This window comes from Cupriavidus respiraculi, assembly GCF_914271545.1.
GTDB classification, from domain to species: Bacteria; Pseudomonadota; Gammaproteobacteria; order Burkholderiales; family Burkholderiaceae; genus Cupriavidus; species Cupriavidus respiraculi.
Genome location: NZ_CAJZAH010000007.1, coordinates 113,791 through 171,461 on the forward strand (window position 1 = coordinate 113,791; position 57,671 = coordinate 171,461).

The 57,671-nt window shown below is 69.2% G+C and carries 47 protein-coding genes and 1 tRNA gene (2 of these 48 only partly in view); 29 read left to right on the forward strand and 19 right to left on the reverse strand.

The window, feature by feature from the left end; translation table 11 throughout:
- On the reverse strand, nt 1-526 hold the start of the coding sequence (locus LDO27_RS22595) for an efflux RND transporter periplasmic adaptor subunit (protein WP_222202976.1). It extends 704 nt beyond the left edge of the window; 526 of the gene's 1,230 nt are visible here — the first part of the coding sequence; the start codon lies at nt 524-526; the stop codon falls past the left edge of the window.
- A 499-nt stretch (nt 527-1,025) separates the two neighbouring features.
- On the opposite strand from LDO27_RS22595, the gene LDO27_RS22600 reads away from it, so the two are divergent.
- Nucleotides 1,026-1,745 carry a TetR family transcriptional regulator gene (locus LDO27_RS22600; RefSeq protein ID WP_222202978.1) on the forward strand — a complete coding sequence of 240 codons (720 nt, stop codon included), beginning with the start codon at nt 1,026-1,028 and terminating at the stop codon, nt 1,743-1,745.
- 18 nt (nt 1,746-1,763) lie between these two features.
- Here the strand turns inward: LDO27_RS22600 and LDO27_RS22605 are convergent, their stop codons facing one another.
- On the reverse strand, nt 1,764-2,873 hold the full coding sequence (locus tag LDO27_RS22605) for an ABC transporter substrate-binding protein (protein WP_222203283.1): 1,110 nt from the start codon (nt 2,871-2,873) through the stop codon (nt 1,764-1,766).
- A 186-nt stretch (nt 2,874-3,059) separates the two neighbouring features.
- Between LDO27_RS22605 and LDO27_RS22610 the strand changes: the two genes are divergently transcribed.
- The 9 genes from LDO27_RS22610 (at nt 3,060) to LDO27_RS22650 (ending at nt 12,861) form a co-directional block, all read left to right on the forward strand.
- Nucleotides 3,060-3,734 (forward strand): response regulator, encoded by a 675-nt coding sequence (locus LDO27_RS22610; RefSeq protein ID WP_222202979.1) that lies wholly within the window; start codon nt 3,060-3,062, stop codon nt 3,732-3,734.
- Nucleotides 3,734-5,266 carry a sensor histidine kinase gene (locus tag LDO27_RS22615; RefSeq protein WP_224044111.1) on the forward strand — a complete coding sequence of 511 codons (1,533 nt, stop codon included), beginning with the start codon at nt 3,734-3,736 and terminating at the stop codon, nt 5,264-5,266. The genes LDO27_RS22610 and LDO27_RS22615 overlap by 1 nt, the downstream gene beginning before the upstream one ends.
- A 333-nt stretch (nt 5,267-5,599) precedes the next feature.
- On the forward strand, nt 5,600-6,571 hold the full coding sequence (locus LDO27_RS22620; RefSeq protein ID WP_224044112.1) for a tripartite tricarboxylate transporter substrate binding protein: 972 nt from the start codon (nt 5,600-5,602) through the stop codon (nt 6,569-6,571).
- Between the two features lie 129 nt (nt 6,572-6,700).
- A complete protein-coding gene (locus LDO27_RS22625) occupies nt 6,701-7,183 on the forward strand; it encodes a tripartite tricarboxylate transporter TctB family protein (protein WP_222202983.1) in 483 nt (160 codons plus the stop codon).
- 18 nt (nt 7,184-7,201) lie between these two features.
- The gene (locus tag LDO27_RS22630) at nt 7,202-8,716 is read left to right on the forward strand and encodes a tripartite tricarboxylate transporter permease (protein ID WP_222202992.1); all 1,515 of its coding nucleotides are present in this window, start codon (nt 7,202-7,204) and stop codon (nt 8,714-8,716) included.
- A 149-nt stretch (nt 8,717-8,865) separates the two neighbouring features.
- Nucleotides 8,866-9,924 (forward strand): AbrB family transcriptional regulator, encoded by a 1,059-nt coding sequence (locus LDO27_RS22635; RefSeq protein WP_222202996.1) that lies wholly within the window; start codon nt 8,866-8,868, stop codon nt 9,922-9,924.
- Nucleotides 9,925-9,998: 74 nt separating this feature from the next.
- Entirely contained in the window at nt 9,999-10,415 is a 417-nt protein-coding gene (locus tag LDO27_RS22640) for a PaaI family thioesterase (protein WP_222203000.1), read from the forward strand.
- Nucleotides 10,412-11,341 carry a patatin-like phospholipase family protein gene (locus LDO27_RS22645; RefSeq protein ID WP_224044113.1) on the forward strand — a complete coding sequence of 310 codons (930 nt, stop codon included), beginning with the start codon at nt 10,412-10,414 and terminating at the stop codon, nt 11,339-11,341. The genes LDO27_RS22640 and LDO27_RS22645 overlap by 4 nt, the downstream gene beginning before the upstream one ends.
- Before the next feature lie 65 nt (nt 11,342-11,406).
- Complete coding sequence (locus LDO27_RS22650; protein ID WP_224044114.1) at nt 11,407-12,861, forward strand: dihydrolipoyl dehydrogenase family protein; 1,455 nt, start codon at nt 11,407-11,409, stop codon at nt 12,859-12,861.
- 96 nt (nt 12,862-12,957) lie between these two features.
- Here the strand turns inward: LDO27_RS22650 and LDO27_RS22655 are convergent, their stop codons facing one another.
- The 6 genes from LDO27_RS22655 to LDO27_RS22680 all read right to left on the reverse strand — a co-directional run bounded on the left by LDO27_RS22655 (nt 12,958) and on the right by LDO27_RS22680 (nt 21,574).
- Complete coding sequence (locus LDO27_RS22655) at nt 12,958-13,818, reverse strand: ChaN family lipoprotein (RefSeq protein ID WP_224044116.1); 861 nt, start codon at nt 13,816-13,818, stop codon at nt 12,958-12,960.
- A complete protein-coding gene (locus LDO27_RS22660) occupies nt 13,805-17,005 on the reverse strand; it encodes an efflux RND transporter permease subunit (RefSeq protein ID WP_224044118.1) in 3,201 nt (1,066 codons plus the stop codon). The genes LDO27_RS22655 and LDO27_RS22660 overlap by 14 nt, the downstream gene beginning before the upstream one ends.
- A 3-nt stretch (nt 17,006-17,008) precedes the next feature.
- Nucleotides 17,009-18,238, reverse strand: coding sequence for an efflux RND transporter periplasmic adaptor subunit (locus LDO27_RS22665; protein WP_224044120.1), 1,230 nt, complete (start codon nt 18,236-18,238; stop codon nt 17,009-17,011).
- Between the two features lie 278 nt (nt 18,239-18,516).
- A complete protein-coding gene (locus LDO27_RS22670; RefSeq protein ID WP_224044122.1) occupies nt 18,517-19,209 on the reverse strand; it encodes an MOSC domain-containing protein in 693 nt (230 codons plus the stop codon).
- 29 nt (nt 19,210-19,238) lie between these two features.
- Nucleotides 19,239-20,411: an MFS transporter gene (locus LDO27_RS22675; protein ID WP_224044124.1), complete on the reverse strand. Its 1,173-nt coding sequence runs from the start codon at nt 20,409-20,411 to the stop codon at nt 19,239-19,241.
- 140 nt (nt 20,412-20,551) lie between these two features.
- Nucleotides 20,552-21,574, reverse strand: a complete 1,023-nt coding sequence (locus LDO27_RS22680; RefSeq protein WP_222203014.1) for a D-2-hydroxyacid dehydrogenase family protein — start codon at nt 21,572-21,574, stop codon at nt 20,552-20,554.
- A 633-nt stretch (nt 21,575-22,207) separates the two neighbouring features.
- Between LDO27_RS22680 and LDO27_RS22685 the strand changes: the two genes are divergently transcribed.
- Nucleotides 22,208-24,064, forward strand: a complete 1,857-nt coding sequence (locus LDO27_RS22685; RefSeq protein WP_224044125.1) for a phosphoenolpyruvate carboxykinase (GTP) — start codon at nt 22,208-22,210, stop codon at nt 24,062-24,064.
- Between the two features lie 131 nt (nt 24,065-24,195).
- Here the strand turns inward: LDO27_RS22685 and LDO27_RS22690 are convergent, their stop codons facing one another.
- Nucleotides 24,196-24,873 carry a response regulator gene (locus tag LDO27_RS22690; protein ID WP_377747543.1) on the reverse strand — a complete coding sequence of 226 codons (678 nt, stop codon included), beginning with the start codon at nt 24,871-24,873 and terminating at the stop codon, nt 24,196-24,198.
- Complete coding sequence (locus tag LDO27_RS22695; protein ID WP_224044127.1) at nt 24,870-26,306, reverse strand: cache domain-containing protein; 1,437 nt, start codon at nt 26,304-26,306, stop codon at nt 24,870-24,872. The genes LDO27_RS22690 and LDO27_RS22695 overlap by 4 nt, the downstream gene beginning before the upstream one ends.
- 476 nt (nt 26,307-26,782) lie before the next feature.
- Between LDO27_RS22695 and LDO27_RS22700 the strand changes: the two genes are divergently transcribed.
- From LDO27_RS22700 to LDO27_RS22710, 3 genes are all read left to right on the forward strand, one after another.
- Nucleotides 26,783-28,852 carry a carbon starvation CstA family protein gene (locus tag LDO27_RS22700; RefSeq protein WP_224044129.1) on the forward strand — a complete coding sequence of 690 codons (2,070 nt, stop codon included), beginning with the start codon at nt 26,783-26,785 and terminating at the stop codon, nt 28,850-28,852.
- A gap of 26 nt (nt 28,853-28,878) precedes the next feature.
- Nucleotides 28,879-29,073 (forward strand): YbdD/YjiX family protein, encoded by a 195-nt coding sequence (locus tag LDO27_RS22705; protein WP_222203023.1) that lies wholly within the window; start codon nt 28,879-28,881, stop codon nt 29,071-29,073.
- A gap of 186 nt (nt 29,074-29,259) precedes the next feature.
- Nucleotides 29,260-29,736 carry a hypothetical protein gene (locus LDO27_RS22710; RefSeq protein ID WP_222203024.1) on the forward strand — a complete coding sequence of 159 codons (477 nt, stop codon included), beginning with the start codon at nt 29,260-29,262 and terminating at the stop codon, nt 29,734-29,736.
- A gap of 177 nt (nt 29,737-29,913) precedes the next feature.
- Here LDO27_RS22710 and LDO27_RS22715 read toward each other — a convergent pair whose 3' ends face one another.
- Entirely contained in the window at nt 29,914-30,177 is a 264-nt protein-coding gene (locus LDO27_RS22715; protein ID WP_224044131.1) for a hypothetical protein, read from the reverse strand.
- Nucleotides 30,178-30,366: 189 nt separating this feature from the next.
- Between LDO27_RS22715 and LDO27_RS22720 the strand changes: the two genes are divergently transcribed.
- Entirely contained in the window at nt 30,367-31,269 is a 903-nt protein-coding gene (locus tag LDO27_RS22720) for a LysR family transcriptional regulator (protein WP_224044133.1), read from the forward strand.
- A 35-nt stretch (nt 31,270-31,304) separates the two neighbouring features.
- On the opposite strand, the gene LDO27_RS22725 is transcribed toward LDO27_RS22720, so the two are convergent.
- From LDO27_RS22725 to LDO27_RS22740, 4 genes are all read right to left on the reverse strand, one after another.
- Entirely contained in the window at nt 31,305-33,968 is a 2,664-nt protein-coding gene (locus tag LDO27_RS22725; RefSeq protein WP_222203027.1) for a DNA topoisomerase III, read from the reverse strand.
- A 114-nt stretch (nt 33,969-34,082) separates the two neighbouring features.
- Nucleotides 34,083-34,490 carry a thioredoxin family protein gene (locus LDO27_RS22730; protein WP_224044135.1) on the reverse strand — a complete coding sequence of 136 codons (408 nt, stop codon included), beginning with the start codon at nt 34,488-34,490 and terminating at the stop codon, nt 34,083-34,085.
- A 71-nt stretch (nt 34,491-34,561) separates the two neighbouring features.
- A complete protein-coding gene (gene dprA, locus LDO27_RS22735; RefSeq protein WP_224044170.1) occupies nt 34,562-35,626 on the reverse strand; it encodes a DNA-processing protein DprA in 1,065 nt (354 codons plus the stop codon).
- 91 nt (nt 35,627-35,717) lie between these two features.
- A complete protein-coding gene (locus LDO27_RS22740; RefSeq protein WP_224044137.1) occupies nt 35,718-36,887 on the reverse strand; it encodes a LysM peptidoglycan-binding domain-containing protein in 1,170 nt (389 codons plus the stop codon).
- 161 nt (nt 36,888-37,048) lie between these two features.
- Here LDO27_RS22740 and def point away from each other — a divergent pair, with 161 nt between their 5' ends.
- The 10 genes from def (at nt 37,049) to LDO27_RS22790 (ending at nt 47,650) form a co-directional block, all read left to right on the forward strand.
- Complete coding sequence (gene def / locus LDO27_RS22745; protein WP_222203034.1) at nt 37,049-37,555, forward strand: peptide deformylase; 507 nt, start codon at nt 37,049-37,051, stop codon at nt 37,553-37,555.
- 87 nt (nt 37,556-37,642) lie between these two features.
- Complete coding sequence (fmt, locus tag LDO27_RS22750; protein WP_224044139.1) at nt 37,643-38,671, forward strand: methionyl-tRNA formyltransferase; 1,029 nt, start codon at nt 37,643-37,645, stop codon at nt 38,669-38,671.
- A 196-nt stretch (nt 38,672-38,867) separates the two neighbouring features.
- Nucleotides 38,868-39,728 (forward strand): zinc metalloprotease HtpX, encoded by an 861-nt coding sequence (htpX, locus tag LDO27_RS22755; RefSeq protein ID WP_222203038.1) that lies wholly within the window; start codon nt 38,868-38,870, stop codon nt 39,726-39,728.
- A gap of 216 nt (nt 39,729-39,944) precedes the next feature.
- Nucleotides 39,945-41,339 (forward strand): 16S rRNA (cytosine(967)-C(5))-methyltransferase RsmB, encoded by a 1,395-nt coding sequence (rsmB, locus tag LDO27_RS22760; RefSeq protein WP_224044140.1) that lies wholly within the window; start codon nt 39,945-39,947, stop codon nt 41,337-41,339.
- 18 nt (nt 41,340-41,357) lie between these two features.
- Nucleotides 41,358-42,302, forward strand: coding sequence for a DUF4390 domain-containing protein (locus LDO27_RS22765; RefSeq protein ID WP_224044141.1), 945 nt, complete (start codon nt 41,358-41,360; stop codon nt 42,300-42,302).
- On the forward strand, nt 42,299-44,776 hold the full coding sequence (locus LDO27_RS22770; protein ID WP_224044142.1) for a sensor histidine kinase: 2,478 nt from the start codon (nt 42,299-42,301) through the stop codon (nt 44,774-44,776). Before LDO27_RS22765 ends, LDO27_RS22770 begins: the two co-directional genes overlap by 4 nt.
- Nucleotides 44,777-44,829: 53 nt before the next feature.
- On the forward strand, nt 44,830-45,522 hold the full coding sequence (locus tag LDO27_RS22775; protein ID WP_222203046.1) for a response regulator: 693 nt from the start codon (nt 44,830-44,832) through the stop codon (nt 45,520-45,522).
- A gap of 87 nt (nt 45,523-45,609) precedes the next feature.
- Nucleotides 45,610-45,685, forward strand: a tRNA-Phe gene (locus LDO27_RS22780).
- A gap of 543 nt (nt 45,686-46,228) precedes the next feature.
- On the forward strand, nt 46,229-46,498 hold the full coding sequence (locus LDO27_RS22785) for a MoaD/ThiS family protein (protein WP_222203049.1): 270 nt from the start codon (nt 46,229-46,231) through the stop codon (nt 46,496-46,498).
- 18 nt (nt 46,499-46,516) lie between these two features.
- On the forward strand, nt 46,517-47,650 hold the full coding sequence (locus LDO27_RS22790; protein WP_224044143.1) for a WD40/YVTN/BNR-like repeat-containing protein: 1,134 nt from the start codon (nt 46,517-46,519) through the stop codon (nt 47,648-47,650).
- A gap of 40 nt (nt 47,651-47,690) precedes the next feature.
- Here LDO27_RS22790 and LDO27_RS22795 read toward each other — a convergent pair whose 3' ends face one another.
- Nucleotides 47,691-49,421 carry a carbohydrate porin gene (locus LDO27_RS22795; protein ID WP_224044144.1) on the reverse strand — a complete coding sequence of 577 codons (1,731 nt, stop codon included), beginning with the start codon at nt 49,419-49,421 and terminating at the stop codon, nt 47,691-47,693.
- 496 nt (nt 49,422-49,917) lie between these two features.
- On the opposite strand from LDO27_RS22795, the gene LDO27_RS22800 reads away from it, so the two are divergent.
- The 3 genes from LDO27_RS22800 to dinB all read left to right on the forward strand — a co-directional run bounded on the left by LDO27_RS22800 (nt 49,918) and on the right by dinB (nt 53,385).
- Entirely contained in the window at nt 49,918-51,054 is a 1,137-nt protein-coding gene (locus LDO27_RS22800; protein ID WP_224044145.1) for a TRAP transporter substrate-binding protein, read from the forward strand.
- A 119-nt stretch (nt 51,055-51,173) separates the two neighbouring features.
- Nucleotides 51,174-52,064 carry an EamA family transporter RarD gene (rarD, locus tag LDO27_RS22805; protein ID WP_224044147.1) on the forward strand — a complete coding sequence of 297 codons (891 nt, stop codon included), beginning with the start codon at nt 51,174-51,176 and terminating at the stop codon, nt 52,062-52,064.
- Between the two features lie 190 nt (nt 52,065-52,254).
- Nucleotides 52,255-53,385, forward strand: a complete 1,131-nt coding sequence (gene dinB / locus LDO27_RS22810; protein WP_224044148.1) for a DNA polymerase IV — start codon at nt 52,255-52,257, stop codon at nt 53,383-53,385.
- Here dinB and LDO27_RS22815 read toward each other — a convergent pair.
- A complete protein-coding gene (locus LDO27_RS22815) occupies nt 53,382-54,386 on the reverse strand; it encodes a DUF2272 domain-containing protein (RefSeq protein ID WP_377747549.1) in 1,005 nt (334 codons plus the stop codon). The two genes, dinB and LDO27_RS22815, sit on opposite strands and share 4 nt — an antisense overlap.
- Nucleotides 54,387-54,657: 271 nt before the next feature.
- On the reverse strand, nt 54,658-54,936 hold the full coding sequence (locus LDO27_RS22820; RefSeq protein ID WP_222203065.1) for an HU family DNA-binding protein: 279 nt from the start codon (nt 54,934-54,936) through the stop codon (nt 54,658-54,660).
- 972 nt (nt 54,937-55,908) lie between these two features.
- On the opposite strand from LDO27_RS22820, the gene LDO27_RS22825 reads away from it, so the two are divergent.
- Nucleotides 55,909-56,478: an SET domain-containing protein gene (locus LDO27_RS22825; protein ID WP_224044171.1), complete on the forward strand. Its 570-nt coding sequence runs from the start codon at nt 55,909-55,911 to the stop codon at nt 56,476-56,478.
- A 21-nt stretch (nt 56,479-56,499) separates the two neighbouring features.
- On the opposite strand, the gene LDO27_RS22830 is transcribed toward LDO27_RS22825, so the two are convergent.
- A protein-coding gene (locus LDO27_RS22830) for a sensor histidine kinase (protein WP_224044150.1) crosses the window boundary here: on the reverse strand, nt 56,500-57,671 show its 3' portion. It continues 478 nt past the right edge of the window; 1,172 of the gene's 1,650 nt are visible here — the last part of the coding sequence; its start codon lies beyond the right edge, outside the window; the stop codon is at nt 56,500-56,502.

Genomic DNA, 57,671 nt, shown 5'->3' on the forward strand with positions numbered 1-57,671 from the left:
CGGTGGTGTAGCCAAGGTTGATCTGCGCGGTGGTGACCTGCGCCTTGGCCGACGCGATATCGGCGGTGGCCTGTCCGGCTTGCGCCACGGCCTCGTCGTATTCCTGCTTGCTGACGGCGTTGATGGCCACCAGCGGCTTGTAGCGCTCGGCCTTCTGGCGCGCGGACACCGCATTGGCCTCGGCGCGCGCCAGCGCGGCCTTGGCCGAGGCGAGCTGCGCCTCGTACGGCGCCGGATCGATGCGGAACATCACCTGCCCGGCCTTGACCTCGCCGCCCTCGCGATAGTTGCGCGACAGCACGATGCCTTCGACCCGCGCCCGCACTTCCGCGGTACGCACGCCTTCCAGGCGGCCCGGCAACTCGTTGACGACCGGCACGGCGGTGGGCTTGATGGTCACCACACCCACTTCAGGGGGCGGCGGCGCGGCGCCTTGCGGCGCCTTGTCGCCACAGGCGGACAAGGTCAGCGCGGCCGACACCGCAACGGCAACGGCAACCAAACTGGAACGTTGGGACTTCCTCATCGATAACCCCATGATGGCAATGTGAGATCGGCCACACCGCGCCTGCGAGCCAGGCGAGCGGAAACAGCCGAGCCCGCCGCGGAGCCGCAGCGGGAAAAAAAGGACAATGCTAGCCACTTTTCGTAGCCAAGCTATGACGTAAGCGACGAACGGCCGGGAATGTGTTGCGAGTCGCCAGCACATGAGCGCGAACGGCAATCGCCGAGTGCATCAAGCACCGCACCGATACGCCGTGCTGGCCGAACGGGTGACTGGGGCGTAGTATATATACATCCAAGCATGTATGTAAATCTTTGTGCAATGCAAGATTACCTGCAGCGCTTTTCTTGACAGGGACCATCCCCATATGTGCAAGTCGCCCACTACGGTAGGATGCGCGCCTTGCGCACTGCAACAGGCCGAACCGTGCCCCACCCGAGTATTGTGATGAATTCTACGCTTCGGCGATTCCCCCACCCAAGTGCGAGCCCGCGCGCTACGGCCTCGCGCTGAGACGATCATGGCCCGACGAACCAAGGAAGAGGCGCTCGAGACGCGCCACCGGATCCTCGACGCAGCCGAAGCCGTCTTTCACGCCCGCGGCGTGGCGCGTCCCTCGCTGGCGGATATCGCGGAAGCGGCGGGCGTCACCCGCGGCGCGATCTACTGGCATTTCAAGAACAAGAGCGATGTCTTCGCCGCCATGTGCGACCGGGTGCACCTTCCGGTCGAGGCGCTGTGCGAGCCGGAGCGCATCGCGCGCCAGGAAGACCCCCTCGGCGGCATCCGCGATGTCTGCGCCTTCGTGATGCGCCAGACCGTGATCAATCCCCAATGGCGCCGGGTGTTCGAAATCATCTTCCACAAGTGCGAAATGGTCCAGGAAAACGGCGCCATCCTGGACCGGCAGCGCCAGTCGCACGAGGAGGGCATGGCGCGCATGCGCGAGCATCTGCGCCTCGCGCTGGAGCGCGGGCAGCTGCCCGCCGACCTGGATCTGGACATGGCGGTCAACGCCTTCCATGCCGCGATCGGCGGCGTGCTGGCGCACTGGCTGTTCGCCCCCGGCGATTTCGACCTGGACGCCAACGCCGAGCGGCTGTCCGACGTGTTCATCGACACGCTGCGCCTGTCGCCGTCGCTGCGAAAGGGCTACGTGCCGCGCCCGATGGCCAAGCTCGATGCCGAGGTGGCGTCCTTCTGCCTGGGCTCGCCGCAGGCCGCCGCCGAGGTGAAGTAAGGCGCGGCGGGCAGGGTGCTAGGCCCGCATCGCATCGCGCCAGCGCGCCAGAAAGGCACGCTTGCGCAGCGCGTCCTGCGCCGCGAGCAGCCCCGGGCCCACGCTGATCGGCTTGAAGGCGTAGCCCAGCCGCTCGGCCAGCGCGATGGCGTTGTGCTGGCTCTGGGTATCGGTGCGGATGGTGTAGAGCCGCGACGCCGAGCGCGCGAGCAGCGCCTGCCCCTCGCGCGAAAGCAGGAAATCCAGCCATAGCCGCGCGGCGTGCGGATGCGGCGCGCGCCGCTGGATCAGCGCCACGCGCGACATCACCAGCGTATAGTCCGCCGGCGCGATCACCTCGATATCGGCGCCGCGCTCCATCAGTGACAGCGCATACGAACCCAGCAGGTTGTACCCGGCCACCAGCTCGCCGCTGGCGATGCGCTCGACCATGTCGGCGGTCGACGCCGACAGCCGCACGCCGGCGCGTCCCAGCGCCTGCGCCAGATACCAGAACTCGTCGCCCATGCGCGCGTCCTGCTGCGCCAGCAGATAGCCCACGCCGGATTGCTCCACGTCGTAGGTCACCACGCGGCCGCGCCAGCGCTGCGCGTTGTCCTGCAGGATCCGCGCGAGCCCGCTGCGGCTCTTCGGCATGGCCATGCCCGCGAAATGCCGGCGGTTGCACACGATCACCGCCGGCTCGAAGGTCGTGCCCCAGGCCTCGTCGCGCCACACCGCCCAGCCGGGCAGCCCGGCGCGTTCGGGCGAGAGGTAGCGCAGCGCGTGGCCGTCGTTGACCAGCTTGATCTGCAGGTCCATCGCCGTGCTCCACAGCACGTCGGCATGGTCGGGGCTGGCGGGCCTGGCGGCGTCCGCGAGAAAGCCCCGGTCCAGCTCGATGGTGTTCAAGTCACGGTAGCGCACGCGCAGGCCGGGATAGCGCGCCTCGAACGCCGCGATCAGCGGCCGGGCGATATTTTCATCGGTCGAGGCATGGACATTGACCGCGCCCTCCTGGATCGCCCGCGCGATCAGGTCCGGGTACGCCGCCGGATATCCCGCGGGCGGCGGCGGCAACGACGCGGGGGCGGGGGCGCCCGCCGCGGGCCATGCCGCGCCGAGGGCGAGGCTGGCCGAGGTCGCGATCAGGCGCCGGCGCGCGGGCGAGGGCGGGACATCGGGCGGGAGATCGGCTGCGGACAAGATCGGACGCGGAAGAAGGGGCGCGAGGCACCGCGCGCACGGGGCCGCCGGGCGTCGGCCGACGTTCGGGGCGGTTTATTATAGGCGCCGAATAAAACCGATCGACCCAAGCCGGCAAGGGGGCCGGGCATGCGCATCCTTCTGGTGGAAGACGAAACCGAACTCGCGCGCTGGGTGACGCGGGCGCTGGAGCAGGGCGGCTTCGTGGTGGAGCACGTGCCCGACGGCCTGCAGGCCGAGGCGCGCCTGCAGGCCGAGGAATACGACGCCGTGGTGCTGGACCTGCGCCTGCCGGGCAAGGACGGGCTCGCGGTGCTCAAGGCCATGCGCGGCCGCGACGACCGCACGCCGGTGCTGATCCTGACCGCGCAGGACACGCTGGATGAGCGCGTGCGCGGGCTGAACCTGGGAGCCGACGACTATCTGGCCAAGCCCTTCGCCATCGCCGAACTGGAGGCCCGCATCCTCGCGCTGATCCGCCGCAGCCGCGGCCGCGCCCACCCGCGCCTGCAATGCGGGGCGCTGGTGTACGACGGCGAGACGCGCGGCTTTACGCTCTCGGGCGTGCCGCTCGCGCTGACCCCGCGCGAATCCACGCTGCTGGGCGCGCTGCTCGCCCGCAGCGGCCAGCCCCTGACCAAGGCGCAACTGCTCGACAAGGTGTTCTCGCTCGATGCCGACGTGAACCCCGACGCGATCGAGGTGCTGATCTACCGCCTGCGCAAGAAGCTCTCCGGCCACGGCGTGACCATCGTCACGCTGCGCGGCTTCGGCTATCTTCTGGAGCCGGAGAGCGGGGGCTGATGGCGGGCGGCGCGCCAGGGAACCAGGCCGCCGGCCCGTCGCGCGGCGGCGCCGGCCGGCGCTGGCTGGGCGGCAGCCTGCGCCGGCAGCTGCTGGTACTGCTGGTGCCCGCGCTGGCCGCGATGATGGCGCTGGACACGTGGCTGACCTACGGCACGCTGCGCGATGCCGCCAACACCGCCTACGACCGTTCGCTCTATGGCTCGGTGCGCGCCATCGACAACGCCATCGGCATGGCCGGCGAGCGCATCCAGTTCACCATGCCCGACGCGGCCATGGAGATGTTCGAGAGCACCGCGCAGACGCGGGTGTTCTACCGGGTCTCGCTGGAGCGCGACGGCGTCATCGAGACGCTGACCGGGTACGAGGCGCTGCCGCTGCCGGCCGGTGCGCCCGCGACCCTGGCCAACAACGCGCCCCGCTTCTACGACGCGGTCTATCGCGACGAGCCCGTGCGCATCGCGGCGCTGGCGCGCCCGGTGTACCGGCCCGACGCGCGCATGCGGGTCATCATCCAGGTTGCCGAATCCGCCGAGCCGCGCGCGGCGCTGATCGCCACCGTGTGGCGCAGCGCGCTGGCGCGAGACGTGCTGCTGATCCTGGCGAGCGCCGCTATCCTGGTGGGCGGCATCACCTTCGTGCTGCGCCCGCTGGCGCGGGTACGCGACGACGTGGAGGCGCGCTCGCCCGACGACCTCGCGCCGCTCGCGTTCGACAACGTGCCCGCAGAGGTGCGCCCGCTGGTGGACGCGGTCAACCGGCACGTGTCGCGCTCGGCGGCGCTGGGCGAGGCGCAGGCCCAGTTCATCGCCGATGCCGCGCACCAGCTGCGCACGCCGCTGGCGATCCTGAAGACGCAGGCCGAGTTCGCGCGGCGCCAGCTCGACGCTGGCGGCGACCCCGCGCCCGCGCGCGAGGCGGTGGGCGGCATCGTCACGCAGCTCGAGCAGGCCGTGCGGCTGACCAACCAGCTCCTGGCGCTGGCCCGGGTACGGCAGCACGCGCAGCCGCACGACGGCGCGGGCGAGGTGGCCGATGCCGGCGCGGGCGGGAGCGGGGAGGGCGACGTCCCCCTGATCGACGCCGCCGCGGTGGCCGCGCAGGTCGCGCTCGACTACCTGCCGCTGGCGCGCCGCAAGCAGCAGGACTTCGGCTGGGAGCATCCGGCCGGCGGCGGCTTGCCGGTGCGCGCCGACGCGGCGCTGCTGCGCGAGGCGCTGGCCAATCTCGTGCACAACGCCATCCAGTACTCGCCGCGCGGCAGCCGCATCACGCTGTCGGCCGCGCGCGCGGGCGCCCATGCGTGCCTGGTGGTGGAGGACGACGGGCCCGGCATCCCGCCCGAGGAGCGCGACAAGGTGTTCGCGCGCTTCTACCGGCGCGTGGGCCATGGGGAACCCGGCTCGGGCCTGGGGCTGGCCATCTCGCGCGAGATGGCCGCGCGCTTCGGTGGCGCGGTGACGCTGGGCGATGCCGCGCAGGGCAGGGGGCTGCGGGCCGAACTGCGGCTGCCGTTGGCCGACGCGGGCTAGCGGGAACGCCCTGGCCACGCAAGATCCTTCGCGTAAACCCCGAGCCATAAGCTTTCGTTTTGACAGCTTATTGACAGTTTTGGCCTCCTAGAATCGCCCCCATGGTCGGTTTCCGCCGGCCAGCATTCGAAATCAACAAGAACGATGTCCGGCATGCAAGGCATGCGCGCGACAGGAGACACGACCTCACCGGCGCCTCGCGGTCGATCCGCTTTCGCCGTGTCTTCCGTCCCGCGCATGGCGCGTCACCGAGCCGGATGCCGCGCGGCGGCCGCCATCGCAGCCCCGCGCAGTCTGACCGAACCGACCGACAGCAGAATCAGGAGACCCCCCATGCGTCGCAGCCTTTCCCGTCTTGCCCAGCTCGGCACCGCCTCCGCCGTGCTCGCCGCCGCCGCCTTCGCGGTCGCGCCCGCCCACGCCGCCGAGGCCATCAAGTTCATGATCGGCGCCAATCCCGGCGGCGGCTGGGACCAGACCGGCCGTACCCTGGGCGCGGCCATGGTCGCCGCCGGCACGGCCAAGTCCGCCTCCTACGACAACAAGGGCGGCGCGGGCGGCACCATCGGCCTGACGCAGTTCGTGAACACCGACAAGGGCAACCCGAACGCGATGATCGTCACCGGTGCGGTGATGATCGGCGCCATCGAGACCAACAAGCCGCCCGTCACGCTGAAGAACGCCACGCCGGTGGCGCGCCTGATCACCGACAGCATGGTGATCACGGTGCCGGCCAACTCGCCGCTCAAGTCGGTCAAGGACCTGACCGCGCAGCTCAAGGCCAACCCGGGCAGCGTCAGCTGGGGCGGCGGCTCCAAGGGTTCGATCGACCACATCATGGCCGGCCTGATCGCCAAGGACGTGGGCGTCGATCCGAAGAAGGTCAACTACGTGCCGTTCCAGGGCGGCGGCGAAGCGTCCGCGGCCATTCTCGGCGGCCACGTGACCGTGGGCGTGTCGGGCGTGTCCGAATTCCTGCCCTTCATCAAGAGCGGCAAGATGCGCGCGCTGGCCGTAGCCTCCAAGGACCGCGTGGCCGATATCCCGACGCTGAAGGAGCAGGGCGTCAACGTGGAGATCTACAACTGGCGCGGCGTCTATGGCGCGCCCGGCATCAGCGCCGATCAGCGCCGCGCGCTGATCGACGCGGTGGTCAAGGCCACCGAGTCGCCGAGCTGGAAGCAGGCGCTGGAGAAGAACGACTGGACGCCGTTCCTGCTGACCGGCGACGAGTTCGGCAAGTTCGTCGACGCGGAGTCGGCGCGCCTGGGCGGCACGCTGCGCGAACTGGGCGTGGCCAAGTAAGCCTGCCGTATTCACCCGTCGTCGCCCCGCGGTGACGACGCGTCCGTTGCCTCGCCGCGCGCCGCGGCGAGGTGCCGTTCCGATCCTTGCCCGCGGCGCGCCTCTGCCGCCGGGCCACGGGAGTCTCCCATGAAACCTTCCCATACCGCCATCGGCATCGTGGTGCTGATGCTGGCCGGGCTGTTCTTCGCCGGCATGACGGTGATCGAGGGCGACGCCGGCTACGCGGGCCTGTCGCCCCGCTTCGTGCCCACGCTGGTCGCCATCGGGCTGGCCGTATGCGGCGCGGCGCTGACGTTCCAGGGCCTGCGCGGCGGCTTTCGCGCGATGCCGGAGGAAGACGCCGAGCTGCCTTCGCACCCGCACAGCCCGCGCGGCCTCGCATGGGTGGCCGCCGGCCTGGTGCTGAACATGGCGCTGATCGGCCCGCTGGGCTTCGTGATCTCTTCCACGCTGCTGATGGTCTGCGTGGCGCGCGGCTACGGCAGCCGGCGCCCGCTGCGCGACGCGCTGATCGGCCTGGCCATCACGCTGCCGATGTGGGGGCTGTTCGATTTCCTGCTCGGCATCAACCTGCCGCTGCTGCCGTTCCTGCCGATGGCGGGCCTGTAAGCCCGCCGGGAGACAACGATGGATACCCTGAACCAGCTGATGCACGGCTTCGCCGTCGCCATCACGCCGCTGAACCTGATGTGGGCCCTGGTGGGCTGCTTCCTGGGCACCGCCATCGGCGTGCTGCCCGGCATCGGCCCCGCGCTGACGGTAGCCATGCTGCTGCCGCTGACCGCCAAGGTGGAACCCACCGCGGCACTGATCATGTTCGCCGGCATCTACTACGGCGCCATGTACGGCGGCTCGACCACCTCGATCCTGATGAACACGCCGGGCGAATCGTCGACCATGGTCACGGCGATGGAAGGCAACCTGATGGCCAAGCGGGGCCGCGCGGGCCCCGCGCTGGCCACCGCGGCGATCGGCTCCTTCGTGGCCGGCACCATCGCCACCGTGCTGCTGTCGATGTTCGCGCCGATCGCGGCGGACGTGGCGCTGCAGTTCGGCCCGGGCGAGTACTTCATGATCATGCTGCTGGCCTTCACCACGGTGTCGGCCGTGCTGGGCTCCTCGCTGCTGCGCGGCATGACCAGCCTGTTCCTCGGGCTGGGCATCGGGCTGATCGGCATGGACTCGCTGTCCGGGCAGACGCGCTACACGATGGGCATCCAGGAGCTGTACGACGGCATCGACATCGTCGTGGTGGCGGTGGGGCTGTTCGCCGTGGGCGAGGCGCTGTTCAACGCCTTCTTCCCCCAGCCGGCCGGCACCTTCAACAAGGTCAGCTCGGTGATGATGACGGGCTCGGACTGGAAGCGCTCGATCCCGGCGTGGCTGCGCGGCACGTTCATTGGCTTTCCGTTCGGGTTGATTCCCGCGGGCGGCGCCGAGATTCCGACCTTCCTGTCGTATGCGACCGAGAAGAAGCTGTCCAGGCACCAGGAGGAATTCGGCAAGACGGGCGCCATCGAGGGCGTGGCCGGCCCCGAGGCCGCCAACAATGCCGCCGTCACGGCAACGCTCGCGCCGCTGCTGACGCTGGGCATTCCGACCTCGAACACCACCGCCATCCTGCTGGCGGCCTTCCAGAACTACAACCTGCAGCCGGGCCCGATGCTGTTCCAGACCTCGGGCGACCTGGTGTGGGGGCTGCTGGCCTCGCTCTATATCGGCAACGTGATGCTGCTGGTGCTGAACCTGCCGGCCATCGGGCTGTGGGTCCGCATGCTGCGCATTCCCACGCCGCTGCTGTATGGCGGCATCCTGATCTTCGCCGGGCTCGGCGCCTATGGCATCCGCCAGTCGTGGTTCGACCTGCTGCTGCTGTTCCTGATCGGGCTGCTGGGCATGGCGATGCGCCGCTTCGACTTTCCGACCGCGCCGGTGATCGTCGGCCTGATTCTCGGCCCGATGGCGGAAAAGCAGCTGCGCAACGCGCTGTCGATCAGCCAGGGCGACTGGGCGCCGTTCGTGCAGCACCCGATCTCGGCCTCGATCCTGGCGCTGACGGTGGCGGTGGTGGTGGTGCCGCGGCTGCTGCGCTGGCTCTCGCGCCGCTCGGCGACACGGCGCATGGCGGACGCGCCGCGCTGATTCAGGCAAAATGCCGCAAGGCCCGGGGCTCCCGGGCCTTGTCGTTTTCATGGCAAGCGTGGCGGCAGAGCCGCCGCCCGCGCGCCGATCACAAGAATGCGGCGGCGGCCCGGTGTCCATCCGCTCCGGTCGCACGCCGCTCGCCGACCATGCCCTCTTCGCTGCTGCGCTGGCGCCCCTTCGCGCTGACGATCCTGCTCGGCCTCGCGGCCGCGCTGCTCTGTACCCTGCTGCATACGCCGCTGCCGTGGATGATCGGTCCGCTGCTGGCGGTGGCCGGGGCCCGCATGGCCGGCGCCGACCTGCGCGCGCCCACGCATGCGCGCAACGCCGGGCAGTGGGCCATCGGCACCTCGCTCGGGCTGTACTTCACGCCCGACGTCGCGGCCAAGCTGCTCGAATTCCTGCCCTATATCGTCGCCGGCTCGCTGTTCGCGCTGCTGCTCGGCACCAGCGGCGCGCTGCTGCTGCGCAAGACCACGGGCGTCTCGTTCAAGACCGCCTACTTCGCCACGGCCATCGGCGGCGCCTCCGAGATGGCGAACCTGGCCGAGCGCAATGGCGCGCGCATCGACCAGGTGGCCGCGGCGCATTCGTTGCGCGTGCTGATCGTGGTGGTGCTGGTGCCCACGATCTTCCAGTACGGCGGCATCCACGGGCTCGATCCGTATATCCCGGGACCGCGCACCGTCGACGCGCTGGGCCTGGCGGGGCTGGTCGCCATCACCGTGGCCGCGGCGCTGCTGATGCAGCGCTTGAACCTGCCCAACCCCTTCGTGATCGGCACGCTGATCGCCGCGGCGGCGCTGACCGTGTCCGGCATCGAGCTGTCCGCCATTCCCACGTGGATGAGCCGCACGGGCCAGCTGCTGATCGGCGTCTCGCTGGGCGTGCGTTTCTCGCGCGAGTTCCTGCACACGGCGCCGCGCTTCCTGTCCGGCGTGGGCCTGTACACCATGCTGGCGCTGATTGTCTCGGCGCTGTTCGGCTGGGCGCTGTCGGCCATGTCCGGCGCGCATCCGGCCACGCTGATCCTGGCCACCACGCCGGGCGGCATCGCCGAGATGTGCATCACCGCCAAGGTGCTGGAGGTCGGCGTGCCGCTGGTCACGGCCTTCCATGTGGTACGGATGGCCTTCGTGGTGATCTGCACGGGGCCCCTGTATCATTGGCTGAAACATCGCGCCGCGCCGGGCGAAGTCGAGTAGCGTCCCGGTCCGCGGCTTTTCCTCGAATGCAGTCCATGCATCCCGCGCCCCGAGACAGGCGCCACCACGCCGCCATGCCCGAGACATCCCTCCCGCTTGCCGAGATCGACGCCATCCTGGACCAGGTGCTGGCCCCCTGGGTACGCCAGTTGCGCCTGCGCGCCCATAGCGTGCAGCCCGACGGGGTCACGCTGCTGCTGCCCTTCGACGAAGCGATGCGGCACGCGGGCGGGGTGGTGTGCGGGCAGGTACTGATGTCCGCCGCCGATACTGCGATGATCGTGGCCATCTCCAGCGCGCTGGGCGGCTTTCGCCCGATGACAACGGTCAGCCTGACCACCAACTTCATGCGCCCCGTGACCAGCGGCGACATGCTCGTGCAGGCCATCGTGCGGCGCCTGGGCAAGACCGTCGTGTTCGGCGAGATCGCGCTGCACGGCCCGGACGGCAAGCTCGCCGTGCAGGCCACCACCACGTACGCGCTGCTGTGACGGCGGTCCTGGCTACCGACGGTTCCGCGAAGGCCGGGCAGGCGCGCGGTCCGTTCGACCAGATCGTGTTCGCCGGCGGCGGGAACCGCTGCTGGTGGCAGGCCGGCTGGTGGGACGTGGTCGCGCCCGAGCTGGACCTGCGCCCGCGCATCATCACCGGCATCTCGGCCGGCGCCGCCACCGCGTGCATGATCTATACGCACGATGCGCGCGAGGTCATGTCGTACTACCACGGGGTGCTTGCCAACAATCGCCGCAACGCCTACTGGCGCAATCTGTTCGGCGACCAGCGTGTGTTTCCCCACTACGGCATCTACCGCGCCGCGCTGCTGTCGATCCTGGGCGAGGGGCGGCTGGCGTTCCTGCAGGATGCGCCGGAAATCCGCATCGGCGTGGCGCACATCCCGCGCTGGACCAGTCCGCGGCTGGCGGTGCTGGCCGGCCTGCTGGCCTACAACATCGATAAGCACCTGCTCAAGACGCTGCATCCGCGGTTGGGGCGCCGGCTGGGCTTTCATCCCGAGTTCGTGCGCGCGCAGGATTGCGCCACGCCGGAACAGCTGGCCGACCTGCTGCTGCAGTCGTCCTCCACGCCGCCCTTTACGCCGGTGCTGCGCCGCGATGGCCGCGCGGTGCTCGATGGCGGCCTGGTCGACAACATCCCCGTCGATGCGCTGGACCCGGACCCGGGCGACGTGCTGGTGCTGGTCACGCGCCGCTATCCGCGGCCGCCGCGCTTCGTGCTGCGCGAGGGCGGCCAGCGCCGGCTGTACCTGCAGCCCTCGCAGCGCGTGCCCATCTCCAGCTGGGACTACACGCGCCCCGCGGGCATGACCCAGGCGTACGACCTGGGCCGGCGCGACGGCGAGGCGTTCCTGCGCGACTGGCCCGGCATCGCGGCACGAGAGCTCGGACCGCCGCCGTAAGCACCGCGCGACGGCGGGCGCTTTGTTCGGATAACCCGCGGCGAAGGCCGCGACAGGAGGGACGAATGACGAAACGGCAAGCCGGAGTCCAGGGTGCGCGCAAGCGTGCGAGCAAGGTGTCGGCGGCACCGCCGGTGGAGCAGGTGCCGCGCGGCGGCTCGCGGCGCGCCGCGGGCGCGCCCCGGCAGGCGGACTTCGTCGTGGTCGGCGGCGGCTCGGCCGGCGTGGCCGCCGCGATCCGCGCCGCGTCGCACGGCGCCAGCGTGGCGCTGGTGGAGCGCGACGCGATCGGCGGCACTTGCGTGCATCGCGGCTGCGTGCCCAAGAAGCTGCTGTCCTATGGCGCCAACTGGGCCGCCGTGCTGTCGGGCTGCCTGTCGCACACCGGCGGCCGCGAAGACTGGAGCGACGCCATCGTGCGCGTCAACGCCGAGGTCGCGCGGCTTGCCGTGGTCTACCAGGAACGGCTGCAGCAAGCCGGCGTGCGCATGATCCGCGGCGAGGCGCGGCTGAGCGGCCCCGACACGGTGGCCATCGGCGCGCAGGCCATCCGCGCCCGCCGCATCCTGGTGGCCACCGGCTCGCGCCCGCGTCCGCTGCCGGTGCCCGGCGGCGAACTGGCGGCGACCTCCGACGACGTGTTCGGCTGGCAGAGCCTGCCGGCGTCGCTCGCCGTGATCGGCGGCGGCTATATCGCGGTGGAGCAGGCGTCCATCCTGTCGCGCTACGGGGTCAAGGTGGACATGCTGGTGCGCGAGGACCGGCTGCTGGAGAACTTCGACCGCGACCTGTCCACCGCGCTGGCCGAGGCACTCGCCGCCAAGGGCGTGCGCCTGCATTTCAACGCCGAGGTGGCGCTGCTGGACGAAGCCAACGGCGCGATCGAGGTCTGTTACCGGCAGGGCGGCGCCGCGCGCACGCACAGCCTGCGCGTGCAGGCGGCGCTGGCCGCCGTCGGCCGCGATCCGCACTGGCGGGACCTGGGGCTGGAGGCGCTCGGCGTGCAGCAGGACGAGGAAGGCGGCATCCGCGTGGACCGGAATTTCCGCAGCGACGCGCGCACGGTCTACGCCATCGGCGATGTCATCGACGGCCTGCACCTGACGCCCACCGCCATCGCGCAGGGCCGCTGGCTGGCCGACCGCCTGTTCGGCCGGCGCGGCGAGCGCGCCGATTTCGACCTGGTGCCCACCGCGGTGTTCTGCGATCCCGCCATCGGCACCGTCGGCATGAGCGAGGCGCAGGCGATTGCCGATGCCGGCAAGCCCGAACGCATCGCCACGCGCGTCAAGCGTTTCGTCTCGCTGGAGAACCGCTTCGCCGGCAGCACGCAGGCCTCGCTGGTCAAGCTGGTCTACAACGCGCGCAGCGGGCGCATCCTCGGCGCGCACCTGCTGGACAACGCCGCGCCGGAGATCGTGCAGTCGTTCGCGCTGGCGCTGCGGCTGGGGGCGCGCATGTCGCATCTGCAAACCACGGTGCAGCTGCATCCGACGGTCGCGGAGGAACTGTTCGGCTGAGCCGGGAAGACGCTGGGGTCCCGCGTTCGCGGCAACGGCGGGGATACGGGGGGATACCGCGCGGGGGATACCGCGCGGGGGATTACCGCACGGGGATTAGCGCGTGCGCGGCTTCGCGTCCTTGCAGGGATCGGCGCGCTCGACCGGCCGCACCAGCACGACCTTGTCGTAGGCGCCGGCTTCGTCCGGCGCCGCCGCTTCGAGATAGCCCACCGAGAACACCTCGGCCGGCTTGGCGCCGAGCCAGTGCGGCACGCCGATGTCCTCGCGCACATGCCCGTTGCCCGCGAGCAGCACCACGCCGTGCTCGGCATGCGCGCGCAGCGCGGCGGCCATCACGGCATCGCGCGCCGCCTGCGCGTTCAGCATGCCAGGCAGCATGGCGGCAGGGAAATGCCCGCAGTGGCCGCGCTCGAGCACCGCCGTCTGCGTCGCGGCGAGCGCGGGCGGCAGCGGCCGCGCCAGCCCCAGCCGTTCGCGCTCGGCCTCGCTGAACACCCCGGCCCCGCGCATTACGCCGCGCGCGTCCTCGCGCGACAGGTTGGCCGCGACCAGCGGCAGGTCGTGGCGCAGCGCCAGCGCCACCACGGGCCGGTACAGCGACCAGTCCCATCCCTTGGTCCCGGCCTGCGCGATCAGGTAGTCCGCATCGCCGGGCCGCTCGCGCCGCGCGCGGTCGATATCGGCCTGCCGTTCGCGGTCGAACTGCTCCATCGCGATGGCCGGACGCCAGCCGGCGTCGATGGCATGCGCAAGCGATGCGAGCCGGCGCCGGTGCGCCTCCGGGTTGTCGTGTACCTCGCCAAGCAGCACATAGCGATAGGCGGCGAGCTGGTGGATTTCGCCTTCGGACTCATGGGGCGCGCCCGCGCACCCGGCCAGCGCAAAAGGCACGGCAAGCGCGGCGGCGAGAGCCGCGGCGCGCGCCGTGGTGAGCATGATGTCAGCGGCCCGCATTGGCCTCCACGGTCTGGGGAATCCGGTTGCCATCGGCGTCGATCTGCATCGGGCCGGTGCCCGAAAAGCGGTCCAGCGCGAGATAGATCACCGGCGTGATGAACAGCGTGATCACCTGGGAGAACAGCAGCCCGCCGACGACCGCCAGGCCCAGCGGCTGGCGCAGCTCGGCGCCCGCGCCCAGCCCCAGCGCGATGGGCAGCGCGCCCATCACGGCGGCGAGCGTGGTCATCATGATCGGCCGGAAGCGCAGCAGGCACGCCTGGCGGATCGCGCGAGCCGGGGTCATGCCCTCGTCGCGCTGCGCCGCGAGCGCGAAGTCGATCATCATGATGGCGTTCTTCTTGACGATGCCGATCAGCATCAGCACGCCGATCATCGCGATCAGCGACAGCTCGACGCGGAAGATGAACAGCGTCAGCAGCGCGCCGATGGCCGCCGACGGCAGCCCCGCGAGGATGGTCAGCGGGTGGATGTAGCTCTCGTACAGCACGCCCAGCAGCACGTAGATCACCGCGATGGCCGCCACCAGCAGCACGATCTGCGTCGCCTGCGACGACTGGAACACCGCGGCATCGCCACCCCAGCTGGTGAAGATGGCCTGCGGCATGGCGATCTCCTGCTTGAAGCGGTCGATGCGGGCCGAGGCGTCGCCCAGCGCCGCGCCCGGGGCGAGGTTGAACGACACCGTGACCGACGGCAGCTGCCCCTGGTGGTTGACCGCGATCGGCCCCACGCGGCGCTCGGTGGTCGCGAACGCCGACAGCGGCACCATCTGGCCGGTGCGGCTGCGCACATAGAGCTTGGCGAAGGCGGTCTCGTCGATGCGATCGATATCGGCCGCCTGCAGGATCACGTAGTAGCTGTCGATCGGCGTGTAGATCGTCGACACCTGGCGCTCGCCGAAGGCGGAATAGAGCGCGGTGCGCACGTCCTGCATCTGCACCCCGAGCGCGTTGGCCTTGTCGCGGTCGATGGCCAGGTGGGCCTCCAGGCCCGACTGCTGCGAGTCGCTGGTCACGTCGCGGAAGACCGGATCGGCGCGCATCTTCGCCATCAGCTTGTCCGAGCTGTCCTGCAGCGTATCGGCCTGCACGCTCTGCATGGTGTACTGGTAGCGGCTCTTGCTGACGCGCCCGCCCAACTGCAGGTTCTGCACCGGACGGAAATACACCGCCAGCCCCGGCATGCCGGAGACATCCTTGCGCAGCGACTCCACCACCTGCGCCATCTTGGGCCGCTCGCCCTGCGGCTTCAGTTCGATGAACATGCGGCCGGTGTTGATGGCGGGCGACGGGCCGCCGCCGATCGACACCACGATGCTCTTGACCGCCGGGTTGGCCCGCATGCGGTCCGAGGCCTCGCGCATGCGCGCGGCCATGGCGTCGAAGGAAATATCCTGCGGGCCTTCGGCGTTGACCTGGATCTGCCCGATGTCCTCTTCCGGGAAGAAGCCCTTCGGGATCACGGCGAACAGCACGCCGGTCAGCACGAACGTCAGACCCGCCACGCCCAGCACGAACTTGCGGTGCGCCAGGCACCAGTCCAGCCCGCGCGCATAGCGGTGCAGCGTGAATTCGAACAGGTTCTCGAACCACTGCGTCGAGCGCAGGCCCCAGCTCTGCTTCTGCGGATGGCGCGGCGCGTGGGCGGCATGCGCCGGCGCGTCGCCATAGGCGTGCTGCGACTCGTCCACCGGCACGTTGTCGGCCGACAGGAAGCGGGCGCACAGCATCGGGATCAGCGTCAGCGACACGATGGCCGACACCAGGATGGCCAGCGACACCACCGCGGCGAACTCGTGGAACAGCAGCCCGATCACGCCGGGCATGAAGAAGATCGGGATGAACACCGCCACCAGCGAGATCGAGATCGACACAATGGTGAAACCCATCTCGCGCGAGCCGACCAGCGCCGCCTTCAGCGGCGGCACGCCGTTCTCGATATGGCGGACGATGTTCTCCAGCATGACGATGGCGTCGTCCACCACCAGGCCCACGGCCAGCGTGATGGCCAGCAGCGAGACGTTGTCCAGGCTGTAGCCGAAGGCCTTCATCAGCGCGACCGTGCCGATCAGCGAGATCGGCAGCGACACGGTGGGAATCAGCGTGGCGGCGGCGCGGCGCAGGAACAGGAAGATCACCATCACCACCAGCGCCGCGGTCAGCGCCAGCGTGAGCTGCACGTCGTGGATGGATTCGCGCACCGAGCGCGAGCGGTCGTTGACCACGGTGACGTTGACCGAGCCGGGCATCTGCTGGATTAGCCGCGGCAGCGCCGCGCGCACCGCGTCGACCACCGCTACCGTATTGGCGTCGGGCTGGCGCTGCACGGCGAGCACGATGGAGCGCTCGCCGTTGAGCCAGCTGCCGGTCTTGAGCGTCTCGACGCTGTCCTCGACCTCGGCCACGTCCGAGAGCCGCACCAGCGCGCCGTTGGGCTGGCTGGCCACGATGATGTTGCGGAAGGCGTCGGCGTCGGCGAGCTGCCGATTGGCCTGGATGGTCAGCGTCTGGCGCTGGCCGTCCAGCGTGCCCACGGGCGTGTTGGTGTTGGCGCGGTTGAGCGCCGCGGCCAGTTCGTCGAGCGTGAGCCCGCGCGCCGCCAGCGCGTCGGGGTGCGCGCGTACCCGCACCGCGAAGCGCTTCTGCCCGAAGATCTGCACCTGCGCCACGCCGGGCAGGGTGGCGATGGTGGGCGAGATCAGGTTGTCGCCGAACGCATTGAGTTCGGCCAGGCTCATCGCCGGCGAGTTGATCGCCAGCAGGATCACCGCCGCGTCGGCCGGATTGACCTTGCGGTACGACGGCGGCACCGTCATCTCGGTGGGCAGCTGGCGCTGCGCGCGGAACAGCGCCGACTGCACGTCCACCGCGGCCGCGTCGATGTCGCGGTCGTTGTTGAACTCGATCGTGATGCTGGAATTGCCCAGCGTATTGGACGAGCTGATGACCGACACGCCCGGGATGGTGGCGAACTGCTTCTCCAGCGTGGTCGCCACCGACGCGGCCATGGTCTCGGGGCTCGCCCCGGGCAGCGTCGCGGTGACCTGGATCACCGGCGAGTTGAAGCTGGGCAGCGCCGCGATCGGGATGGTCGGGTACAGCACGATGCCGGTCACCACCAGTGCCAGGCACAGCAGCACCGTCATGACCGGACGGCGGATACAGAGTTCGGAGAGCGTCATGGCTCAGTGCTTCCCGGCTGCGCCCGCGGGGGCGGCCTTGGGCTGCGCGGTCGGCGCCTCGCGCACCGTCACGCCCGGGCGCAGGTTCTGCACGCCCTCGACCACCACGCGGGTGCCGGGGCCGATGCCCTCGACCACCGCCGCGGCCGCGGTGCTGGCCAGCAGTTGCACCGGCATCGCGCGGACCGTGTTGTCCGGCTGCACCGCATAGACGAAGCGGCCTTCGGGTCCGGTGACCACGGCCTGCGGCGGCACCGACAGCGCGCCCTTGAGCGTCTGCACCACGGCCTCGACATTGGCGTAGGTGCCGGGCCACAGCCGCTGCTCCTCGTTGTCGAACTGAGCCTTCACGCGGATCGTGCCGTACTGCGGATCGACGGTGTTGTCGACGAAGGTGATGCGGCCCTGCACCGGCTCCTTGCTGCCGTCGTTGGGCAGCGCCGTCACCGGCACGGGTCCGGCCCGCAGCGCGTCGCGCAGCGCGGCCAGCTGGCGCTCGGGCAGGGTGAAGGTCACGGCGATGGGCTGGATCTGCGCGATGGTGACCATCGGCGTGGCGGTGGTCGGCGTGACCAGCGAGCCGGGGAAGACGTTGATGGCGCCGGTGCGCCCGGCGATGGTGGCGCGCAGCGCGCCGTAGCTGACCGCCACGCGGCTTGCCTCGATCGCGGCCTGGTCGGCCCGCACGGTGGCGACCAGCGCATCGACCTTGGCCTGCGCGGTGTCGACCGCGCTCTTCGAGATGAAATTGCGCTCCAGCAGTTCGTTGCTGCGGGACAACGCCCGGCGCGCGTCGGTCAGGTCGGCCTGGTCGCGCAGCAGCTGGGCCTGCGCGCGCGCCAGGTTGGCCTCGTCCATGCGGGTGTCCAGCGAAAACAGCAGGTCGCCCGGCTTGACCGTCTGCCCTTCCTTGATATGCACGGTACGGATGGTGCTGGAAACCTGGGGGCGCACTTCGACCGTGGACAGCGCGGTCACGTTGCCGTTGACGCTGACGCGCAGCGGCACGTCGCCCTGCTGCGCCACCGCGGTGGTGACGACCACGGCCGCCGGTGCCTTGGCCTGCGGCTTGGGGGCGAACCACGCCTTCCAGCCGTACCAGCCGCCCACCGCCAGCAACAGCACCACCACCACCGTCAGCCATGGCGACACGCGCCTGCTGCCCATGCCCATGGCCGGACTCCAGCTACCGTCGACAAAGCCGCTGGCCTGGTCGATTCCCTTCGATTTCATGATGAACCCCATTCCCTCCGCGCCTCTCGCGCGCCTCCTGCGCTCGTTCCCGCCGCGCTCCCCGTCGTGATTCCTGCATGCCGGCCCGCCCTCTGAGGAGCGTGGCCGCCGCGGCATCCCCGTGGTAACAGGCGCAAGCCATGGCTGGCAAGCATTGTTTCCATGCCCTTGTTTACAAGCCATTACAGAAAGGGGGGCCGCCTTGTATCAGGCACCAAACATTAGCAGAAAGCGCGCCAGGGACGCTACGGGCGTGCACCCCCGCCCCGGCGCGGAGGCTAGCCGAGGCGCTTGTCGCGCTGGCGCTGGTTCAGGCTGTCGATGGCAACCTCGCGCGGGCCGGGCTCCAGGACCACGGTGTCGCCCGCGCGGATCTCGCCGGGGCGGACCACGCTGAGGTAGACCCCGGAGTGGCCGGTGCGCACCATGTCCCTGACCGCCTGCGGGTATCCCATCACGGCGTTGAACTTGTGACAGGGCTTGCGCGGCGACTCCACGCGCAGCGTCACGCGGCCGATCACCAGCCGGTCGCCGACCCACAGGTCGCGCTCCAGCAGCCCTTCGAGCGTCAGGTTTTCCCCCATCGCGCCGAAGGACAGGGGCCGGCCCGCATCGGGCAGCCCGACCTCGCGCCGGCGCTGGTTCCAGCCCGCGTAGTGTTCGAGAGGATAGGCGTAGACGGCCTTGAGCGGCCCGCCGTGGACGCTGCGGTCGGCCTGCTCGTCGCCGGACACGCCGGACGGCCGCACCTGCACCCACAGCGGATGGGCCAGCGTGCTGACCGGATGCTTGCGGATGCCGGACTGCACCACGGCTTCCCGGCCGGCGCCGGCCACCACCAGGGGCACCGGCTTGCCGATGCTGACCGCCAGCACGCGGCCGGTGGCGGTGGCCGGGCTCGCTTGGCCGTGCCGTTCCCGTTCCGCTTCCTGTTCCGCTTCCCGTTCCACTACCTGCTGATCCCGCATCATGGCGCTCCCCCGGTATGGTTGGATGGCCCTCAGGCCTCCGATGGCCGCCGGCGGTCATGCGCCTGGCAGCTCAGGGCCCGCGCCCACTGCGAGAGCGCGAGGCCGGCGAGCATCAATATAGCGGCGCCCCAATGCAGCGCATGTGCGCCGGCCATCGTATAGATCGCCGCGCCCACCAGCGCGCCGATGGCCTGTCCCAGGTAGATCGACGAGGAATTGAGCGAGATCGACACCGAGGCCCGCTCAGGCGCCAGCGCCACCAGCCGCGCCTGCTGGGCGCTGTTGGTGGCAAACCCCCCGATGCCCCACAGCATGAAGATCGGCACCAGCGCCAGCGTGCCCAGCGAGGCGAGCGGCCACAGCACCATCGCCGCCAGCGAGGTGGAAATCGTCACCAGCACCACGCGCGAGGGCGTGTAGCGGTCCATCCGCGAGGCGGCCACCACGTTGCCGAGCAGGCCGCAGGCGCCGTAGGCCAGGAACATCAGGCTCAGCGAGCCGCCGCTGATGCCGTGCACGTCGCGCAGCATCGGCGCGATATAGGTGAACATCGTAAACATGCCGGCCGACACGATCATGGTCGTGGCCACCACCAGCATCACCGGCGCATGGCGCAGCACCGCGCCCCAGGCGGCGCGCCCGACCGGCGCCACGGTCAGCCCGCGCGGCAGCGTGCGCCACAGCGCGGCCGCCACCGCCAGCGACAGCACGCCCACCACCGCCATGCTGACGCGCCAGCCCAGCGTGCTGGCGATCCACGTGCCCATCGGCACGCCCACCACGCTCGCCACGCTCCAGCCGAGAAACACGAAGCTGATGGCGCGCCCCCGTTCCAGCGGGCCCACCAGCAGCGGCAGCGTGGCCGCGGTCTGCGGCGTGTAGATCGCGGCGCCGATCGCGGTGAGCAGGCGCAGCGCGAGCAGCACGCCGAAGCTGGGCGCGAACGCCGAGGCCAGGTGGAGCACGCCGTAGAGCACCAGCGAACCGGTCAGCAGCAGGCGCCTGTCCACGCGCGAGCCCAGCGTGGCGAACACCGGCGCGCCGACGCAGCAGGCCAGCGCGAACACCGAGATCAACTGCCCCGCCGTGGCCGCGCCCAGCGCGAAGTCGCCGGCGATGTCGTTGAGCATGCCGGTCACCATCATGGCGCCGGAGCCGATGACGAAATTGCCGACGCAGAGCGTCACGAGCCTGGAATCCATGCGGGCGGGAAGGGAGGGTCGGAAGTGCCGCGCCGGCCAGGGGCCGGCGGGATGCCCGCGAGTGTAGCGGGTTTGCGCAGTTCGGGTTTGCCCCGAGGCGGGGCGGGAGCGGGCCGCACGGGGACGGCCCGCCGGCGCGCTCAGCGCGTGAGCACCGGGGCGAGCGCCTGCGGATTGACGATGCTGTCGTGCTTGCCGGCCAGCACATCGAGGATGTTCTGGAACGCGGTGCGGAAGTACAGCTCGTAGCTGTCGCGCTCGACATAGCCCAGATGCGGCGTGCAGATGCAGTTCTCCATGCGCAGCAGCGCGTGGCCCTGCAGGATGGGCTCGGACTCGAACACGTCCACGGCCGCCATGCCGGGGCGCCCGCGATTGAGCGCGGCGAGCAGCGCGCCTTCCTCCACCAGCTCGGCGCGGCTGGTGTTGACGAACAGCGCGGTTGGCTTCATCCGGCTCAGGTCGGTGAGCTTGACCATGTGGCGCGTCTCGTCGTTCAGGCGCAGATGCAGCGTCAGCACGTCGCTGTCGGTAAAGAGCTGTTCCACCGAATCCGCCACCGCCAGGCCGTCGGCGCGGGCGCCCTGCTGCGAGGCCTCGCGGCCCCACACCAGCACGTTCATGCCGAAGGCGCGGCCATAGCCGGCCAGCAACCGGCCGATCTTGCCGTAGCCCCAGATGCCTAGCGTCTGGCCCTGCAGCTTCTGCCCGAGCCCGAAGTTCGGCGGCATGGTGGTGGACTTGAGCCCCGACTGCTGCCACGCGCCGTGCTTCAGGCTCGCGACATACTGGGGAATGCGCCGCTGGGCCGCCATGATCAGCGCCCAGGTCAGCTCGGCGGGCGCCACCGGCGAACCCACGCCTTCGAGCACCGCGACACGCCGCTCGGTGCACGCATCCACGTCGATATGGCCGCCCGGGCCGCCGACGCGGCCGGTCTGGCTGATGATCCGCAGCTTGGGCAGCTTCTCCAGCAGCTGGCGGGTGATGCGGGTGCGCTCGCGGATCAGCACCACCGCTTCCACGTCGGCCAGCCGCGCGGCCAGCTGGCCCACCCCCTTGACGGTGTTGTTGAACACCTTGACGTCGTGGCCATCGAGCAGGCGGAAGCAGGGCAGCTTGCGCACGGCGTCCTGGTAATCGTCGAGTACGGCAATCTTCATCGGCAAGTTGGCCTCACTGGGGCAAGAGGACTACGGGGCTAGAGGGCAGGGGAGCGGTACGGGCGCGCAGCGCTGTGTCCGGCTTCGGTACGCGTCCCCACAGAGCGGCACGGGTTCGCACAGTATTGTTGACTACCCCGCGGCGAGGCAATGGCGTCTCGTCGCGGAACCCGCGGCCGCTGGCACGAACCCGTCCGGAGCGGCCTGCGCGCGGCCGCCGGCCGCGCCAACCTTGCTGCAGAGCAAAAAACGGAGACAAGCAGCGATGGTATCCTTGCCGCCTTCGGTATTGCGTCGGACCGCCGGTCGAGCCCCGCTCCCGGGTACCGCGCGACACCGGACAAAGCCTGCCTGGCCCCCGCGGCGTAGCGCCCGCGGAAAAACCGCCACTGTAGCGCAGCCACATGGTCCACCGCGGAAATTCCCCGCCAATCGCCGCCCTGGACTTGTAACGGCATGTGTCGGTCCCGCCCGGCCAGATTCCCGCGGGAGTCGGCCCCGCGCGGAACCGCCTCCGTCGGCAAGTGGTCCCTACAGCATGCGGCAGCGATCCGCGTCCCCTTCCTTCCGAGGTTTCCGACGCCCTCGCCCAGCCCGGCTTTGCCAGATTTCCTTTCGCTTTGGAGTATCAGCATGAACCACCCCACCATGCAGGGCACGCCCGCACTCAACGTTCCCGCCTGGGTCAAGCACCAGAAGCTGGTCGCCTGGGTCGCGGAGATCGCGGCGCTGACCAAACCCGACAGCATCTACTGGTGCGATGGGTCGCAGGAGGAATACGACCGCCTCTGCGAGCAGATGGTCGCCGCCGGCACCATGAAGCGCCTCAATCCCGCCAAGCGGAAGAACTCCTTCCTCGCGCTGTCCGATCCGTCGGACGTGGCCCGCGTGGAAGACCGCACCTTCATCTGCTCGCAGAAGCAGGAAGAGGCCGGCCCCACCAACAACTGGATGCCGCCCGCCGAAATGCGCCAGACGCTCGGCGGCCTGTTCGACGGTTGCATGCGCGGCCGCACCCTGTACGTGGTGCCGTTCTCGATGGGGCCGCTCGGCTCGCCGATCGCCCACATCGGCGTGGAACTGTCCGACAGCCCCTACGTGGCCGTCAACATGCGCATCATGACCCGCATGGGCCGCGCGGTGTACGACGTGCTGGGCGCGGACGGCGAGTTCGTGCCGTGCGTGCACACCGTCGGCAAGCCGCTGGCCGCCGGCGAGAAGGACGTGCCGTGGCCGTGCAACCCCACCAAGTACATCGTCCACTTCCCGGAGACGCGCGAGATCTGGTCGTTCGGCTCGGGCTACGGCGGCAACGCGCTGCTGGGCAAGAAATGCTTCGCGCTGCGGATCGCCTCGACCATGGGCCGCGACGAAGGCTGGCTGGCCGAGCACATGCTGATCCTGGGCGTGACCTCGCCCGAGGGCAAGAAGTACCACGTCGCCGCCGCGTTCCCGTCGGCCTGCGGCAAGACCAACTTCGCGATGCTGATCCCGCCCAAGGGCTTCGAGGGCTGGAAGATCAGCACCATCGGCGACGATATCGCGTGGATCAAGCCGGGCCAGGACGGCCGCCTGTACGCGATCAATCCGGAAGCGGGCTACTTCGGCGTGGCGCCGGGCACCAGCGAGAAGACCAACTTCAACGCGATGGCTACGCTCAAGGAAAATGTCATCTTCACCAATGTCGCGCTGACCGATGACGGCGACGTGTGGTGGGAAGGCATGACCAAGGAGGCCCCGGCCCACCTGATCGACTGGCAGGGCAAGGACTGGACGCCCGCCATCGCCAAGGAGACCGGCGCCAAGGCCGCCCACCCGAACGCGCGCTTTACCGCGCCCGCGGTGCAGTGCCCCTCGATCGACGACAACTGGGACAACCCGGCCGGCGTCGCCATCGACGCCTTCATCTTCGGCGGCCGCCGCTCGACCACGGTGCCGCTGGTGACCGAGGCGCGCAACTGGACCGAAGGCGTCTACATGGCCGCCACGATGGGCTCGGAAACCACCGCCGCGGCCGCCGGCCAGCAGGGCGTGGTGCGCCGCGACCCCTTCGCCATGCTGCCGTTCTGCGGCTACAACATGAGCGACTACTTCGGCCACTGGCTCGCGCTGGGCAAGAAGCTCGAGGCATCGGGCGCCAGGCTGCCCAAGATCTACTGCGTCAACTGGTTCCGCAAGGACGCCGACGGCAACTTCGTGTGGCCGGGCTTCGGCGAGAACATGCGTGTGCTGTCGTGGATGATCGACCGGATCGAGGGCAAGGGGCAGGGCGAGGAACACGTGTTCGGCACCTCGCCGCGCTACGAGGACATCAGCTGGAACGGCCTGGACTTCTCGTCCGAGCAGTTCGGCCAGGTGACCTCGACCGACCGCGCCGCCTGGGAACAGGAACTGGCGCTGCACGACGAGCTGTTTACGCAGTTGAAGAACGGGCTGCCGGAGGCGCTGACCGAGACGCGCCAGGCGCTGGCCAAGCGGCTGGCTGCCTGATCGGGGCTCTGCCTCCCGCGTGGCGGGAGGCTCCCGGCTCTTGCCGGGCGCTCACCACCAATGCAAAACGCCCATCTCACGACGAGATGGGCGTTTTGCCTTCCGCGGACCGCTACTGGCCGCCCCGGGGCTCAGCTACCGCCCCCCAGCTGCTCCACCGCATACTTCACCAGCCCGGCCCGGCTCTCGATGCCGAGCTTGCGCTTCAGATTGAGCCGGTGCGTCTCCACCGTGCGCACTGACACGCCCAGCGCGGCGGCGATTTCCTTGTTGGCCTGACCGCGCCCGATACAGGCGAGGATGTCGCGCTCGCGCGGCGTCAGCGCGTCGAGCGGCCCGGGCGCCGGCATTTCCTCGGCCATGCGCCGCGCGATGCGGGCGCTGTAGAACACCCGGCCCGCCAGCACCGCCTGGATCGCGGCGACGAGCTCGTCCGCCGGGGCGTCCTTGAGCACGAAGCCCCGCGCGCCGGCCCGCACCGCCTGGCGCACGTATTCCAGGTTGTCGTGCATCGACACGATCAGCACGGCCAGTTCGGGATAGCGCTCGTGCAGCGCCCCCGCGAGCGCGATGCCGCCCATGCCGCGCATGCCGATATCGGTGATGACCAGATCGGGCATCGTCCGCGCATCGGCGCGCGCAAGCCACGCCAGCGCGGCCTCGCCATCGTCGGCTTCGCCGACCACGGCCAGCCCGGGCTGCAACGCCAGATGCATGCGCATGCCATCGCGCACCAGCGCGTGGTCGTCGATCAGCAGCACCCGCGCGGGGCCGCCGTGGCCGGCGTAGGGGGTCGACATGGAAATCATGATGGCGAGACCTCCGTGGCGGCCGGCCGCGAGCCCGCGGCGGCGGCGTCGGGCAGGCGCGGCGCGGGCGTGCCGGGCAGCGGCAGCGCGGCCGCCACCAGCGTGCCTTGCGGCCCCGAGGCGATATCGAACCGGCCGCCCAGGGCCGCCACGCGCTCGCGCAGGTTGCGCAGCCCGATGCCGCGGCGCGGGTCCAGCTGCATGCGCGCCACGTCGAAGCCGCTGCCATCGTCCTGCACCGTCAGGCGCACGCTGTCCGGACCATACGCCAGCACCATGCGCACCCGCCGCGCCCTGGCATGGCGCTCCACATTGGTCAGTGCCTCCTGGGCGATGCGGAACAGCGCGGTGGCGGGCTCGCTGGGCAACTCCCGGGGTTGCCCGCTCGTGGTGACGCGGATCTCCAGCTGGCTGGCCTCCTGCATCTCGCGCGCCAGGTGCTCCAGCGCGGGAAACAGGCCGAGGTCGTCGAGCAGCGCCGGGCGCAGGTTCCGGGCGACGCGGCGCACCTCGTTGAAGACGGTATCGAGCCGGTTCAGCGCCATGCCCAGCACCGGCGCCGCCGCCGCGCCGTCGGCCGGCTCGCGCCGCAGGCGGTCCACCGCGGTTTCCAGCACCAGCTTGACCGAGACCAGCAGCTGGCTGACCCCGTCATGCAGCTCGCGCGCGAGCCGGACGCGCTCCTCCTCCTGCGACTGCACCACGCGCTGCGCAAGCTGGCGCAGCTTGGCGTCGGCCTCGCGATGCTCGCTGACGTTAAGGGCCAGGCCGCTGGCGGCCACCAGCAGGATGCTGATGCCGGCGATCACGCCGATCCACGCCATCGTCTCGCGGATATCCGTCTCGGCGCGCGCGTCCAGCCGGCGCAGCGTCTGCTCGACATCGTCCAGGTAGATGCCCGTGCCCAGCATCCAGGCCCACTCGGGCACCGCCACCACGTAGCCCAGCTTGGGCGCGACCTGCTGCGACGACGGCTTGGTCCACAGGTAGCGCACGGCGCCCCCGGCGCTGCCGCTTTGCGCGGCCGCGATCAGCTGCTGGATGGTGGGCGCGCCCTGCGGATCGCGCATGTCCCACAGGTCGCGTCCGACCAGGTCCGGCTGGCGCGGGTGCATCAGGTTGCGGCCCTGCAGGTCGTACAGGAAGAAGTAGCCGTCGCGGCCGTAGTCCAGCCGCGCCAGCGCCTGCATGGCCGCCTGCCGCGTGGCGGCGTCGTCGCGGCCGGAACGCACGAAGGGCGCGATGGTGCTCTGCGCAAGTTCGACATAGTGGCGCAGCTCGGTTTCCTTGCTCTGCAGATAGGCGGCCTCGACCAGCACGCGCTCGTGGCGGGCGAGCGAGGTGGCCTGGAAATGCACCGCGAGCGCAATGCCCAGCATGGCGAGCGCCAGCGGCGCGACCGCGAGCAGCAGGATTTTCTGGCGGAGTTTCACGGCGGCGGCGTCGGAAGAATCTGTGGCGGGTTCGGGCCGGTCCGGGGCGGATCCGGGGGCCACTTCCGGCAACTACGGGTAAATCCCGACCCCGGCAAGTGGTGTGTGGCCGTCGCGCTACGTAGTACTACGCAGCGGCGCTGCGTAGTTACGCGCTTGTGCCGGGGGTGGCGGGTGTCAATACTACACGCCGGACGCGCGGCCGCTGGCGCAGGGCCACGCGCGACGTCCACCGCAACGGGATGCGGATGTGCCGCGCACGGCCGCATCACCCGCCTGCCACGACAAGATCCGGCGAGACGCCACCCGGACGACGGCGGTACGACCGTACCCCGCCCTCGGAGACAACGCACCACGGATGGTCGGCGCGCCGCTCGCTGGCGCGCTATTCGCTTGGCCTGGAGCCGGGCGCCAGCCGTCGACACCGGACTTGGCCCGCGGGCATTCTCATCAATCGGTCTGAGGAGACCTTCATCATGAATCGCATCGGGCAACACCTGATGTGGCTGGCCGTCGCCATTCTCGGCGCCTTCGCCTTCGCCACCGTTGCACTGTCTCGCGGCGAAGCCGTCAGTGCCTTGTGGATCGTGGTCGCCGCGGTCTGTATCTATCTGATCGCCTACCGCTACTACAGCCGTTTCATCGCCGACAAGGTCATGCAGCTCGATCCGAACCGCATGACGCCCGCCTGGCGCCATAACGACGGCCTCGACTACGTGCCGACCAACAAGGCGGTGCTGTTCGGCCACCATTTCGCCGCCATCGCCGGCGCCGGTCCGCTGGTGGGTCCGGTGCTGGCCGCGCAGATGGGCTACATGCCCGGCATGCTGTGGATCCTGGCCGGCGTGGTGTTCGCCGGCGCCGTGCAGGACTTCATGGTCCTGTTCATCTCCACGCGCCGCGACGGCCGCTCGCTGGGCGACCTGATCAAGTCCGAGATGGGCACGGTGCCCGGCATGATCGCGCTGTTCGGCTGCTTCATGATCATGATCATCATCCTCGCGGTGCTGGCGCTGATCGTGGTCAAGGCGCTGGCCGATTCGCCGTGGGGCACCTTCACGGTGGCCGTGACCATCCCCATCGCGATCTTCATGGGCCTGTACACGCGGTATATCCGCCCGGGCCGCATCGGCGAGGTGTCGGTCATCGGCTTCGTGCTGCTGATGCTGGCCATCATCGGCGGCCAGTACGTGCACGAGAGCCCGACGCTCGCCCCGCTGTTCACCTTCGACGGCCGCGCGCTCACGTGGATGCTGATCGGCTACGGCTTCGTGGCCGCGGTGCTGCCGGTGTGGCTGCTGCTCGCGCCGCGCGACTACCTGTCCACCTTCCTGAAGATCGGCACCATCATCGCGCTGGCCATCGGCATCCTGATCGTCGCGCCGGACCTGAAGATGCCGGCCTTCACCCAGTTCGCCGACGGCGGCGGCCCGGTGTGGTCGGGCAACCTGTTCCCGTTCCTGTTCATCACCATCGCCTGCGGCGCCGTGTCCGGCTTCCATGCGCTGATCTCCTCGGGCACCACGCCCAAGCTGCTGGAGAACGAAACGCATGCGCGCTTCATCGGCTACGGCGCGATGCTGGCCGAATCCTTCGTCGCCATCATGGCGCTGGTCGCCGCCTCGGTGATCGAGCCGGGCGTGTACTTCGCCATGAACAGCCCGGCGGCGGTGATCGGCACCACGCCGGAAGCCGTGGCGGCCGCGGTCTCGAACTGGGGCTTCGTGATCACCCCCGACGTGCTGGTGCAGACGGCCAAGGACGTGGGCGAGAACACCATCATCTCGCGCGCCGGCGGCGCGCCGACGCTGGCCGTGGGCATCGCCCATATCCTGCACCAGGTGGTGGGCGGCCAGGCCATGATGGCGTTCTGGTACCACTTCGCCATCCTGTTCGAGGCGCTGTTCATCCTGACCGCGGTGGATGCGGGCACCCGCGCCGGCCGCTTCATGCTGCAGGATCTGCTGGGCAGCTTCGTGCCGGCCCTGCGCCAGACCGATTCGCTGCCGGCCAACCTGATCGCGACCGCGCTGTGCGTGGCCGCCTGGGGCTACTTCCTGTACCAGGGCGTGGTCGATCCGCTGGGCGGCATCAACACGCTGTGGCCGCTCTTTGGCATCTCCAACCAGATGCTGGCCGCGGTGGCGCTGGTGCTGGGCACCTGCGTGCTGGTCAAGATGAAGCGCGGCCGCTATGCCTGGGTCACCGCCGTGCCGACGGTGTGGCTGCTGATCTGCACGCTCACGGCCGGCTGGCAGAAGCTGTTCGACCCGGATCCCAAGGTCAGCTTCCTGACCCACGCCGCCAAGTTCAGCGACGCGATCGCGCAGGGCACCGTGCTGGCACCGGCCAAGTCGATGGAGCAGATGCACCGCATCGTCTTCAACGACTACCTGGACGCCGGCCTGTGCGCGCTGTTCATGTTCGTGGTGCTGTCCATCGTGTTCTACGGCTTCAAGACCGCCTTCCAGGCGCGCGGCATCGCCAGGCGCACGGACCGCGAGACGCCGTTCGAGCCGATGCCGGCCGCCGCCGCACAACGCTGAACCGCCAATCCGCAAGGAGACCCGCCATGCTGGAATCGCTCGAGAAAGCCGGACGCTATCTGGGCCAGTCGCTGCGCCTGATGGTCGGCCTGCCGGACTACCAGACCTATGTGGCCCATATGGAAAGCACCCATCCGGACCGCGAACCGATGAGCTACGAGGCGTTTTTCCGCGAACGCCAGGAGGCGCGCTACGGCGGCGGGCAAGGGAAGTGTTGCTGACGGGTGCGCGGTTGTAACAGCCGATTCCGGCCGAAGTGCCGGAGCCCCCGAAACGACAAGGGCTGCCTGATGGGCAGCCCTTGTTGCGTTTCTGCAGCAGAAATATGCCCTTACAGGTGGTTACAGCAAAGGCAAGGACGCAAAACTACACTTCGATCACAGTTTGGCAAACAGAGGAAAAAACATATGTCTCGCCACATCGTTCGCAATATGACCCTGGCCCTCGCCCTGGCGGCATCGTCTCTGCCAGTTTTCGCGAGCGACATGAACAACGCGCTGGGCGGTGCCCTGGGCGGCGTGGCCGGCGCGGCCGTGGGCGGCGCCCTCGGCGGCTCGACCGGCGCCGTGGTCGGCGGCGCGCTGGGCGGTGGTGCCGGCGGCGCCATCACCTCGAACCGCCGCGAGCGCACCGGCGCGATCCTCGGCGGTGCCCTGGGCGGCGGCGCAGGCACGGCGGCCGGCAACGCGATGGGCGGCCGGGGCGGTGGCCTGATCGGCGCCGCGGTGGGCGGTGGCGCGGGCGCGGCGCTGGGCGGCAACGTCTCGCGCAGCAACTCCTACGAGAACGACCGTGATCGGTACTACAAGAGCGGCTATTACAAGAACGGTAAGGGCAAGTACAAGCGCAGCAAGCACCGCCACCGTCACCACGATCACGATTGACGCATCGGGCGCGCGGGATCCCGGGGGATCCCCGACGCACCCGACGCAGCGCCGGGGACGGGCCAGCAATGGCCCGTTTTTTTCGTCCGGCCGGCGTCGTCCCAAACGAAGACGCCCGTACCTTTCGGTACGGGCGTCCTTGTTGCAGCCGGTGCGGCGGCTCGGCGCCGCCGTGGCTCAGCGCGCTGCGCCGTCGGTGTACGGGTCGAACTTGCCGACCTTGGCACCGTCCGTGTACGGATCAAACTTGCCGACCTTCGCGCCATCGGTGAACACATCGAACTGGCCGATCTTGCCGCCGTTGCTGTAGACCGAGGTTTCGGCGCGGGCGCCGTCCAGGAAGGGATCGAACTTGCCGGCCTTGGCGAAGGCGGGCGCGGCGACGAGGGTGGCCGCGAGAGTCGCTGCGGCGGTGAACAGGGCGAGACGCGTTGTTTTCATGATGAGGCTCCTTTGCTCGGGGGATGTGAGCCTGCTGGCGTTCTTCGCTGCAGTGCCGCATCCGATGGCTGGATATTAGGCATTTCCCTCATATGAATAAATATTGGCGTCCACAATGATTAGTTCTAATTTCAACAACAAACGTCCCCGTTTTATAAAAAATCGACCGAACGGGAGGGAGACTATGTCATGGACCGGCTTCAATCGATGCGCGTGTTCTCCAAGGTTGTCGAGCTAGGCAGCTTTGCGCGTGCGGCGCAGCAATTGGAAATGTCGAACGCGGTGGTGACCCGCTACGTCGCCGACCTGGAGAGCCATCTGGGTACGCGGCTGCTCAATCGCACCACCCGCAGCCTGTCGCTGACCGACGCCGGCGAGACCTATCTGCAGCGCTGCCAACAGATCCTGGACGATGTGGAGGAAGCGGAATCGATCGTCACCGCGCGCGGACAATCGCTGTCAGGGACGCTGAGGATCGTCACCCCGGTGATGTTCGGGCTGCACCTGCTGCCGCCGATGCTGGCGAAATTCCAGGAGACGTATCCCGACGTGGTGTTCGACGTGCAGTTGTCGGACCGCATCATCGATATCGTCGAGGAGGGGCGGGACGTGGGGGTGGTGCTGTCCGACCTGGGACTGGGTTCGCATCTGGTCGCGCGCCCGCTGCTGTCCGCCGAGATCATCCTGTGCGCGTCACCGGCCTATCTGCGCGACGGCCCGCCGCTGCGCCACGCGCACGACCTGACGCACCACCGCTGCATCGCGCTGCGCCTGCCCAATGTCGATCATGTATGGACCCTGTCAGGTCCCGAGGGGCAGGTAACCGTGCCGATCCGCCCCGGCCTGCTGTGCAGCAACGCGGAACTGGCGCACCAGGCGGCGCTGGCCGACATGGGCGTAGCCATGCTGTCGTCATACCTGGCGCGGCCCGCGATCGAATCCGGACGGCTGACGCACATCCTGCCGCAGTACCAATTGCCGCGCCGCGATATCAGCGTGGTCTATCCCAGCCGCAAGTTCCTGCCCACCAAGGCGCGGGCATTCATCGATTTCCTGCTGGAGGAAGGCCGCGCCAAGAGCGGCACCGGCTAGGGCCCGCCGGGCACCTGCCGGCACCGGCTCCGGACTTACTCCTCGGCGTCGGCCGTGGCCTTGGCCTTGCCGGCCGGCCGCGTCTTCTTCGCGGCCGCCTTGGTGGCGGTTTTGGCCGCCGCCTTGGCCGGAGCCTTCTTCGCCGCCGCCTTGGCCGGCGCTGCCGCTTCCTCGTCCTTGCCGGCCGTCTTCGCCGCGGCCCGGGCGCCGCCCTTGGCGGCCGTCTTGGCGCCGGCCTTGGGTTCGCGCGCCTCGAATTCGAAGCCGATCTTGCCGTCGGGCTGCTTGACCAGGTACGCCTTGAAGTTGCGGCCCGTGCGCGACGACTTGAAGCCGGTCAGCAGGTCGGTGCGGCCATCGGTGAGCAGCTTGCCGATCTGCTCGCGCGAGATCTCCTGCTGCAGGATGATCTTGCCGGTCGTGAAGTCGCAGGTCTTGGGGTTGGCGACCGTGTTCTCGCAGACGTATTTCATGCCGTGCTCGAACACCGCACCGGCGCACTTCGGGCAGCTGCCCACCGGCTCCTGGCCGCTGAAGTCGATCGGCTCGCCGTCGTTGTCGTCGTCGTTCTGGCCGAAGTCGAACTCCATCTTGTAGTGGCCGTCGTCGTCCTTCGCGAGCTTGAGGATGGCGGCGAAGGGCCGGCCCATCTTGCTGCGGAAGCCCTGCAGCGGCCCGATGGTCTTCTCGCGCAGCAGCTCTTCCACTTCCTCCAGCTCGAACTGGCGGCCGCCGGGAATCTTGCTGATCGAGAAATCGCACGCGGTGCAGGCAAAGCGGCGGTAGTTCTCGCGCACCTGGCTGCCGCACTCCGGACACGGCGTGGATAGCGTCGCGTAGTCGCCCGGGATGGTGTCGCTGTCGTACTCCTTGGCCCGCTTGACGATCTGCTGCGTCATCTGCGCGATCTCGCGCATGAACTCGTCGCGCTTGAGGCGCCCGCGCTCGATCTGCGCCAGCTTGTGCTCCCACTCGCCGGTCAGCTCGGCCTGGGTCAGCTCCTGCACGCCCAGCCCGCGCAGCAGCGTCATCAGCTGGAACGCCTTGGCCGTGGGAATCAGTTCGCGGCCCTCGCGCACCAGGTATTTCTCGGTGAGCAGGCCCTCGATGATGGCCGCGCGCGTGGCCGGCGTACCCAGCCCCTTGCCCGCCATGGCCTCGCGCAGCGCGTCGTCGTCCACCAGCTTGCCGGCGCCTTCCATCGCCGACAGCAGCGACGCTTCGTTGTAGCGCGCCGGCGGCTTGGTGGTCAGGCCCACCGATTCGACCTTGTCGGTCTTGACCTTCTCGTCCTTGGCCACGGCCACCAGGTTGGCCTCGTCGCCCTGCGCCTCGCGACCATAGATCACCAGCCAGCCCGGATTGACCAGCACCTTGCCTTCGGTCTTGAAGTGGTGGCCGGCGACCTCGGTCACACGCGTGGTGACCTGGAATTCGGCCGCGGGGAAGAACACCGCCAGGAAGCGGCGCACCACCAGGTCGTACAGCTTCTGCTCGGGCTCGGACAGGTTCTTGGGCGCCTGCAGCGTCGGGATGATGGCGAAGTGGTCGCTGATCTTGCTGTTGTCGAAGATGCGCTTGTTCGGCTTGACCCAGCCGTTGTTGAGCACCTTCTTCGCATGCGGCAGATAGTTCGGCGAGCTGTCGGCCAGCATCTCCATGGTGTCCTTGACCGTGCCAAGGTAGTCCTCGGGCAGCGCGCGCGAATCGGTACGCGGGTAGGTCAGCACCTTGTGCTTTTCATACAGCGCCTGCGCCAGGCCCAGCGTGTTCTTGGCCGAGAAGCCGAAGCGGGAATTGGCCTCGCGCTGCAGGCTGGTCAGGTCGAACAGCGCCGGCGACTGCTGCGTGGTGGGCTTGGACTCCTCGGTCACCGTGCCGGTCTTGTCGCGGCAGGCGGCGACGATGCTCTTGGCCTCGGCCTCGCTCCACAGCCGCGACTCGCGCGCCTCGGGATCGAACTCGTTCTTCTTGAACTTCGGATCGAACCAGCGCCCTTCGTACAGGCCGGCGGCGGCGATGAACTCGGCGCGCACCTCCCAGTAGTCGCGCGGCACGAAGTGTTTGATCTTCTCCTCGCGCTCCACCACGATCGACAGCGTGGGCGTCTGCACGCGGCCCACCGTGGTCAGGAAAAAGCCGCCGCCCTTGCTGTTGAACGCGGTCATCGCACGCGTGCCGTTGATGCCCACCAGCCAGTCGGCCTCCGAGCGGCAGCGCGCGGCATCGGCCAGCGGCAGCATGTCGGCGTCCTCGCGCAGGCTGGCGAAGCCGTCGCGGATCGCCGCGGGCGTCATGGACTGCAGCCACAGGCGCTGGATCGGCTGCTTGGCCTTGGCCTGCTGCACGATCAGCCGGAAGATCAGTTCGCCCTCGCGCCCCGCGTCGCAGGCATTGATCAGGCGGGTCACGTCCTTGCGCTTGATCAGCCGGTTCAGCACCTTCAGGCGCGACTCGGACTTGGCGATGGGGCGCAGGTCGAAGTGCGGCGGGATCACGGGCAGATTGGCGAAGCTCCACTTGCCACGCTTGACCTCGTAGTCGTCCGGCGCGGCAATTTCCACGAGGTGGCCCACCGCCGACGACAGCACGTAGTCATCGCTTTCGAAGTACTCGTCGTGCTTGGTAAAGCCCCCGAGGGCGCGCGCGATATCGGCGGCAACCGATGGCTTTTCCGCGATGATGAGGGCTTTAGACATGGAAGGGATCCTTGCCGGCCGCCGTCGTGGCGACCCGCGAATTGCACTGCACTATATGTAAACAGACGCTTTGAGGCTCCCGGGAGCCACGAGGCGCCAATAATAAGCGGGCTGTCAAGGCCGGTGCAAGCCGGCCCCGGGCGCCAGCCAGCCCAGCACGTCCGGCGCCCCGGCGCCCGCCGCATGCATCGCGCCGCCGCGCGCCAGCATGCGCTCCAGCGTTTCGATATGCGGCAGCAGGGTGCCATAAAACTGCGGTTCGGCGGCGCCCACGCCCTGCACCAGCACGGTCGGAAAATTCTCGACGTCGATATCGCCAAGCCGGTCGGCATGGGTTTCGATATCGATCCACACAAAGCAATCGTCGGGGCAGCGCTCGGCCAGCCCCCGGAATGCCACCAGATATTCCTTGCACGTGCCGCACCAGTCCGCGCACAGGCACGCCACCAGGCGGCCACCGGGGCGTTGCGCCAGCGCCTGCGCCAGTGCGGGCAGATCGTGCTCGGGGAAGTAAACGGTCATGGGCCAGTAAACATGAGGCTTTTCAGCCACTCGACATCAGGGGATTGTAGCGGCTTGCCGCGCGAGTCCCCTTATTGCGCGGCCAGGCGCCGATACCGGCCGCCCGGCAGGCGTTCCACCCCTCCGTCCATTTCCAGCCGGAAAAGTTCGGCGACCACGGCCTCCGGGCTCAGCCCGCAACGCTCGCAGATGGCGTCGATCGTCAGGGGATCGTGGGCAAGGGCGGCGCCGAGCGCATCGGCGGGAACCGCCGTCACGGCGGGGCGCGCCGAACCCTTTGGCGGCGACGCGCGGCGGCCGAGGCCCAGTTCGTCCAGCACGTCCTGCGCGCTTTCGACCAGCGCGGCGCCGTCGCGGATCAGCCGGTGGCAGCCGCGCGCAAGCGGCGCGTGGATCGAGCCCGGCATGGCGAAGACATCGCGCCCGAGTTCGGCCGCCAGCCTCGCCGTGATCAGCGAGCCCGAGCGCAGCGCCGCCTCTACCACCAGCACGCCGCGCGACAGGGCCGCGATGATGCGGTTGCGCTGGGGGAAGTGGTGCGCCCGCGGCGGCGTGCCGAGCGCGAACTCGCTGACGATGGCGCCCTGTCCCGCGATACGGTCGGCCAGCACCCGATGGCGGGACGGATAGACCACGTCCACGCCCGTGCCAACCACGGCGACGGTGGCGCCCGCGGCATCGAGCGCGCCCGCATGCGCGGCGGCGTCGATGCCCAGCGCCATGCCGGACACCACCGTCACGCCCGAGCCGGACAGCGCCTGGGCGACGGCGCGGGCATCGCGCCCGCCCTGCAACGTGGCATTGCGCGCGCCGACGATGGCCACCGCCTGGCCGTGCAGTGCGGCCAGGTCGCCGCGCACATGCAGCAACGGCGGCGCATCGGCCAGGTCCAGCAGCGCGCGGGGATAGGCGCCGTCCGCGAGCGTCACCAGATGGTGACCCGGCTCGCGCAGCCACGCGACGGTGCGCGCGATCAGTGCCGCCATGCGGGCGTCCGGTGGGGCCAGCAGGGCGCGCGCCGCGGGCGCCGGCAGCACGGTGGCCAAGCGCGCCGCGCCCAGGCGCAACATCCGCTCGGGCAGGCCGAAGAGGGCGAGCAGCCGCCGTACGGTGGCCGGGCGCAGGCCCGGGGCCATGGTCAGCCGCAACCACGCGGCGACCTCGTCGGGATCGCGCGTGGTGGCGGCGGCCGCGGCCGCCGGGACGAGGGGAACGCTCAAGATCCGCTCAACGCGGCGAGGTGACCTGGTCGCCGACCTCGACCGTGTTGGACGCGTCCGTCACCAGCGCATAGGCCAGTCCCGGAAACACGCGGAACACGAAGGCGAGGCCATAGCGCTCGTTGGGCAGCGTGATGGGACGCGCGTTGTCGGTGACATCCCTGACCACGCCGCCGGTGCGCGACAGCGCCAGCACCGTGCCCGGCTCCAGTCCCGCCGCGCTACCCACGTTGAGCACCACCACCTGCTTGGCCCCGCCGTACTTGACGCCGCCGTAGACCGCGGCCACGACGCCGTCCACGGCCGACGCCGGCGCATGGGGCACGTAGCGCACGGGCTCGCGCGCCGGCTGCGGCATCAGCAGCGTGCCGGGCCCCATCTCCTGCACCGCCTGCGTGACGGTGACGGTGGATACCGCATCGGGTCCCTGCGGTCCCCGCACCAGCCGCACGTTGCCCTGGTATTGCGCCTCGTAGCCAAGCACCTTGCCCGTGCGCGGATCGCTGATCGGGCTGACGGGCTTGTACGCCTGCCAGTCGCTGCCCGCCGCGTCGCCGACGATGCCCCGCGCATAGGCGGTATCGCCGCGCCCCATGTAGACCCGGGCCTCGGGCAGGGCGACGATGCGGGCCGACGTGTCCAGCGTGCCCTGGTCCACCACCAGCGGGCGGATGAGGAAAGGCTCGATATCGCCGGCCGGGATGCTGGCGATGGCGCTGGCCTGCGCATCGCCGTCGCGCACACCGGGCGAGAGCCGTACCACGTCGCCGGCGGCGGCTGCGGGCGCGGTGGACAGCCAGGCGCGCCCGTCGCGCTGGATCAGGTACAGCACCTGGCCGGGATAGATCAGGTGGGGATTGCGGATCTGCTGCCGATTCATGCCCCACAGCTCGGGCCAGCGCCAGGGCTGGCGCAGGAATTGGGACGAGATGCCCCACAGCGTGTCGCCCTTGCGTACCCGGTACTGCGAGGGCGCACCCGCGGCCAGATCGCTCGCGGGTATCCCCTGCCGCGCCGCGAGATCGGCCTGGGCGTGCTGTGCTGGAGTGACGGGGAGGTCGGCCGAAACGGCCTGGGAGGAGGGGAAGGTGATGCCGGCGGCGCCGAGCATCAGGAGTGCGAACGTGGGCAACCCGCGGCCCGACACCGCCTGGTGTTCTTTGGTAAGATCGCGCATTTTCCTGACCGGCCCGTGGCTGGACCGGATTGACCCTGGAGAGCGTGCCTGCTTGCGGCGCGCCTTGAATTTTTGTACTTGCGCCCCGATTCTGCATGTAAACCCCTGCCGCCGCAACGCGGCCCTCACGGGCATCATCGCCGGCGTTGCGCCCCCGCATCATGGCTAAACTGGACATCCTGACCTACCCCGATCCCCGCCTGCATATCGTCGCCAAACCCGTGGCCGAAGTGGATGACCGCATTCGCCAACTGGTCAAGGACATGGCCGAGACGATGTACGAGGCGCCCGGCATCGGCCTGGCCGCGACGCAGGTCGACGTGCACGAACAGGTCATCGTCATCGATACCTCGGAGACCCGCGACGAGCTGCGCGTGTTCATCAATCCCGAGATCGTCTGGGCCAGCGACAACCGAAAGGTATGGGAAGAGGGCTGCCTGTCGGTGCCCGAGGTCTACGACCGCGTGGAACGCCCCGACCGCGTGCGGGTACGGGCGCTGAACGAAAAGGGCGAGACCTTCGAGCTCGACGCGGACGACCTGCTCGCCGTCTGCATCCAGCACGAAATGGATCACCTGAAGGGCAAGGTCTTCGTGGAATACCTGTCGCCGCTGAAGGTCAACCGCATCAAGTCCAAGCTGCAGAAGCGCTCGCGCAGCCGCATGTAAGCCGGCGCCCCAACGCTTCGCAAGCACCCGAGCCGGCCGCCCACGCGGCCGGTGCCGTTTTCCGGACCCCTCTCACGCGAACCGCCGATGTCAGACTCCGCCTTCCCCCTCGACTCCGCCACGCCCGCACCGCATGCCGGCGCCCTGCGCGTGGCGTTTGCCGGCACGCCGGAATTCGCCCGGGCCGCGCTCGAGGCGATCCACGCGGCCGGCTTTCCGGTGGTGGCGGTGCTGAGCCAGCCGGACCGGCCCGCCGGTCGCGGCATGCAGTTGCAGGCCAGTCCCGTCAAGCAGTACGCCGTCGCGCAGGGTCTCGCGCCCATCCTGCAGCCGCGTTCGCTGCGCCGGCATGGCAAGTATCCCGAGGAGGCCGGCGCCGCTGTCGATGCGCTGGCCGCCTGCGCGCCCGACGTGATGGTGGTCGCGGCCTACGGGTTGATCCTGCCGGCCGAGGTGCTGGCACTGCCGCGCCACGGCTGCCTGAATATCCACGCCTCGCTGCTGCCGCGCTGGCGCGGCGCCGCACCGATCCACCGCGCCATCGAGGCGGGCGACGCCGAGACCGGCATCACCCTGATGCAGATGGACGAAGGGCTCGATACCGGCGCCATGATCGCGCGCGAGGCCGTGCCCATCGGGCCGGACACGACCACGGCGCAACTGCATGACACGCTGGCCGCGCTCGGCGCGCGGATGATCGTCGACGCGCTGCGCCGGCTGCGGGCCGAGGGCGGGTTGGCCGCGACGCCGCAGCCGGAGGCGGGCGTCACCTATGCCGAGAAGATCGGCAAGGACGAGGCGCGCCTGGATCTGCGCCGGCCCGCCGCCGAGCTGGCGCGCCAGGTGCGCGCCTTCGATCCGTTTCCGGGCGCGACGGTGCAGGTGGGCGACACCGCCATCAAGTGCTGGCAGGCGCAGGCCATCGAGGCCGGGGGCGAACCCGGCACCGTGCTCGCGGCCGATGCCGACGGCGTGGTGATCGCCTGCGGCGAGGGCGCGCTGCGCGTCACTCTGCTCCAGAAGCCCGGCGGGCGCCGCCTGCCGGCGCGCGAATTCCTGCAGGGCATGCCCATGCCGGCCGGCACGCTGTGCGTGCTGCCCCAGCGGGCCGACTAGCCCCCGAAGCGGTCCCGCGCCGCACCTCGCGCCCCCGCCCGGCACGTTGCGCCACCCCGGGGCCATTCGTCCAAAAAGGTTGAATTCACAGGCCGCGGCATCATCTAAGTGACACCGCGCCCCGCTCCGAATTCCGGGCGGCGTGGCCCGCTACGGGACCACCGCGCGGCACGACGATGTCACGGAGATCACTGCAATGTTCAACTGGGTCAAGACCTTCATGCTGATGGCGGCCATCACGGCGCTGTTCATCGTCATCGGCGGCATGATCGGCGGGCGCAGCGGCATGATGTTCGCGCTGGTGATGGCGCTGGGCATGAACTTCTTTTCGTACTGGTTCTCGGACAAGCTGGTCCTGCGCATGTACAACGCGCGCGAGGTCGATGCCAGCACCGCGCCCCAGTTCTATGCGATGGTGCAGGACCTGGCGCAGCGCGCCAACCTGCCCATGCCGCGCGTCTACCTGATCGACGAGGACGCGCCCAACGCCTTCGCCACGGGCCGCAATCCCGAGAACGCCGCGGTGGCGGCCACCACGGGCATCATGCGCGTGCTGTCGGACCGCGAACTGCGCGGCGTGATGGCGCACGAGCTGGCCCACGTGCAGCACCGCGATATCCTGATCTCGACCATCGCCGCGACCATGGCCGGCGCCATCGCGGCGCTCGCCAACTTCGCCATGTTCTTCGGCGGGCGCGATGCCGAAGGCAACCGGACGAATCCGATCGCCGGCATCGCGGTGGCCATCCTGGCACCGCTGGCGGCCTCGCTGATCCAGATGGCGATCTCGCGGGCGCGCGAGTTCGAGGCGGACCGCGGCGGCGCACAGATCAGCGGCGATCCGCAGGCGCTGGCGATGGCGCTGGACAAGATCCACCGCTATGCGCAGGGCATCCCGTTCCAGGCGGCCGAAGCCAATCCGTCCACGGCGCAGATGATGATCATGAACCCGCTGTCGGGCGGCGGCATCGCCAATCTGTTCTCGACGCACCCGTCCACCGAGGAGCGTGTCGCGCGGCTGATGCAGATGGCGCAGACCGGCACCTATCCACTCTGACGAGGGCGCGGGCGACGCCGCGGTGGCATCGGCAAGCCGCCCCGGGCAGGCGCCATGCGCGCACAGGGTAAACTGCCCGCCGTATTCCGCGTGGAATCGGCGGGCTTTTATTTGGGCAGCCGTTTTGCCAAGGGGCTCGCCGCCTGCCTGACCTGATTCCGCTCCCGCCGTATTCGTCGTTCCCGCCGGCCGTGCCGGCATTTCCGTATTGAAGTCATGCGCCTGCCTCGTGAATCCCTAGCTTTCCAAATGCTGGCCGCCGCCGCCGCCGTGCGCGGCGTCAACGAAGGCAGCGCGCTGCCGCAGGCCATCGAGGCCGCCGCGTCGCAATTCCGGCTGGACCGCCAGGCCGACGCCGCCACGCGCGGCGCGCTGCAGGACCTGGCCTACCGCACCATGCGGCAGTTCGGCACCGTGCGCCTGCTGGTCACGCGCATGGTGTCGCGCCCGCCGGGCGCACTGGTGGACTCTCTGCTCGCGGTGGCCCTGACCCTGCTGATCGACAACGAAGGCAAGCGTGGCAGCGACGACAAGGCGAGCGACAACGACCGGGACCGCGGCGGCTACACCGATTTCACGGTGGTGGACCAAGCAGTGAGCGCCGCCGCCTCCGAACCGAAGACCGCGCATGCGCGCGGCATGGTCAACGCGGTGCTGCGCCGCTTCGTGCGCGAGCGCAATGCGCTGCTGGCCGATGCGCGCCAGGACGAGGAGGCACGCTGGAACCTGCCGCCGTGGTGGCTGCGCACGCTGCGCGAGGCGTATCCCCAGCAGTGGCAGGCGCTGGCCGAGCATGCCAACACGCGGCCGCCGATGACGCTGCGCGTCAATACCGCGCGCGTATCCGTGCAGGACTATCTGGGACGCGTGGCCGATGCCGGCATGGCGGCGCGCGCCATCGGCCCGCAGGCGGTGCGGCTGGTTCGCCCGTTCCCCGTATCGATGATTCCCGGCTTCGACGCGGGGGACGTGTCGGTGCAGGATGCCGGCGCGCAGCTGGCCGCTCCGCTGCTGGAACTGGCCGATGGCATGCGCGTGCTCGATGCCTGCGCGGCGCCCGGCGGCAAGACAGGCCATCTGCTGGAGCTCGCGCGGGTCCACGTGACCGCGGTGGAGAGCGACGCGGTGCGCGCCGAGCGCATCGAGGAGAACCTGGCGCGGCTGTCGCAGCAGGCCGAGATCGTGGTCGGCGATGCCAGCCGGCCCCAGACGTGGTGGGACGGCGAGCCCTTCGACCGCATCCTGGCCGACGTGCCGTGCTCGGCCTCGGGCATCGTGCGCCGCCATCCCGATATCCGCTGGGTGCGGCGCGAAGACGATATCGCGCGCCTCGTGAACGAACAGCGCCGCATCGTTTCGCAGCTGTGGCCCCTGCTCAAGCCGGGCGGCATCCTGCTCTATGTGACCTGTTCTATTTTCCCAACGGAGGGCGAGGAGCAGGCCCGCTGGTTTGGTGCCCAGCTACCAGATGCGATACGATTGCAGGCGCCCGGCCAGATGCTGCCCGGCACGCAGACGCGGGATGTGGCTGGTAGCGGGACCGGCGGCCACGCCAGCCTGCCGTCGGATCACGACGGCTTCTTCTACGCCCGCTTCCAGAAACGCCCCTGAGCACTTACCGCCAGCCCGATGCCGAGATCGCTTCGCTTGTCCGTCTTCCGCGTCCATGACGACAATGCGACCCTCCCGTATCCGGCCGGCGCGGCCCGCGCTCCATCCCGGGCCCGGGCTGGGCTGATGCGCTTCCTGCTGTGGGCGGTCCTCGTGGTGGGGGCGCTGCTGATGCTGCCGCCCACCGCCAGCGCGCAGGTCATCGAGGTGACGGAGGCCCGCATCGATTACCAGGAGGGCGGCTTCGACCTGAGCGCAAGCTTCGACTTCGAACTGACCCCGGCCCTGGAAGACGCGCTGCACAAGGGCATCTCGCTGTATTTCGCCATCGACTTCCAGTTGAGCCGTCCGCGCTGGTACTGGTTCGACGACAAGCCAGTCAATACGACGCGCAGCGTGCGGCTGTCCTACCATCCGCTCACCCGGCAATACCGCGTGTCCACCGGCGGGCTGCAACTGCCGTTCACGCGGCTCAAGGGCGCGCTCGACTTTATCCGCCATGTGCGCGGCTGGCGCGTGTTCGAGCGCAATGTGGTCAAGGTGGGCGAGACCTATCAGGCCGAAGTGCGCATGCGGCTGGACCTGTCGCAACTGCCCAAGCCGTTCCAGATCAACGCGGTCAACACGCGCGACTGGAATCTGGCCTCCGAATGGCGCCGGTTCGACTACACGGTTTCGCTGGAGCCGCGCACGCCGCCACCGCCCCCGCCCACGCCGCCCGCCCCTCCGTTCCCCGCACCGGCCTCGCCACCGCTGCCCGCGCCCGCGCCTTCGTCCGCCCCCGCGCCGGCGGCCCCTGCGCCCGCGGCACCGGCCAGTGCGCCGCCTTCGCCCGCCTCGCCGCCGGCCGCGACGCCGCCCGCCTCGGCGCCGGCCGCGCGAGAACAGCGCCCCGGACCCAACCTGCGCGCGCTGGCGTGGAGCCCGATCCCGGGCATGGCCGGCCGCGCGCGGCGATCATGAAACGCAGGCTCGGCAATTTCCTCGACGGCCGCCTGCGACGGGTGGTCTCGCGCGTGCTGGTCGGCATCATCGTCTTTCTCGCGCTGGTGCTGGTGGGCCTGCTGGCCGGCGCATCGGCCAATACCGAATTCTTCGACCGCTATTTCACGCTGCTGTACAAGGTGAACCTTGTTATCGGCGTGCTGCTGGTGCTGATCATCGGCGCGCTGGCGATCACGCTGTGGGTGCGCTACCGACGCGGCAAGTTCGGCGCGCGCCTGATGACCAAGCTCGCGGTGTTCTTCGGCGTGGTCGGCGTGCTGCCGGGCGTGCTGATCTATCTGGTGTCGCTGCAGTTCGTCTCGCGCAGCATCGAGTCGTGGTTCGACGTGCGCGTGGAAACGGCGCTCGAGGCCGGGCTGAACCTGGGCCGCTCCATCATCGATAGCGCGCTGGCCGACGTGCAGGGCAAGGCGAGGCAGATGGCCGACCAGATCACCGCGTCTTCCGAGCCCACCAGTTCGCTGCAGCTGAACCGGCTGCGCGAGCAATACGGCCTGCAGGAAGCGTCCATCTTCACCGGCAGCGGCCGGGTCATCGCCAGCGCATCGAGCAGCTACGTGTCGCTGGTACCCAGCCTGCCCTCGGCGGTGCTGGCCGAGCAGGCGCGCCTTGCCGGCGGCTACGCGGCAGTCGAGGGCGGCACCGATCCTTCCGCGGGCGACCCCGACAATCACGCGCCGGCCGACCGCGCCGACGGCACGCACCTGTACCGGCTGCGCGTGATCATCCCGCTTGGCCCGGCACCGGCCAGCGGCGATGGCGGCGTGGGTGCGCAGCCCGGGCAAAGCGGCGCGGGCTCGGCGACCTTGCGGGGGCAATGGGCGGGATCGGGCCTGTCGGTCGAGCGCCGTCCCGAGGATTCCGCCTCGATCGGGTTCGGCCTCCTGGGCGACACCGTCCGCGAGGAGCGTTACCTGCAGATCGTCCATCCGGTGCCCGCGGTGCTGGCGCGCAATGCCGACGAGGTCCAGCGCGCCTATCAGGAGTACCAGGAAAAGGCGCTGGGCCGCACGGGCCTGCGCAAGATGTATATCGGCACGCTGACGCTCACGCTGTTTCTCGCGGTGTTCATCGCGGTGATGCTTGCGCTGCTGCTCGGCGGGCAGCTGGCGCGGCCGCTGCTGATGCTGCTGCAGGGAACCAAGGAAGTGGCCGAGGGCGACCTCTCGCCCAAGCGCGAGCTCAAGAGCCGCGACGAACTTGGCATGCTGACCCAGCAGTTCAACATGATGACGCGGCAGCTGTCCGAGGCTCGCATGGCCGTGGAGGCCAATCGCGCCGCGCTGGAGCACTCGAAGGCGTTCCTCGAGAGCGTGCTGCAGAACCTGACCGCCGGCGTGCTCGTGTTCGATCGCCAGTTCGAGCTCGTCACGGCCAACCCCGGCGCCGAACGCATCTTCCGCCGGCCCTTCGGCGACGCTGTCGGGCAGTGCATCGACAGGATCCCGGGCCTGGAGGCCTTTGGCGACATCGTGCGCCAGGCATTTACCGAGCAGAGCACCAGCAAGATGCTGGGCGGCGCGGAACACTGGCAGAAGCAGATCGAGATCGCGCAGGGCGACGAGGAACAGCCGCTGACGCTGCTGGTGCGCGGCGCGCGCCTGCCCGGTGGCGACAGCACGCTCACCGACACCGCGGAGCCCGGCTACGTGGTCGTGTTCGACGATATTTCGGATGTCATCTCGGCGCAGCGTTCGGTCGCGTGGGGCGAGGTGGCACGCCGGCTGGCGCACGAGATCAAGAACCCGCTCACGCCGATCCAGCTATCGGCCGAGCGCCTGCAGATGAAGCTCTCGCCCAAGCTCGATGGTCCCGAGGCCGAGGTGCTCAAGCGCGGCGCCACCACCATCGTCAACCAGGTGGCCGCGATGAAACGCATGGTCGATGATTTCCGCGACTACGCGCGCACGCCGCCGGCCATGCTGCAATCGCTGCAGCTCAACGGGCTCGTGGCCGAGGTCCTGCACCTGTATGGCATCGACGATCCGGCCTCGCAGGAACACGCGGTCATCCATCCGCACCTGGCCGCCTCGCTGCCCGAAATCAAGGGCGATCCCACGCAGTTGCGCCAGGTCATTCACAACCTGCTGCAGAACGCGCAGGATGCGGTCGCGGAGAACGTCGCGGCGGCCCGGCCGGCGCCCCGTATCGCTCTGCACACCGAGCCTGTAGAATACAAAGACCCTGCCGGCGAAAATCGGCAGGCTGTCAAGTTAACCATCGCGGACAATGGCCCCGGATTCGCCCCGCGCATTTTGAGCCGCGCATTCGAACCATACGTGACCACCAAGGCAAAAGGCACCGGTCTGGGCCTGGCGATGGTAAAGAAGATCATAGACGAGCATGGCGCGCGCATCGAATTGCGCAATCGCATGGAAGGCTCCGAGATTATCGGGGCGCAGATCTCCATCCTGTTCGTTAAACTGGCATAGTCAAAAAGTAGCGCTCCGTACCGGAACGCCGCGGTGGGGTTAAGAGGGGAAGTATGGCAACGATCCTCGTAGTCGATGACGAAATGGGTATCCGGGAATTGCTCTCGGAAATTCTCAGCGACGAAGGCCATGTGGTCGAAGTCGCCGAAAATGCCCAGAAAGCGCGCGAATATCGGTCGGGCAATACGCCGGATCTGGTACTGCTCGATATCTGGATGCCGGATACCGACGGCGTTACGCTGCTCAAGGAATGGTCCTCGCAGGGCCAGCTCACCATGCCCGTCATCATGATGTCGGGCCACGCGACCATCGACACCGCCGTCGAGGCGACCAAGATCGGCGCGTTGAATTTCCTCGAAAAACCGATCGCCCTGCAGAAACTGCTGGCGGCGGTGGAGCAGGGACTGGCGCGCGGCCACGAAAAGCCGCGCAGCACTCCGGCCACGGCCGCGCCGGCGCTGGACGCGGCGCGCGAACCGGTTCAGGCCGCCGCGCCCGAGGCGGCGCCCAACGGTGCGGCCCAGCGCCTGCCCGAAGCCGAGATGCATTTCTCGTTCGACATGCCGCTGCGCGAGGCGCGCGACCTGTTCGAGCGGGCCTACTTCGAATATCACCTGCTGCGCGAGCACGGCAGCATGACGCGCGTGGCCGAGAAGACCGGCCTGGAGCGTACCCACCTGTACCGCAAGCTCAAGCAGCTGGGCGTCGAACTGGGCCGCAACAAGCCCGAGCCCGCGGAGCAGTAAGGTCAGGCCGGGGCTACCCCTCTCATCGTCAAATGCGTTGCGAAGGGTTGACCGTCAAAAAAAGCGCTGCTATAGTTTCGCTTCTTTGGCCCGGTAGCTCAGTCGGTAGAGCAGAGGATTGAAAATCCTTGTGTCGGCGGTTCGATTCCGTCCCAGGCCACCAGGTTGAAAAGGAAACGGAGGCTTCGGCCTCCGTTTCCTTTTGCAGTCTTCAGTTCGGACGCCGCGTCCGCATCCCGCCGTTTCGGCTTTCCCCGTTTTCGCTTTCCCCTTGCCGAATATCCGCGCGCTGAATTGGCCCGGGGAGGCCCGGTGCCGTTTTCGCCAACTTGCGCGCCGATTTGGCCAACGTTCCAAAATCGTTGTCCCCACGCCGCCGCGGCCGCGAAGGAATTGATAGACTGCGACCCGCGCATGGCTGCGGGGTGTTCGATAAAGGTCATGCGCGACTTCGGCGCCGGCCTGGCTACGCGCGCCGTCGATGCAGTAGACAAACGCACAAAAAAGACAGGACTGCCAGGCGGCGTCTTCACCGTCCGCGGTGAAGACGCCGGTTCTCCGGCCGGCTTGCTTCGCGCATTGGCGCCGCCTTCCGCGCCGTCCCAGCTTTCCCCCTCTCGCCGATTCCCGCCATTCGCAGCATTGCTGCGAAGCAACGGCATTTCGCGTCCTACACTGGATGGGTCGTTTTGCCGGGACTGCCGCCATGCCCCATATCGTCTTTGCCCCTGCCATCCAGCGGCACGTCGCGAGTCCCGATCGCGAAGTGCGGGCGAGCACCGTGAACGACGCGCTGCAAGCGGTATTCCAGTTGCAGCCGGAACTGCGCCACTACATCGTCGATGACCAGGGACAGTTGCGCCGGCACGTCGCCGTATTCGTCGACGGCACGGCCATACGCGATCGCCGACGGATGAGCGACCACGTCGGCGAAGCGAGCCGTGTCTACGTGGTGCAGGCGTTGTCCGGCGGTTGAACCACGGAGCCTGTCGACATGAGCGATCGCCTTCTCGTTGCCACACGCAAGGGACTGCTGGTGCTGCACCGTCAGCACGAGGGCCGCTGGCACCATGCCGAAACGCATTTCCTCGGCGAACCCGTCAGCATCGCGCTGGCCGACGCGCGCGACGGCACCTGGTACGCCGCGCTCAATCTCGGCCACTTCGGCGTGAAGCTGTGGCGGCGTCCGTCCGGGTCCCAGGCCTGGACCGCCTGCGCGGCGCCGGAATATCCGCCGCAGCCCGAGGGCGAGATGGCCGCTGCACCATCCGCTTCGGCCGCGGACCAGCCCGACCGTCCGCCGCCGGCACCGTGGACGCTGCAGCAGATCTGGTCACTGGAGACGGGCGGCGCCGACGAGCCGGGCGTGCTATGGGCCGGCACCATACCGGGGGGCCTTTTCCAGTCCCGCGACGGCGGCGCGAGCTGGGCGCTGAACCGCCCCTTGTGGGACCGGCCGGAGCGCGCCGAATGGTTCGGCGGCGGCTACGACTATCCCGGCATCCATTCGATCTGCGTCGATCCGCGCGACAGCCGCCATGTGTCGGTCGCGGTCTCGTGCGGCGGCGTGTGGCAGACCACCGATGGCGGCGAGAGCTGGCGCGCCACCACGGCCGGCATGAGCGCCGGCTATATGCCACCCGAGCGCAGCGAGGATCCGAATATCCAGGACCCCCACCGCATGGCGCACTGCGCGGCGCAGCCCGATGCGCTATGGGTGCAGCATCACGACGGCATCTTCCGCTCCACCGATGGCGGCCGGTCATGGCGCCGCGTGGTGGCCAGCCCGTCCAGCTTCGGCTTTGCGGTGGCGGTGCATCCGCGCGATCCCGATACCGCCTGGTTCGTGCCGGCGGTCAAGGACGAATGCCGGGTGCCGGTGGACGGGCGGCTGGTGGTGACGCGCACGCGCGATGGCGGGGGCTCTTTCGAAGCGCTGCATGACGGCCTGCCGCCGCCGCCGGCCTACGATCTGGTCTACCGCCATGGACTGGCCGTCGATGCCACCGGCGAGCGTCTTGCCATGGGATCGACGACCGGGGCGCTATGGGCGACCGAGGACGGCGGGGACCACTGGCAATGCCTGTCGGCCCATCTGCCGCCCGTCTACGCGGTGCAGTTCGCCTGAATCGCAGGGACTCTACGGCGGCCGCGGGAGCGCGCGCGCCTTACCAGCGCCGGTTGAGCTGGATGCCGAAGATCGACCCCGAAGCCTGCGAGGCCCAGGCCTCGGCCGGCGCGGCGAAGGAGATGCCCTCGACATCGTTGGAGCGGCTATAGGTGTAGAAGGCGCGCAGGTTCGCGTTTCCGGCAGACTTGCCCAGCGTGAAGGTCGGCGCCACCGTTAGCGCGGTGCGCTGGCCGCTGGCGCCGAAGCCCGACGAGATCTGGTCGTGCGCAACCTCGAAGGTCAGCTTGAACTGGTCGCTGGCGACGTAGCTCGGGCGCACCCGGGTCGCCATCCACTGCAGCGTACCCAGCGCCGACTGGTCGAACTGCATGCTCGATTCCACCGAGCCGCCGAGGCCGGACTGTCCCTTCCATTCCATCGACTCGGCCACGCGCACGCGCGAGAGCGAGGCGCCCATGCCGGTATAGCCCGTCATGGCGGTGCGGCTGCCGCTGCCGTACTGCACCCCCAGCCGGTTGGTGCCGGCGAGCACGCCTTTCTGTTCGTGCAGCGCGGACGCCCACCAGGCGCTGCCGGCATCCTGCGAGGGATCCTGCGATTCGACGCGCGTAAAGCCCAGCTGCAGCGAGCCGCGGTCGTTGGTGCGGATCGGGCCGGTGCGCAGCGAATGGTAGCTGGGCAGGTGCTGGCCATTGGTCTCGTCGCGGGCGGTGAACTGGTAGCTCAGGCCGACGCTGCCGACGCGGGCGTTGTCCACGCCGAAGCGCATTGCGTTGGACGTCGGCGGCAGCAGGCCGGATGACAGCAGGAAGGGAGACACGTCGCGCCGGCCCATCCACATCGTCGCGCCGTCGAGCTCGGACAGGCCGCTGACCGCGGTATAGAACTGCGGCACGAGCTGGTACGGATCGACGGCGGCCGGCCGACCGTTGACCGTGGTGGCCTCGGTGCCGCGCGCCTTGGCCACGACCTGCACCTGGCCGCCGCCGTCCAGCGACAGCAGCGATTCCTTGACGCTCACCTCCCCGGTACTGCGGCACGCCACGCCGGAGCCCAGGCCGCTGGACAGGCCGGCGCCAGGACAAACCCGGCTCGACGAGCGGCGCTCCTCGTAGGCCGCGCGGCCGCTGTAGCTCAACCGCCATACCGATTCCTCCGCCGGCTCCATCGCGGGGAGGCTGGAGGCGAAGACAGGCGGCGCGTCCGGCGGCGTCTCGGCGCTGGCCTCGCCCTGCTGCGCCGGCGCCGGCGCAGGGGGATCGGGAACGAAGACGCCGACGCGCTCGGGGAACAGCACCACCGGCGGCGGGGGCGGCGGCTCCGGCGGGCCGGCCAGTTCGACCGGCTCCTCGGCGGCAGGCGCCTCGCCGGTGGACGGGTCGACCTGCGCCTGCCCGGGCTCGCCGGCAGCGGCGGGCGCCGCGGGCTGGTCCAGCGGTTGGCCAGGCTGGTCCGGCGGCGCGGCCTGGGCCGTGGCGGCACCGTCGTTCGCAGGAGCGGGGGCGGGGGCTGAGGCTGAGGCTGAGGCGCCACTGTCCGGCGCCGGCACGGAGGCCCCAGCGCCGTCCGCGGCCGCATCGAGCAGGGCGCCCAGCGGATCGGCGGCCGGCGCGGCGGATTCGCTCGATGCCGGAGGAACCGCGACCGTGGCCACCGGCGGCACGGCGGGCGGTGCTCCGAGCTGCGGCGGGGCCAGCAGCGCGCTGTCTGCCGCCTGCTGCACGGGCTGGGCGCACGCAACCATCCCCCAGGCAGCGAGCACGGCCATGCTCAGGCGGCGGGAGGAAAGGCGGGGAGCGAATGGCACGGACGGCAGCATGGGACCACTGGAGCGAAGGCAATACACGAACCCGGATGGGTCCGCCGGGGTCAGCCCGGCGGGGCAACTTTTTTATCAGCCGGCCTTTTCGACCGCAAGCGGGGTTACAAAATCCATGCAGATATGACTTTCTTGCGATACGAAACCGGGCGCAACTGTTGTTTTACGAGACGTTCGTGACAAAGCCATTCACCTTGCGCATGGTGAAAATCCCGCCGTATTCCTAGCGAAAACCCGCACACCATCGCTACCCCGTGCCGAATTGGCCACCGCTATAATCGGTCAGCCTGTCGGTACGGGTCAGGACGGGCCCGAGCCTGTTACCGGCGCACACGCAATGACAGGTGTGCGCCGGTAACAGGCTCCGTGTTGCTCGGCGGCTCAATATTGCGCGCGGCCTTTCACGGCCTGGCGCCGCATCAAAAATCCATAACGAGGAGAATTCATGGAACGTCGTTCCTTTTTGTTGAAGGCAGGGGCGGTCGCCGCCACCGGGGCACTGGCCGCATGCGGCAAGGACGAGCAGCCGGCCGCGCCGGTCGCCGCCAGCGGGCCGGCCGCACCGGCCGTGGTGGGCAGCAACCCCGCGGTGGAATGGCGCCTGGCTTCCAGCTTTCCGAAATCGCTCGACACCATCTATGGCGGCGCCGAACTGCTGTCAGCCCGCGTGCGCGAACTGACCGACGGCAAGTTCAACATCAAGGTTTTCGCCGCCGGCGAAATCGTGCCGGGCCTGCAGGTGCTGGACGCCGTGCAGAACAATACGGTCCAGATCGGCCACACGGCCGGCTACTACTACTTCGGCAAGAACCCCACGCTGTGCTTCGACACCACGGTGCCGTTCGGCCTGACCGCGCGCCAGCAGACCGCCTGGATGATGCAGGGCAACGGCATGAAGGTCATGCGCGAATTCTTCAAGGAATACAACGTCGTCAACTTCCTGGGCGGCAACACCAACGCGCAGATGGGCGGCTGGTTCCGCAAGGAAATCAAGACGGTGGCGGACCTGCAGGGCCTGAAGTACCGCGTCGCCGGGTTCGCCGGCGTGGTGCTGGCGCGCCTGGGCGTGGTGCCGCAGCAGATCGCCGGCGGCGACATCTACCCGGCGCTGGAGAAGGGCACCATCGACGCGGCCGAGTGGGTTGGCCCCTACGATGACGAAAAGCTCGGCTTCTACAAGGTCGCGCCGTACTACTACTATCCCGGCTGGTGGGAAGGCAGCGCCCAGCTGTCGTTCTATGCCTCGGCACCGGAATTCGAGAAGCTGCCGGCGCTGTACAAGCGCGCGCTGGAGACTGCCACGGTCGAGGCCCACACCAACATGATGGCCAAGTACGACAACGTGAATCCGCAGGCGCTGGCCCGCCTGCTGGAGAACGGCGTGAAGCTGCGCCCGTTCTCGAAGGAAATCATGGAGGCATGCTTCAAGGCGACCCAGGACGCCTACGCCGAGGAAGTGGCGAAGAACCCGTCGTTCAAGAAGATCTACGACGACTGGCGCGTCTTCCGCAACAACCAGGCCGCGTGGTTCAACGTGGCCGAGCAGGCGTTCGCGCAGTTCAGCTTCGCGCGCAAGCTCTGATCGTCGCTGCGCTGGAGCGGGCGCCGTGCCCGCTCGGCCGCGGTGGCGGCCCCTCCGAGCCCGTGCCTGCACGGGCTTTTTTGCGCCGGTAGAATCTGCCCCTTCTACAGGGGTGTTCCATGCGGATAGGCATTCTGTACGCGTTGCTGGCGTACATCATCTGGGGCGTGCTGCCGCTCTATATCAAGGCGCTGCAGGGCATCGCGCCGTTCGAGATCCTGCTGCACCGGATGGTGTGGTCACTGGTCTTCCTCGGCCTGATCCTGGCCGTGCGCCGCCACTGGGGCTGGCTGCGGCAGGCCTGGTCCAGTCCCCGCCTGCTGATGGGGTTCGTCGCCAGCGCCTTGCTGTTGTGCGGCAACTGGTTCCTCTATATCTGGGCGGTGTCCACCAACCGCGTGGTGGACGCGAGCCTGGGCTACTTCATCAATCCGCTGTTCAGCGTGCTGCTGGGCGTGGTGTTCCTGCACGAGCGGTTGCGACCCGGGCAATGGCTGGCCATCGCGGTAGCCACCGCCGGCGTGGCGTGGCTGACCTTCGCCGCCGGGCAGTTGCCCTGGATCGCGCTGGCGCTGGCGGCCACCTTCGGCGGCTACGGCCTCATGCGCAAGACCGCAGCACTGGGTACGCTCGAAGGGCTGTCGCTGGAAACGCTGTTGCTGTTTCCCTTCGCCGCTGGTGCGCTCGCCTGGATGGCCCATACCGGCCGGGCGGATTTTCCCGACGCCAGCCTTGGCACCCAGTTGCTGATCACCATGGCCGGGCCGGTCACCGCGGTGCCGCTGCTGTTCTTCGCCGCCGCCGCGCGGCGCATTCCGCTCTCCCTGCTGGGACTGCTGCAGTACACGGGGCCCACGCTCCAGTTGCTGCTCGGCGTATGGCTGTGGCACGAGCCGTTCCCGGCCGACAAGCAGATCGGCTATGCCATGATCTGGGTGTCACTGGCCATGTATGCGGTCGAAGGAATATGGGCGGGACGGCGCCGCGCGCCCGTCACGGTGCCGGAATAGATCAGCGCCATTTATCGTTAGTTTCTCTTCCTGCTCACTCCGATTCGTCGCATTGATTAGTCACGTCGGCGGAAGATCTGCTTACCGCAGGTCCCCGCCTTGGTACATTCAGGCCACTAATCAGCGACCGCGCCAGCCGCCAGCCAAGATTCAACACGCGAATTCCAGAACGCCAGTCCCATCGGCCGACATGTCCCTGTCTCCCGCCCCTGCCGCCACGCCGCAGCGCAAGATCATCCATTGCGATTGCGACTGCTTCTACGCCTCGGTCGAGATGCGCGACGACCCGTCGCTGCGCGGCCGGCCCATGGCGGTCGGCGGGGCGGCGGACCGGCGCGGGGTCATCGCCACCTGCAACTACGAGGCGCGCGCCTTCGGGGTACGGTCGGCGATGTCGTCGGCCCAGGCGCTCAAGCGCTGTCCCGACCTGCTGATCGTGCGGCCGGCGATGGACAAGTACCGGGAGGTGTCGCGCCGGATCTTCGCCATCTATCGCGAATACACGGAACTGGTCGAACCGCTGTCGCTCGACGAAGCGTATCTGGACGTCAGCGCATGCTCGCGGCATCAGGGCAGTGCCACGCTGATTGCCGACGAGATCCGCCAGCGGGTACGCGAAGAGGTGGGGGTGACGGTGTCCGCCGGCGTCGGGCCGAACAAGTTCGTGGCCAAGATCGCCAGCGACTGGAACAAGCCCGACGGGCTGTTCGTGGTGCGCCCGGGGGCCCTGGATGCCTTCGTCGCCGCGCTGCCGGTCGAGCGCATCCATGGCGTCGGCGAGGTCACGGCCGCCAAGCTCAAGCGGCTGGGCGCCACGACGTGCGCCGACCTGCGCGAGTGGTCGCCCGACATGCTGCACCGGCACTTCGGCGCGTTCGGCGGGCGGCTCTACCATCTGTGCCGCGGGGTGGACACGCGCCAGGTCACCCCGGAGCGCGAGCGCAAGTCGATCAGCGTCGAGGAAACCTATTCGGACGACCTGCCCGACCTTGCCGCCTGCCTGGCCGAGCTCGATGCGCTGGTGGCCATGCTGGAGGCGCGCATCGCGCGCGCCCAGGCGCACGGCGCCATCCACAAGCTGACGGTCAAGCTGAAGTTCTCGGACTTCCGGCAGACCACGGTGGAGTGCCGCGGCCACGCGCCGGACCGCACCGTCTATGCGCGGTTGCTGACCGAGGGACATGGGCGCCGCGGTCTGCCGGTGCGGCTGCTGGGGGTGGGCGTGGGCACCAGCGATCCCGATACCGCGCAGCTCGACTGTTCGCGGACCCGCCCGCGGCGATCCTGCCCGAAGCGTCCTGAGGCGCGCGTGCCGGCCTAGGGCAGCTGGTTGCGCATCACCAGCAGCCACGGCATGTGCGAGTTGGTCAGCCCGTCGATGCGGCCGCTGTCGCCCAGCTCGATCACCTCCATCGACACCGATTGCTGCAGATTGCCGCCAATCGACTTGACCACGCGCGCGGTGGCGTCGACCTCGACCACGATGTCGCAGTGCATGGGCGTGGTGCCGAAGCCCACCTCCGCCGGCGTGCCGATGTATTTGTCGCGGCCGCGTCCCGCGCAGACGATATCGCCCGGGCGCGGCATCGCGGGGACGGGTTCGATGCGGAAGGCGGGCGCGGGCAGGATGCCGTCGCGCGCGTCCACCACGTACATCGAGTGCGATTCGCCCGTCAGGAACTGGCGCTCGTCCAGGCCTGCCTGGCGCAATACCCACGAGATAAAGACCGCCGACCATGCCCAGCGGCCCTGCGTGATCTCGTAGCAGTCCGGCGTCTTGCCCACGATGGCCCAGTAGCGCTGGGCCATGGCGCAGCCCTGCACGGTGGCCTCCATGCCGGTGCCATCGGGAAAGCCGGGGCAGGTCGCGGCCTGCGGCGCATCGTCGGCGCTGGGCTGGCCGGCGCCGGCCGCGATCCCGTTACCCAGCAGGCCGGCATCGGCGAGAGGATCGCCGCCCGGCGATGCGCCGGCGGTCGCGACGGCGGGAGCCGGAACCGGCAGCGGACTCGACGTGATGCAGGCCGTATCGTCGCGGCCGATGCGGATGGTCTGCCCGCCCCAGCGCTGCCACTCCTGCAGCGCGATATCCACGATGCGCTGGCGCGAGGGGGTACCCGCGGCGGGCTGCGCGGGCTCGGCCTGCGGCAGCGGTCTCGCCTGGGGCCGCGCCGTCGCCGGTGCGCGATCCACGGCCGTGGGACCGGCGCAGCCGGCCAGCAACAGGGCCGCTGCGCACAGGGCGGCTACCTGTGGAAAGAATTGTGAGAAACGATGTGAATAACGCTGTGGAAATCCGGGCAGGGGCGATCCAGTCGGCATGATGGCGTGTGAGTAGCCGGCGCTACGCGCGGTCCCCGCAACGCCAGTATTGACAGGGGGTGGCCGCCGATCGAGCGCGCCATCGCGGCCCGGATGGCGAGGGTATTGCACGGTCCACCGCCCCGGTGGATAAGCGGGGATACCGCGCGAGGGCGGCTGTGGATAACGTGCCCGCCTGGCGCCCGTGCGCCATTGGCGCCAGGGGCGCGGCTGGGCGGGCGGCACGGCGGGATCATGAGGGCTGGAGCAGGTCGGAGCCGCCCCGCGCGCTTCACTGGTTGACGGCGTCCTTGAACTTCTGGCCGGCCTTGAACTTGATGGTCTTGGCTGCTTCGACCTTGATTTCCTCGCCGGTGCGCGGATTGCGCGCCATGCGTTCGCCACGCTCGCCCTGGCTGAAGGTACCGAAGCCGATCAGGCTCAGGCTGTCGCCCTTGGCCACGGCGTCCATGATGGCGTTCAGGGTCACGTTCAGGGTCTGCTCCGCCTTGGCCTTGGTCAGGCCGTCCACACCGGCGGCGATGGCGTCGATCAGTTCGGTTTTCGTCATGCTTCACTCCGTATCGAGTTGGAAAAACACACGCGCTGCCCCTTCGGGACGCGCCGGGCTCAGGCCCCGGCAAAGGCGCTGCGGGCCACATCATACCGTGTCGGGGTGGGGCTACCGGGATTCCAGTTGTTACAGCGTTTGCCCGCGCGGCCTTGCCAGACCGACAGTCACGGCATGTGGAGGGTTCCGGAAGCGGTCGCGCGGAAGCTGGCGGCGGGTGCCATCGTATCGACGCCAGGAGCCTGTGGGACCCGTGGAGGCCACCGCCGCGCGTATACGTGGCGCTGGCGCTGCCGGGACGTGCCAGGCGCGCCAGAGCCGTGTAAACGCGTCTGGGACGATCCTGCAGGGCGATGCCGATGGTCGGAGGAGGTCGTCGGACAACCAGGACAGCGCGTCAGCGACCGCCCGAAGACACCACATGCACTATCGTGCATGCCGCGATACCGCTTGCCCGGAGGCATTCACGCGATGAATGCCTGCTGCCGGACAGGGTTCCAAGGGGTATACGCGGTAAACGCGCGGCTTCCCCAAGGCAAGGTAAGCGATCTCATACTTTTGGCCGAATCCACCGTTCGGTGGACCACAGAGCTGGCATATCCAAGTGTTTACATAGATCTTTTGATGTATACGGATAGTAGTAGTAGGTAAACGCCGCCGTTTTCTGTGGACAAGCCGGTAAACCGCTTTGGCATCAACGGGTTATCTCATGCAAAAGGATAGGGACGCCGTGTTGTCCGCGGTGTATGACTCAACCTTTGGGATGAGGCCGGGCGGTAAACCCTCCAACTTGTTCCCGAGGCATCCCCAGTCCAGCCCCAGGCAGCCCACATCATTCCAGCCGACTTATCCACAGATTTGGGCGGCTTTGTCCACATCGACACGGGTGCGTCTTCGGTGGCGGTTATCATCCTGTCCGCGCCGGCAAAGCCGGCAGGGCATCTCGGCAACCGAACGTATACGGGAACGTCAATGGCGGAAGACGCACAAGTCAGCAAGGGCAAGAGCAAGGGCAAGACGGTGAAGGCGAAGGCGGCGGAGAAAGCCGGCCAGTCGGCAGGCAACGGCAAGGCAGGTAAACGCAAGACCGCGTCAGACCGCATCGAGGTTCGCCAGTCCGGCGTGCACGGCAAGGGCGTATACGCCATCGCGCCGCTGGCCGAGGGCGAGCGGATCATCGAGTACAAGGGCGAGCATATTTCCTGGAAGGAGGCGCTCAAGCGCCATCCGCACGATCCGGACGATCCCAACCACACCTTCTATTTCAGCCTCGAAGACGGCGACGTGATCGATGCCAAGTTCGGCGGCAATCGCGCGCGCTGGATCAACCATGCATGCAGCCCCAACTGCGAGGCGCGCGAGAAGAAGGGCCGGGTGTTCATCCACGCGCTGCGCGACATCGCGGCCGGCGAGGAGCTGTTCTACGACTACGGGCTGGTGATCGACGCCCGGTACACGAAGAAGCTGAAGAAGGAGTTCGAGTGCCGCTGCGGCAGCCCCGATTGCCGCGGCACGATGCTGGCGCCGAAAGGGCGGAAGTAAGAGGCAGGGGCGCCGCGGCGCCTATGCCGCCCCGGGCGCCTCGCAGGGAATGCGGATCACGAAGCGCATCAGGTTGCGGCCGGGGTCCCTGGCGGAGGGCACATCTTCGATGCCGATGGTGCCTTGGTGCAGCGTGATGATTTCATGCACGATGGCCAGCCCCAGCCCGGCACCGCCGGGCGCGCCGATCTGGGCTTGGCGGCCCGGCGTGTGGTCGCCGCGGAAGAAGCGCTTGAAGACTTCCTCGCGCCGGCCGGGCGCGATGCCGGGGCCGTTGTCCTCCACCATCACCACCGCCATGCCGCGGTGGCCCAGCGTCTCGCCGCCGGCGCGCACGGTGATGCGCCCGCCCGCCGGCACGTACTTGACGGCGTTATCGATCAGATTGCTGAGCGCCTCGCGCAGCAGCACGCGGTTGCCCCGCACCGTGGACGGCGCCGCGCCGGTGAAGGTCGGGCCCGGCAGCGTCTCGAAGCCCAGGTCGATATGGCGCGCCAGCGCCTGGGGCACCCATTCGGCGCCGGTTTCGAACGCCAGCGTGGCGAGGTCGAAATGCTCGACCGGACCCAGCCGTTCCAGCGACAGCCCCGGCTCCGCGCGGGCCAGCGACAGCAGCTGATTGGACAGCCGCACCGCCCGGTCGGCCGCCGACTGCAGTTCGCGCAGCGCGTGCCGGGTCACTTCCTCGCTGTGGGAGGCCACCGCGCGATCCGCGTGCAGCTTGACCGCGGTGAGTGGCGTGCGCAGCTGGTGCGCCGCATCGGCGATGAACTTGCGCTGGGCATCGAGCGCATCGCGCAGCCGCGCCAGCAGCGCATTGAGCGCGCGGATCAGCGGTTCGACTTCGGCCGGGACCTGGGTCTCGTCGAGCGCGGCGAGCGAACGCGCGGTCTGCCGGTTGAGCTTGTCCGTCAGGATGCGCAGCGGAACGAGTTCTTCCTTGAGCACGTGCGACAGGATCAGGCTGCCGACCAGCAGCAGCAGGATCAGCGGCACGGACACCGACAGCAGGATCTCGTTGGCCGCCGTCTCGCGCCGGTCCAGCAGCTCGGCCACCTCCACGATGATGGGACCGCGCAGCGGGCGCTCGCCCAGCGCGGGCGGCGGCGCGGCCTCGCCGCCGGCATCCGCGCTGGCTTCCACCGGGTTCTGCGCCTCGGGCGGAACCGCCGCGTCCAGATGGACCGGCAGCC

Bases quoted from the DNA above. Each gene is read 5' to 3' on its own strand.
- LDO27_RS22600 (WP_222202978.1), top strand. From the start codon at position 1,026: ATGGCCCGACGAACCAAGGAAGAGGCGCTCGAGACGCGCCACCGGATC.
- LDO27_RS22610 (WP_222202979.1), top strand. From the start codon at position 3,060: ATGCGCATCCTTCTGGTGGAAGACGAAACCGAACTCGCGCGCTGGGTG.
- LDO27_RS22615 (WP_224044111.1), top strand. From the start codon at position 3,734: ATGGCGGGCGGCGCGCCAGGGAACCAGGCCGCCGGCCCGTCGCGCGGC.
- LDO27_RS22620 (WP_224044112.1), top strand. From the start codon at position 5,600: ATGCGTCGCAGCCTTTCCCGTCTTGCCCAGCTCGGCACCGCCTCCGCC.
- LDO27_RS22625 (WP_222202983.1), top strand. From the start codon at position 6,701: ATGAAACCTTCCCATACCGCCATCGGCATCGTGGTGCTGATGCTGGCC.
- LDO27_RS22630 (WP_222202992.1), top strand. From the start codon at position 7,202: ATGGATACCCTGAACCAGCTGATGCACGGCTTCGCCGTCGCCATCACG.
- LDO27_RS22635 (WP_222202996.1), top strand. From the start codon at position 8,866: ATGCCCTCTTCGCTGCTGCGCTGGCGCCCCTTCGCGCTGACGATCCTG.
- LDO27_RS22640 (WP_222203000.1), top strand. From the start codon at position 9,999: ATGCCCGAGACATCCCTCCCGCTTGCCGAGATCGACGCCATCCTGGAC.
- LDO27_RS22650 (WP_224044114.1), top strand. From the start codon at position 11,407: ATGACGAAACGGCAAGCCGGAGTCCAGGGTGCGCGCAAGCGTGCGAGC.
- LDO27_RS22655 (WP_224044116.1), bottom strand. From the start codon at position 13,818: ATGCGGGCCGCTGACATCATGCTCACCACGGCGCGCGCCGCGGCTCTC.
- LDO27_RS22660 (WP_224044118.1), bottom strand. From the start codon at position 17,005: ATGACGCTCTCCGAACTCTGTATCCGCCGTCCGGTCATGACGGTGCTG.
- LDO27_RS22665 (WP_224044120.1), bottom strand. From the start codon at position 18,238: ATGAAATCGAAGGGAATCGACCAGGCCAGCGGCTTTGTCGACGGTAGC.
- LDO27_RS22670 (WP_224044122.1), bottom strand. From the start codon at position 19,209: ATGATGCGGGATCAGCAGGTAGTGGAACGGGAAGCGGAACAGGAAGCG.
- LDO27_RS22675 (WP_224044124.1), bottom strand. From the start codon at position 20,411: ATGGATTCCAGGCTCGTGACGCTCTGCGTCGGCAATTTCGTCATCGGC.
- LDO27_RS22680 (WP_222203014.1), bottom strand. From the start codon at position 21,574: ATGAAGATTGCCGTACTCGACGATTACCAGGACGCCGTGCGCAAGCTG.
- LDO27_RS22685 (WP_224044125.1), top strand. From the start codon at position 22,208: ATGAACCACCCCACCATGCAGGGCACGCCCGCACTCAACGTTCCCGCC.
- LDO27_RS22690 (WP_377747543.1), bottom strand. From the start codon at position 24,873: ATGATTTCCATGTCGACCCCCTACGCCGGCCACGGCGGCCCCGCGCGG.
- LDO27_RS22700 (WP_224044129.1), top strand. From the start codon at position 26,783: ATGAATCGCATCGGGCAACACCTGATGTGGCTGGCCGTCGCCATTCTC.
- LDO27_RS22705 (WP_222203023.1), top strand. From the start codon at position 28,879: ATGCTGGAATCGCTCGAGAAAGCCGGACGCTATCTGGGCCAGTCGCTG.
- LDO27_RS22710 (WP_222203024.1), top strand. From the start codon at position 29,260: ATGTCTCGCCACATCGTTCGCAATATGACCCTGGCCCTCGCCCTGGCG.
- LDO27_RS22715 (WP_224044131.1), bottom strand. From the start codon at position 30,177: ATGAAAACAACGCGTCTCGCCCTGTTCACCGCCGCAGCGACTCTCGCG.
- LDO27_RS22720 (WP_224044133.1), top strand. From the start codon at position 30,367: ATGGACCGGCTTCAATCGATGCGCGTGTTCTCCAAGGTTGTCGAGCTA.
- LDO27_RS22725 (WP_222203027.1), bottom strand. From the start codon at position 33,968: ATGTCTAAAGCCCTCATCATCGCGGAAAAGCCATCGGTTGCCGCCGAT.
- LDO27_RS22730 (WP_224044135.1), bottom strand. From the start codon at position 34,490: ATGACCGTTTACTTCCCCGAGCACGATCTGCCCGCACTGGCGCAGGCG.
- dprA (WP_224044170.1), bottom strand. From the start codon at position 35,626: ATGGCCCCGGGCCTGCGCCCGGCCACCGTACGGCGGCTGCTCGCCCTC.
- LDO27_RS22740 (WP_224044137.1), bottom strand. From the start codon at position 36,887: ATGCGCGATCTTACCAAAGAACACCAGGCGGTGTCGGGCCGCGGGTTG.
- def (WP_222203034.1), top strand. From the start codon at position 37,049: ATGGCTAAACTGGACATCCTGACCTACCCCGATCCCCGCCTGCATATC.
- fmt (WP_224044139.1), top strand. From the start codon at position 37,643: ATGTCAGACTCCGCCTTCCCCCTCGACTCCGCCACGCCCGCACCGCAT.
- htpX (WP_222203038.1), top strand. From the start codon at position 38,868: ATGTTCAACTGGGTCAAGACCTTCATGCTGATGGCGGCCATCACGGCG.
- rsmB (WP_224044140.1), top strand. From the start codon at position 39,945: ATGCGCCTGCCTCGTGAATCCCTAGCTTTCCAAATGCTGGCCGCCGCC.
- LDO27_RS22765 (WP_224044141.1), top strand. From the start codon at position 41,358: ATGCCGAGATCGCTTCGCTTGTCCGTCTTCCGCGTCCATGACGACAAT.
- LDO27_RS22770 (WP_224044142.1), top strand. From the start codon at position 42,299: ATGAAACGCAGGCTCGGCAATTTCCTCGACGGCCGCCTGCGACGGGTG.
- LDO27_RS22775 (WP_222203046.1), top strand. From the start codon at position 44,830: ATGGCAACGATCCTCGTAGTCGATGACGAAATGGGTATCCGGGAATTG.
- LDO27_RS22785 (WP_222203049.1), top strand. From the start codon at position 46,229: ATGCCCCATATCGTCTTTGCCCCTGCCATCCAGCGGCACGTCGCGAGT.
- LDO27_RS22790 (WP_224044143.1), top strand. From the start codon at position 46,517: ATGAGCGATCGCCTTCTCGTTGCCACACGCAAGGGACTGCTGGTGCTG.
- LDO27_RS22795 (WP_224044144.1), bottom strand. From the start codon at position 49,421: ATGGCCGTGCTCGCTGCCTGGGGGATGGTTGCGTGCGCCCAGCCCGTG.
- LDO27_RS22800 (WP_224044145.1), top strand. From the start codon at position 49,918: ATGGAACGTCGTTCCTTTTTGTTGAAGGCAGGGGCGGTCGCCGCCACC.
- rarD (WP_224044147.1), top strand. From the start codon at position 51,174: ATGCGGATAGGCATTCTGTACGCGTTGCTGGCGTACATCATCTGGGGC.
- dinB (WP_224044148.1), top strand. From the start codon at position 52,255: ATGTCCCTGTCTCCCGCCCCTGCCGCCACGCCGCAGCGCAAGATCATC.
- LDO27_RS22815 (WP_377747549.1), bottom strand. From the start codon at position 54,386: ATGCCGACTGGATCGCCCCTGCCCGGATTTCCACAGCGTTATTCACAT.
- LDO27_RS22820 (WP_222203065.1), bottom strand. From the start codon at position 54,936: ATGACGAAAACCGAACTGATCGACGCCATCGCCGCCGGTGTGGACGGC.
- LDO27_RS22825 (WP_224044171.1), top strand. From the start codon at position 55,909: ATGGCGGAAGACGCACAAGTCAGCAAGGGCAAGAGCAAGGGCAAGACG.